We start from the raw sequence: 45,013 nt of genomic DNA, 5'->3' as shown, positions 1-45,013 counted from the left end.
AGATGAGATTTCCCAGTATGTAAGACCCCTTGAAGACGACGAGGTAGATAGGTTCGAGGTGGAAGCGCAGCAATGCGTGGAGCTGACGAATACTAATCGGTCGAGGGCTTATCCAAGGTACATCTTTCAGCTAAGCAAGACCTTCGCAAAGGTTCGTATCCAGTTTTCAGGGTGGCAAGCTCTGAGCAAGACCCGCGTTTCCGTGAGCGGAAGACGCCCGTTTGGTGGCGATGGCGGAGGGGAACCACGCGTACCCATCCCGAACACGACCGTTAAGCCCTCCAGCGCCGATGGTACTTGGACCGCAGGGTCCTGGGAGAGTAGGACGTTGCCAAGCACGATGAACCGACTGCATAAAGCAGTCGGTTTTTTGTTGTCTTTAATCGATAATGATAAAGAGGCCGGCATCAACTAAAAAAGCTAGCGCCCATCATCGTTGTTTCACGTGGAACGCGTCAACGATGATAGTAGCTGACCTCATTGGCGGTAATTTTGAGTACGCCGTCTCGTCTGGACTTGCGAAGCTTGCGATTGATGACCAAGCGCGGAGCTAGAAACCAAAGATGACACATGATTAAGCTGATCATTGTCGCCTCGTCCGCCCATGGGTATAGGATGCCGATCGTGAATAACCCTAGCCACAGAAGGTGGCGGTGCAGCCGGCGAAAGAGGCCGTATTCGATATAAGCGACCGGAATATAGCCGATCCAGATGCCGAGCACTCGCCAGCCCCAGCGCCGGTAGTCCGGTTCATCGACGCGGATTAACGTTAGGCGGATGATCAGGAAATGAATGAACTGCGAGCATAGAATGCCGATTCCGAACGCTTTGACGCCGTCGAGCCGGTACATAAGGACAAGAAAGAGCGCCAAAACGCAGATCGCGCAAAGGTAGCTTCGATATAATTCGTTGCGAACGAACACCTTTTGCATGAGTCGATATTGGTAGATCGTCGCCTTGTCTTGCTCGGCAAGCGCTCCTCGCATCGTTTCAACGCCTTTCGATAATCTACACCATGTATCGGATTTTGACGCCGGAATATGTAGACTTCCTCCGCAAAAGAAGTGCAAGCCATCGTTCACCAATCTGGGCGTTTCGACATAAACTGTATTACTATTTGAATTGGGCTATGAAAGTCGTATAGGTTGCTAGACTTTGTGGCATACTAGAAGCAATGATGATTTTTTGGACGAGGTGAAACGAAATGTCGGAAGAAAGGACACCAACGACCTGTATTATTTGCGGAATCGAGAAATTGGAAGGCATGCGTATCATTGATGGGTTTATCTGCGATTCGTGCGAAACGGAAATGGTTCAAACCGACGTGCAGGACGCGAAGTATCCGTTTTTCATTCATCAGCTGAGACGTATTTGGTACCAGAATAATGCCTAAGGCATATGGCTGTACATCCTGTTGATCCCGAATTTTTCTTGCATGCATGCCGCGATCGAGAGAGTTTGGGATTCTCTTTTTATCGGGGGAAGGCGAGGGTTTAAGTCAAGCCCGGTATCCGTTATGATGAAGGGATAACCCGTAGGAACCGGAGGAACGTCCATTGCAACCTCACTCGCAAAAACGATGGCATGCGCCATTATTCGATACGCTGTCCGCGCTGCGGGCTTCCGGGCCGGCCAGTTACCATGTGCCGGGGCATAAATACGGTACATCGCTGCCTGACGCGAACGAAATACCGACCGAAGCCGCTCGGGCCTTGAAGGCCTTGCGTGGCGTCATGGAGCTGGATGTCACGGAGCTGACGCCGACCGATGATCTGCACGCTCCTTCCGGAGTTATTGAGGAAGCTCAACGCTTGGCGGCGGCGACGTTCGGCGCCGAGCGGACGTACTTCCTCGTGGGCGGAAGCACGGCCGGCAATCTGGCCATGCTGCTTGCCGTTTGCGGGCCGGAAGAGTTGGTTCTCGTTCAGCGCAATGCCCATAAGTCCGTGCTGAACGGGCTGCGGCTTGCGGGCGCGCGAGCGGTCTTTCTAATGCCGGAGACGGAAGAGCGCACCGAGCTTCATCTTATCCCTTCGCTTGAGCAGGTGGAGCTGGCGCTGCAGCGATATCCGGAATCGAAAGCCGTCTTATTCACCAATCCGAGCTATTATGGTCTCAGCGCTTCGCTGCGGCCTTATGCCGATCTTATTCATCGGCATGGCAAAATGCTGCTTGTCGACGAAGCCCATGGCGCTCACTACGGACTTCATCCGGCTTTCCCGTCTTCGGCCTTGCAAGATGGCGCGGATGCGGTCGTTCAGTCCACGCATAAGACGTTGACGGCGTTGACGATGGGAGCCATGCTGCACGTGCAAGGTGATCGAATCGATCGGGATGCGGTGCTGGAGGCACTCCGAATGATTCAGAGTTCCAGTCCTTCCTATCCCATTATGGCCTCGCTTGATATTACCCGGGCAATGATCGACGTCCATCGAAATGGGATGTTCGAGCGGGGTTTGGCGGCCGCGGAAGCGTTTCGGGCGTGGATCGGGAAGCAGCGCCGGTATGAGATGGCGGCTCCACGGCGGGATACCGTAAGAGTGGATCCCCTTCGAATGTCGATCTTTGACCGAACGGGCGCTTTGACCGGATTCGAGCTGCAGCGGCGTCTTGAGGCATATGGCTGCTATGCCGAGATGGCGGACTCTCGTTACGTCGTGCTGTTGTTCGGAATCGGCGCGTCTCTGTCCGACGTGGAGCGGCTGCAGCAGGCACTAAATGAAATTGCGGCCGAAACCGAGCAGGAAGGACTTATGCCGCGCATGCATTCGAGCAGTCGAATGTTTGCGAACAAGAGGCATACCACTGCGGAGCCTGTAACCTTCGCGCGCCCCGGGACGAGTCGCCGCGGCAGCGACACGGAGCGCATCGCGCTGGATGACGCGAAAGGTCGGATCTCGTCGGAGGCGGTTATTCCTTATCCGCCCGGCATCCCGCTGATCTATGAAGGAGAACGCATCACGGCCGAGACGATCGCCGTCATCAAGCAGCTCGTCGCGGACGGGGCCAGATGTCAAGGCGCGGAGGATCCCGCGATGCGGACGATCGCGGTTGCCGCGAAGCGGTAGCGCCGTTTACGCGCGATGGTTGGCTTTGATATGATAGGGGTATTAACAGACAGAGGAGCAGGCTCGTGGAAAATGGGTTGTTTTTGACGATAGAAGGCGGGGAAGGCTCGGGTAAAACGACGTTGATCGACAGCCTGGCAAAATCGCTGCAAGGACTCGGAAAGCAGGTCCTATTCACGCGGGAGCCCGGCGGCATTCCGATCGCCGAGCAAATCCGCGGCGTGGTGCTCGATAAAGCCAACACTGCGATGGACGCGCGAACGGAGGCGCTGCTCTATGCCGCCGCGAGACGCCAGCATCTGGTGGAGAAGGTCCTGCCCGCGCTGGCCAGAGGCGAAATCGTCGTCTGCGATCGGTTTATCGACAGCAGCTTGGCTTATCAGGGCTATGCGCGCGGACTTGGCATCGACGAAGTCAGGTCCATTAATGACTTCGCGATCGGCGAGCATATGCCGACGCTGACGTTTTGGCTCGATATTTCGCCCGAAGCCGGGTTGGCCCGGATTCATGCGGGAGAAGGCCGGGAGATCAACCGGCTCGACCTGGAAGGCCTCGCGTTCCACGAAGCGGTAAGAGAAGGCTATAGGCGGCTGATGACTGCCGAACCGGATCGAATCGTGCGCATCGATGCCGAGCAAGCGCCTGAAATGGTGCTAGACGACGTGCTCGCGATTCTAAATGCACGAATTTGAAGGATTATGCTCATTCCGTGTCAAATTATATAGAGCGTCATACTTTCAATAACGTACCGCATGGCAAAAAATCGGCAAGCATTATTGGGAGGGAATAGGATGAAATTAGTAATTGCGATTGTTCAAGATAAAGACAGCAACCGTCTGTCGAACGCGCTCGTGCGCGATGGCTTCCGGGCGACGAAGCTGGCCAGTACGGGCGGCTTCCTGCGCGCCGGCAACACGACGTTCATAATCGGGATCGAGGACGAACGGGTGCATGAGGTATTGAACGTGATCCGTTCGAACTGTAAAGTCCGCGACCAGCTCGTGTCTCCCGTATCTCCGATGGGCAGCACCACCGATTCTTACATCCCGTTCCCGGTCGAAGTGCAGGTCGGCGGCGCGGCGGTCTTTGTCGTTCCGGTCGAGCGATTCGAACATTTCTGATTGGGCGTGACGAATGCGATGAAAATCAATCCCGGGTGGCGGCCGCTTGGCGCCGATCGTTCGCGTCCGGATACGGGCGCGAAGCCGGCGGCGGTTAAAAGCTTCGCCGACGTCCTGAACGTGCAGGACGAGCAGCGGACGATCGAGCAGCTTCAGGAGAAGCTGAAAGATATTCATAATCAAGGCGAGCGGCTGGCCCGTTCGATGACGGTGAGGGAGCTGAAGCTCTACCGGCAGATGGTCAAGCAATTTCTCGAGGATACCGTTCGGCGGGGCGTCGGGATGAAGGAAACGCGCGGTTTCGACAGGCGGGGCCGCACGAAGCGTTACATGCTGCTCGAGGAAATCGACCAGTCGCTCGTTACCATGGGCGAGGAGCTGCTGGAGAGCGAGGAGGGGCGGCTGAAGCTGCTTCAATCGATCGGCGATATCCGCGGCATGCTGATTAATTTGTTTTTCTGACGGAATTCTCCGTTGTTCTTACCATAGAAAGGACCGGTTCCCATGAGCATCGCACAGCTTGCCGGGCAACCTCGGGCCAAGCGGATCTTGCAGCACGCGCTGTCGAGCGGCAAAGTGTCGCATGCCTACTTGTTCAGCGGTCCTCCGGGGAGCGGACGGCTGAAGATGGCGATGGCTTTCGCGAAGGCGCTGTTCTGCGAGCAGGGCGGCGACGACGCCTGCGGCCATTGCCTGGAATGCCGAAAGTTCGAGCACGGCAACCAGCCCGATCTGCACCTCGTCGAGCCCGACGGAAGCTCCATTAAAATCGACCAAATCCGCGAGCTCCAGCGCGAGCTTGCTTATCGCAATATACATGCGGCCCGCAAAGTGTACATCATGCAGCGGGCCGAAACCATGACGCTTCAAGCGGCCAACAGCCTGCTGAAGTTTCTGGAGGAGCCGCAGTCGCCCCTCGTGGCGATTCTCCTCACGGACAACGGACAAGCGATGCTGCCGACCATTCGTTCGCGTACGCAGCTCGTGCCGTTCGTCCCGCTGGCGCCGCAGGCGATGCTGCAAGCGCTCGCGGACGAAGGGCATCCCCAGCTGCCGGCCCGGGCGGCCGTTCAACTGGCTTCGGGCTTGGACGCCTGCCGGGCGCTTATCCAGCAGAATGGGTTTGCAGAAATGAGAAACGTAGTGATACAATTGGGAAAGGACAGTCTGAACCGGTTCACCGCCGCGATGCTGTCCCTGCAGCAAATCATGAAGACGGAGCTTGCGGAGCAACCGCAGCTTCTTTTGTCCTTATTGGCGCTGTGGTATAAAGATATGATTCATTTCCAGGCCGGAAGACAGGAATCGCTCGTTTTTATAGATCAGCTAGATTGGATCGGCAAACATGCCTACGCACGTCCGGCGGAAGGCTGGGTGGCGTGCATGGAGCACACGCTGGAGGCGGGCAAACGCATACGCGCGCACGTATCGCCGCAATTGGCGCTCGAGCAGCTGCTGATCCGCGTACAGGAGGGGTGAATACTTGTATACCGTCGTTGGTGTCCGCTTCAAGAAAGCGGGCAAAATCTATTATTTCGATCCCGTCGAGTTCCGGATCGAGAAGGAACAGTGCGTCATCGTCGAGACGGCCAGAGGGATCGAGTACGGCAAGGTCGTGGTCGGGCCGAAGCAGGTCGGCGAGTCGGACGTGGTCCTGCCGCTGAAGAAGGTCATCCGCATCGCCGGCGATAATGACGCCAAGGTCGTGGAAGAGAATAAAGCGGCCGCGCGCAACGCGTTCGCGACGTGCCTGGAGAAGATCCGCGACCATCAGCTGAAGATGAAGCTGGTCGACGTCGAGTTTACGTTCGACCGCAATAAGATCATCTTTTACTTTACGGCCGAAGGACGCGTCGATTTCCGCGAATTGGTCAAAGACTTGGCCAGCGTGTTCCGCACCCGGATCGAGCTTCGCCAGATCGGCGTCCGCGACGAGGCGAAAATGCTCGGCGGCATCGGACCTTGCGGCCGCGTGCTCTGCTGCTCGACCTGGCTCGGCGATTTCGAGCCGGTATCGATCAAGATGGCGAAGGACCAGAACCTGTCGCTCAACCCGACGAAAATTTCCGGTCTATGCGGCCGGTTAATGTGCTGCTTGAAATACGAGCACGATAATTACGAAAGCGTTCGCGAGGAGCTGCCGGCCGTCGGCAAAATCGTCGTCACGTCCTACGGCGAAGGCAAAGTTACGGGAATCAACGCAGGCTCCAAATCGGTTTATGTCCAACTGTTCGACGTAGGCGGCAAACCGAAGGAATTGCCGCTTGACGACGTGATCGTCAAGTAGGCCGATCGGCCGTTGTGAAATCCGAAGCTGCTTCGCCTTGGGGTGGAAACTTGAAAAAAGACATTTTTAACGAGATCAGCAACTTGGAAGCGCACATGGGCAGCTTGTATACGGAACTCGGCGCCATGAAACAGAAGATCAAGGCGCTGCTTGAAGAGAATAACCGGCTCAGCATAGAAAACGGCCAGCTGCGCAAAGTATTGAAGCGGGAAACCGCCATCCACACGCCGCAGCCGAAGCCGGAACCGGTCGTCGTTCACGAAGAAGAGGTGCGCGACGAACCGGACGAAGCGCCCGTATTGACGGGAGACCCTATTGCGGTCGGGCAAGGATACGACAATTTGGCGCGGTTGTACCATGAAGGCTTTCATATTTGCAATTTGTATTATGGGCATTTGCGCACGGAGGGCGACTGCTTGTTCTGCCTTTCGTTTTTGAATAAGGATTGAACGACAAGACCCTCTGACACAGGGTCTTGTTTGCATAGAACGGCATCTACCGATACTTGAGTAAGGGGCAGGGGAACGTGGGTAAAGAAGTGGTATTGGCGCCGGGCGAGAGGCTCGACGATCTATTGACGCATCAGCTGCATATCATTCAGAGCCGGGAGGTGTTCAGCTTCTCGATGGACGCGGTGCTGCTGGCCCGGTTCGCGGCGGTTCCGCCCCGCGGAAGGATCCTCGACCTGTGCAGCGGCAACGGCGTGATCCCGCTGCTGCTGACGACGCGGACGAAGGCGCTGATCGACGCGGTCGAAATTCAGCCGCGGCTTGCGGGCATGGCGCGCCGGAGCATCGCGGCGAACGGCCTGGAAGACCGGATTACGGTCATCGAAGGCGATCTGCGCGAGTTCCATAAGCGGCAGGGGCACGGCATCTACGACGTCGTGACGGTCAATCCGCCGTACATGCCGGCCGGAACCGGCGATCAGAACGAGAACGAGCACGTCGCGATGGCCCGTCATGAACGCAACGGCACGCTGGACGAGATCGTGGCGGCTTGCGCGCGTCTGGTGCGGGCCGGGGGGCGCGTCGCCATGGTGCACCGTCCGTCGCGGTTGGTCGAGATCCTGGAAACGATGCGCAAATGGAAGCTGGAGCCGAAACGGATGCGGTTCGTCCATCCGAACGCGGAGGCCGAAGCCAACATGGTGCTTATCGAAGCGACCCGGGATGGCAAGCCCGAACTGCGCATGCTCCCGCCGCTGATCGTGTATAATGCGCAGCATCAATATAATGAAGAGATTATGCAGATCTATTACGGCAACCGGGCAGAGCCCGCGGCATCGCAGAAGGAGAAGACAAGCCCATGAACGTACAGCGGAGCTTTCAACCCGCGGAGAAGGACCCGTCGACCGGCACGCTGTATCTGGTCGGAACCCCGATCGGCAATCTCGAGGACATGACGTTCCGGGCGATCCGCATCTTGAAGGAGGTCGACCTGATCGCCGCGGAAGATACGCGGCAGACCCGCAAGCTGCTCGCGCACTTCGAGATCAACGGTCGGCTGGTCAGTTATCATGAACATAATAAGGACGCCAGCGGTCCGGAATTGATCCGGCTCTTGGAAGCCGGCCAGTCGATCGCGCTCGTCAGCGACGCGGGGATGCCGGCGATCTCGGATCCGGGCTCGGACTTGGCCGCCGCCGCGGCGGAGCGGGGAATCGCGGTCGTGCCGATACCGGGGGCGAACGCGGCGCTATCGGCTTTGGTCGTCTCGGGGCTGCCGACGGAGAGGTTTCTGTTCGCCGGCTTTCCGCCGCGGGACCGCAAGCCGCTGGTCGCCTGGCTGACCCGGCTGCAGCGTTACGAAGAGACGCTGATCTGCTACGAATCGCCGCATCGGATCGCCAAAACGCTGCCCGTCATGCTGGAGCAGTGGGGCGACCGCCGGGTGGCGATGGTCCGGGAGCTGACCAAGCGGCACGAAGAGATAGCCCGCGGTACGATTTCGGACTGTATCGCGTGGTTGGAGGAGCATCCGCCGCTAGGCGAGTATTGCCTCGTCATCGAAGGGATGAGCGAATCGGAAGCCGCCCAGATCCGGGAGGAAGAAGGCGCCTGGTGGACGGCGCTGAGTCTCGAGGAGCATGTCGCCCGGTACGAGGCGGAGAGCGGCGACCGCAAGGAGGCCATTAAGCGTGCGGCTCAGGACCGGGGACTGCAGAAGCGCGACGTCTATAATGAAGTGATGAAAAAGTAGGCTGATTCCATAGGGCAAAAAACAAAAAAAAGACCTTCCTAGCCAGATTCTGGCGCAGGAAGGCATCAAGGAGTATTAAAAAGGTTAGAATTAACAAATTGGATAATACCATTATAACCTATAAATTTCGATTTGTCTCTTATTTTGTAACAGGAGTTGGCATTTCCGTCAAACAAACGTTGCAGACGATTTTGCCTTTGAAATACGCCACGTTCTCCGCATTGCCGCAGAAGATGCAAGCCGGCTCGTATTTCTTCAGCATGATCCGTTCGCCGTCCACGTAAATTTCCAACGCGTCCTTCTCTCCGATGCCGAGCGTGCGGCGCAATTCGATCGGGATGACAACCCGCCCGAGCTCATCAACTTTTCGAACGATACCTGTGGATTTCATCATATTGGTCGCTCCCTTTCCTATTCAATCATGTCGTCACGATTCGACAAAATTCTATCATTTAATGTCTTAATAATACCAACGTTTCCCAAAATAGTCAACCCGCCCGGAGAGTCCGGCAAGTGCCGTAATGACGACGATTTCACGTCACTAATGTATTCCGTTATACTTCATATAGTACAACAAGGGCGGTCGGATTGGAAATAGAGTTATGACATAATTCGACATGTAAATTGATAAATATGTCGAAATTACGAACAGTTGGGAGTGAGCGAAACAATGAGCAACGACCAAGCCCAAGTACGTCTGCCCGAAGAAAAGGTCTTCAAGGATCCGGTACACAAGTACATTTATGTACAGGATTCCTTGATTTGGCATTTAATTAATACGCGGGAATTCCAACGCTTGCGGCGCATTCGCCAGCTGGGCACCTCGTACCTGACCTTCCACGGAGCGGAGCACAGCCGATTTTCGCATTCTCTCGGCGTCTATGAGATTACCCGCAAAATCATCTCGCAATTCGAACGCAGCGGCTATTCCGGCTGGCCGAAGGAAGAGAAGCTCGTCGCCCTCTGCGCGGCGCTCCTGCACGACATCGGCCACGGTCCGTTCTCCCACTCCATTGAAGACGTATTCGACACGCATCATGAAGCGTGGACCTGCCGGATGCTTCGGGAGGACACGGAGATCAACCGCGTGCTCCGCGACTTCGACCCGTCTTACCCGGAGCGGGTGGCCGCCGTCATCTGCAAAACGTATCACGAGCCGATCGTAGTGTCGTTGGTGTCCAGTCAAATGGATGCGGATCGGATGGACTACTTGCTGCGGGATGCTTATTTTACGGGGGTCAACTACGGTACTTTCGATTTAGAGCGGATCCTGCGCGTTCTGCGGCCGCATCAAGGACGGATCGTCGTCAAGGAAAGCGGCATGCACGCGGTCGAGGATTACCTCATGTCCCGGTATCAAATGTACTGGCAGGTGTATTTCCATCCGGTGACGCGAAGCTCTGAAATCATACTCCGCCAAATATTTCGCAGAGCCAAGGAATTATACGGGGGCGGGTATGCGTTCGGTTGGATGATGGAGCCGCTCGAAAAGCTCATCTCCGGCAACATCGGCATCGAAGCTTATCTCGCGCTGGACGAGGCGCTCGTGCAGGCGGCGTTCTCCGCCTGGTCGCACGAAACGGATCCGATTCTCGCCGATCTATGCCGCCGGTTCCTGAACCGAAGATTGTATAAGTACGTGACGATGGACGGACCCGACGAGCAGCTGTGGAACGACATTCGGGCGCAATTCCGCGCGATCGGGCTGAATCCCGACTATCACTTGGAAATTGACTTTCCGTACGACATGCCCTACCATGTGTATCGTCCCGGCTCGCCCGGTCCGGCGGACAATGAGGAAAAACCGCCGATTCTGCTCCTGTCGGGCGACGACCGGCTGTCGGAAATTTCCGGCCGATCCGATATCGTCCGTTCGATCACGGGGATTCATCAAGGGAAGTACCACTTATATTACCCGGAAGAGCCGCTGCTTGAATCAGCGCACCGCCTGTCCGCGAACATACGCGAATTATTTGGTTTAATGTAGAAAGGGGTTGCGCAAGACGTGATGTTAATCGACACGCATACGCATTTGGACTCGCCGAAATTCGACGAAGACCGCGAGGCGGTCATCGAACGGGCTCTCGAGGCCGGCGTACATACGCTCGTCAATATCGGCTTTAACCGCGAGACGATTCCGACCACCATGGCGCTGGCCGAGCGCTATCCGTTCATCTACGCGGCCGTCGGCTGGCACCCCGTGGACAGCATCGACATGACGCCGGCGGATCTCGAATGGATCGCGTCGCTGCTCGAGCATCCGAAGGTCGTGGCGCTCGGCGAGATCGGCCTCGATTACCATTGGGATACGTCGCCGAAAGACGTGCAGCAGCGCGTCTTCCGCCAGCAGATCGCGCTCGCCAAGGAGATGCGCAAGCCGATCGTCATCCATAACCGCGACGCGCACGAAGACGTCGTGCGGATTCTTCGCGAGGAAGGCGCAAGCGAGGTCGGCGGGATCATGCACTGCTACTCCGGCAGCTGGGAAACCGCGAAGCAGTGCCTCGACATGAACTTCTATATCTCCTTCGGGGGACCGCTTACATTCCAGAACGCGCGGGTTCCGAAAGAGGTCATGGCCAAGGTGCCGCTCGACCGGCTGCTGATCGAAACGGACGCGCCGTATTTGGCGCCGCACCCCCATCGCGGGAAGCGGAACGAATCGTCCTTCGTCCGTCTTGTAGCAAATACAATGGCGGAAATTTCAGGGAAATCCGTGGAAGAAATCGCCAAAATCACGACCGAAAACGCAAAGAGATGTTTTGGAATCTGATGAAAACGTGACGATGCGTTAGATTTCCGGGGAAATCCGGTGAAAAAAATGATTTTTCATCCGCGAATCGCTGGAATAGCTCGGAATTTTCCTTGAAATTCGCGAAAATCGTCATTAATCAGTTCTTTACAATGAGCGGCGGTAGACGGTATGATTCATCTCAGAGCAACAAAAGCTGTATTCCTTTTCCAAATCATCGCTTAATCTCCGGTTACCGGAGAGCGGGGGAACCACTTGCCTGAAACTGTTTGTAGCAATCGAACAGCGAAAGCAACGGAATTCTCTAGGGGTGAATTTCGCCGAAGGACGCGCATGACCGGGCGTCGCGAAGCGAATAGGGCGACTCTCGCGCCCGAATCCGACAGCTAACCTCGCAAGCGTACATAAGAGAGATCAACCTCGTGCATGCAACATCACGCTGCCATTTATCCGAATGGGAAGCCACGAAACAGATCCTCTGTCGTCGGGCTTCTCTTTTTTGTTTGAATATTGCGTAAACTGACGACATAGGGTGTATGGTGGAGGTGGGGCCGAGGCGGAATACGAAAAAAGCGTGCGTTCGCACGCCAATACTCTATAGTCGCGTCTAAGTATCATGTTTACAAAGGCGGCGGGGCTATGTAAGGAGGACCGAAGAAGTGGGAGCACTCCAGTTAAAGGACACCCATGGGAAACGATCATCCAGCATGTCTTTCGCATTGCGATGGAAGCATGAGAATGTGCGTTTAATTGTACTGAGCGCCATGATCTCAATCGCTATGACTTTCATGTTTTTGGTGTTGTTGTACGGAACGGCTGACAAGCATGTCTCCGTAGTATTGAACGGACGAGAAACCATTGTCTCCACGAAGCAATGGGTCCTTCAACGCCTACTGGATGAACAAGCCATCACCATCGGCCCGCACGATAAAGTGTCGATGCCGCTGGACGGCGGCATAAGCGATGGCGACCGGATCGTTATCGATCGGGCCATCCCGCTTACGGTGAAGGCAGACGGCAAAGCAAAAACGTTGTACACGACAGAGAAAACGGTACAAGCGGCGATCGATCAGGCTGATATAGAGGTTCGCGGCCTAGACAAGGTGTATCCTTCGTCCGAGGCGGCGCTCCAACCGAACATGACCATCACGGTCACCCGGATCGACAAGAAATATTCCGAGACTTCGTATGACGTTCCGTTCACGGTCGTGAAGAAGAACGATCCGAAGCTCGCGCTCGGGAAGCAAAAGCTTGTCCGGCAAGGCCAGCAGGGTAAAGTGGTCAAACGCTACGAGACGGTATTCGCGGACGGCGTGGCGGTGTCGCAGACGCTCGTCGAGAAAATGACGCCGCAGCCCGCGGTCGATAAAGTCGTCTCGGTCGGAACGATGAAGCCCGAACCGAAGGTGACGATGCTGTCGGCCAGCGCCGGGGCATCGAGCTACACGAAGCGGGGCGTCACGTTCAACGCCAAGAAGGTCATGCGGAACTTCACGTTGACGGCGTATTCGGCGGGCGTGGCTTCGACGGGCAAAGGCAAAGGCCATCCGGAGTACGGCATTACCGCTTCGGGAACGCGCGTCCAGGAAGGCCGCACGATCGCGGTCGATCCGAAGGTCATTCCGATCGGCTGGTGGGTCTACATCGAGGGCATCGGCTTCCGTCGCGCGGAAGACACGGGCAGCGCCGTCAAAGGCCATAAGATCGACGTGTATTTCGACAGCGAGTCGTACGCCGACCGGTTCGGCTTGAAGCGGGGCTACACGGTCTACGTGCTGGGACCGAAAAAGCCGGAGTCTCTGTAAGAAACCCGGTCATCCCCGTTCGTTTATCGGAAAGCCGTCTACTTGATTCATATCGTAATTCATGATTAAATATGCCATGATAAGAAGAGGCGACGCCTCTTCTTTTTATTGTTTGTCTAACGGGAAGGAATGGAGCTTCCATGATTAAGGAAATCATCGTCGTCGAAGGCAAGGACGACACGGTCGCCGTCAAGCGCGCCGTCGAGGCCGAGACGATCGAGACCGGCGGTTCCGCCATCGGCGAGGCGGTGCTTCGCCGCATCGAGCTCGCGCAGCAGCGCCGCGGCGTGATCATCTTCACGGATCCCGACCACGCGGGCGAGCGGATCCGCAAAATCGTCGCGCGGCGCGTGCCGGGGTGCAAGCATGCGTTCCTGCCGCAGGAGCAGGCGCTGTACAAAGGCGACATCGGCGTCGAGAACGCGTCGCCCGAGGCGATCCGCCACGCGCTGGCCAATCTGCGGACGGAAGCGGCCGACGGCGACGGGGGGCTGGCGGAGGTGACGATGGAGGATCTCATGCAGGCGGGGCTGCTCGTTCACCCGCAGGCGTCCGAGCGGCGGCTGAAGATGGGCAATCTGCTCGGCATCGGCTACGCCAACGGCAAGCAGTTCTATAAACGATGCTCCACGTTCCGGATCACGCGCGATGAATTTCTGCGCGCGCTGCAGACGATGGAGAGCGAAGGAGAATCGTCATGACAGAAGGCAGCACGAGAGCGGTCCATGACGTCGGTTCGCCCAGACGGACGAAGGACATCATCGCCAAATACGGCTTTACGTTCAAGAAGAGCCTCGGTCAGAACTTCCTGATCGATCAAAATATTTTGCGCAAGATCGTCGGCGCGGCGGAGCTGGACGAGACGAAGGGCGCGCTCGAGATCGGCCCGGGCATCGGCGCGCTGACGCAGCAGCTCGCGCACGAAGCGGGCCGCGTGACGGCCGTCGAAATCGACAACCGGCTCATCCCGATTCTGCGCGACGTGCTGGCGGAGACGCCGAACGTCCACGTCGAGCACGGGGACGTGCTGAAGCTCGACCTGCGCGCGCTGATGGAGCGGCAGTTCGCGGGGTTGTCCGGCGTCAGCGTCGTCGCGAATTTGCCGTATTACGTCACCACGCCGATTCTGATGAAGCTCCTCGAAGAAAAGCTGCCGCTCGAGCATATCGTCGTCATGATCCAGAAGGAAGTCGCGGAGCGGATGGCCGCCAAGCCGGGAGGCAAAGAGTACGGCAGCCTCAGCGTGGCCGTCCAGTATTATTGCGTGCCGGAGCTCGTCTGCATCGTCCCGCACACCGTGTTCATTCCGCAGCCGAACGTCGACTCCGCGGTCATCAAGCTGTCGCTGCGGGACAAGCCGGCGGTCGAGGTCGAAGACGAGGGGTTCTTCTTCCGGACCGTGCAGGCCTGCTTCGCGCAGCGCCGCAAGACGATCGCGAACAACCTGACCGCGTTCGTCGGGAAGGCGAACCGCGAACGGATCGCGCCGCTGCTGGAGAGCTGCGGGATCGATCCGAGCCGGCGCGGCGAGACCTTGTCGCTGGCCGAATTCGCGGCGCTGAGCGAGGCGCTGCGGCAGGCGGGCCTGCCCGCTTAAGATGCCGCTTAAGCCTGCCTGCCGCCTAAGTCTGACCGGGCATAAGTAGGCCGTTAGGCGGGCCAAGGCCCCTCGCAAAAGATGACGAAGAAGCGCACCTTCGGGGGCGTCTCCCCATAGGATAGACGAAGAGGTGATATGCCCATGATGCAAGGGGACCTGGTCGTCCGCAAATCCTATGGCGGGGACGTCCTTTTTCGTGTTGCGATAATCGAAGAACATACAGCCGTGCTGAAAGGCACCGACTACCGGCTGTTGGCCGACGCGCCGCTGAACGACTTATCCGTGGTAAAGGACGGCGATGGCGACTTGCCGGTCGCGATCCGGCAGGCGCGGCTGTTGGCCGGCGAATCGACGCAGCGGATGCAGGAGGAGCGGCAGCAGCAGATCATCCAGCGGGAGCTGCTGCGGGCGCAGAATCAGAGCCAGCCGTATTTCGACGTGCCCGGCAAGGTGCTTCACCTGGACGGGGACGGCAATTATATGAAGAAGAGCATGCAGCTGTACACGCAAATGCGGGTGCCGGCTCACGGCCTCTACGTGCACGAGTCGCAGATGGCCGACGCCGTCTATCGGCTGCTGCCGCAGATCAAGCCGGACATCGTCGTGATCACCGGTCATGACGGCGTGCTCCGAAACCGCGAACAGAACGATCTGAACAACCTCGCCTCCTACAAAAATTCGCAAAATTTCGTGGATGCGGTCCGGGTCGCCCGGGACTACGAGAAGAGCCGGGACGGACTCGTCGTCGTGGCGGGGGCATGCCAGTCCCACTACGAGGCGCTGCTGCAATCGGGCTCGAATTTTGCCAGCTCGCCGGGAAGGGTGCTGATTCACGCGCTCGATCCGGTCTACGTGGCGATCAAAGCGAGCTATACCCCGATCAGCGAGACGATTAACCTGCCGGACGTGATTCATGGGACGATCAGCGGCATTGACGGCGTGGGCGGCGTCGAGACGTTCGGCAAGTATCGGGTCGGGCTGCCGAAGCCCCGGACGCTGACGGGCGTAAAAGCGACCGTATAAGAATGGCGGCATCGGATACACTAAACAATGGGCATGGAGTCGTCACGATTTTTTATATTGACAATTTATTAAAGCCACTGTTATAATTGAATTTTTTTGACAAATCACCTCTTCTCCGTTATAATGGACAAGGAAAGAGGTGGTAGTGCACAATGGCTAAAAATGCGCTGTTGGAGATTAAACGCAGTTTGGAAACCCACGTCGGATCCAAAATACGTCTTCGCGCAAACGGTGGTCGTCGAAAGACTATTGAACGAACCGGCGTATTGGAAGAAATCTACCCTTCTGTATTTATCGTCAGGCTTGACCAAGAACAGCATGCATTTAAGCGCGTGTCGTACAGCTACGCCGATATTTTGACGGAGTCCGTCGAAGTGATGGTCGACAGCGATGACGGGCAGGTTCGCATTACGTATATTCAGTAAGAAACACAAGCACGGCTTCGTTTCTTTTCAACAGGCAAGCAACGGCAAACGCGAAAGCGGCGTTTGGGTTGCTTGCTTTTTTTTCGCGGGAATGAGAAGCCGGAAAACATCCATACTAACGGTACCACGACGGATCGAAGAAGGAGGCAACCGTAATGTCCCGCAAACGCCGCAGTACGATGAGCGAGCAGCTCAAGAACGAGCTGGCCAAGGATCTGGGGTTCTACGACACGGTGCAGAAGGAAGGCTGGGGCGGCATCAAGGCGAAGGATGCCGGCAACATGGTGAAGCGCGCCATCCAGCTCGCGGAACAAGCCGCCGCGAGGGAGTACCAGGCGCAGCAGGCCCCGCAAGCGGCTCAGCCGCAGGCGCAAGCCTATCAGGCGCAGCCGCAAGCGTATCGCGCGCAGGCCTACCAGCCGCAGGCGTATCAAGCGCAGGCGTACCAACAGCCGTCGGCGCAAGGCGCGTACAACGCCGCGCAGCCGCGGCCCGGCGCGGCCGGCGTACCGCCGTACATGCACCAAGCCCTGTCGGGCGCGCAGCAAGCATCTCCGTCCATGCCTCACTAAGCCGAAGGCCGCCAAGCTAAGATGCCGCGTTTGCGAAAGCAGCGCCGCCGTCTTAGCTTTTCTTTTGGCCTTTTGTTATAATATGTGAAGTTTAACGATAATGGACGGGTGAATCGACATGAAGATTTATGAGAAGGCGCCGGCCAAGATTAACCTGCTCTTGGATGTTCTGCGCAAGCGCGAGGACGGATTCCACGAAGTCGAAATGATCATGACGATGGTGGACTTGGCCGACCGGCTGGAGATGGAGGAGCTGCACAGCGATTCCATCATCATCTCGAGCCAGGCGGGCTACATCCCGCTCGACGAGAAGAATCTGGCGTTTCAAGCCGCGAGGCTGATCAAGGACCGCTACAACGTGCGCAAAGGCGTTTATATTCACTTGGACAAAAACATCCCGGTGGCCGCCGGGCTCGCGGGCGGCAGCAGCGATGCCGCGGCGACGCTGCGGGGCCTGAACCGGCTCTGGGAGCTCGGCATCTCCGAGGAGGAGCTATGCACGCTCGGCGCCGAGCTGGGCTCGGACGTGCCGTTCTGCGTGACGGGCGGCACCGCGATCGCGCGCGGGCGCGGCGAGCAGCTGGAACGGATCGACAACCCGCCGCAGTGCTGGGTCATCTTGGCCAAGCCGCCGATCAACGTCTCGACCGCGGACGTATACGGCAAGCTGCGCGCTTCCGAGCTCAAGCACCACCCGTCGACGAAGGACATGCTGGAAGCGATTGAATCGGGCTCGTTCGCGGACGTGTGCGCCCATCTGGGCAATGTGCTGGAGGACGTGACGCTGAAGCTGCATCCGGAGGTGCTGCAGCTGAAGGACATCATGCAGCGGCTGGGCGCGGACGGCGTGCTGATGTCCGGCAGCGGACCGACGGTATTCGGCCTGGTGAGCAAGGAAGCGAAGGTATCGCGAATCTATAACGGGCTGCGCGGATTTTGCAAAGAAGTTTACGTGGTAAGAATGCTGACATAAATGCGACGTACAACTTGATTAAATCCGTATGAAAATGGTATATTGTCTTTATATTATTCGGATTTGGCAAGGGGGAAGTCTGCATTGAAGAAATTGAAACGAAGCGCACGGTTAGTGGAGATGACGCAGTACTTACTTACGCGCCCCCATACGTTAATTTCTCTCACAGCATTCGCTGACCGCTACCAGTCGGCCAAGTCGTCCATCAGCGAGGATTTGGCCATTATCAAAGAAGTGTTCGAAGAAGAAGGGCTGGGCGAGCTCCATACGCTGGCCGGCGCCGCGGGCGGCGTCAAGTACACGCCCAAGATGGGCGACGCGGAAGCGCTGGAGATCATGAACGGCATTTGCCGCCAGCTGGAACAGCCGGAGCGCGTCTTGGCCGGCGGATATTTATATATGACGGATATGCTCGGACAGCCGGGATTGCTGGCGGACGTCGGACGCATGTTCGCCACCGCGTTCGCGGGCGCGGAGATCGACGTCATCATGACGGTGGAGACCAAGGGCATCCCGCTCGCGTTCGCGACCGCGTCGTGCATGAACCTGCCGGTCGTCATCGTGCGCCGCGACAACAAGGTGACGGAGGGCTCGGCCGTCAGCATCAATTACGTCTCGGGCTCCAACAAGCGCATCCAGACGATGTCCCTGACGAGGCGGGCGCTGAAGGAAGGCGCGCGCGTGCTGATCGTCGACGATTTCATGAAGGCCGGCGGCACGATTCAAGGCATGATGGACCTGCTGTACGAGTTCAACGCGAAGGTGGCGGGCGTCGGCGTATTCGTGGAGTCCGGGGATCTGGACACCGAAGACCGGCTGCTCGAGGATTACGTCTCGCTGGCCAAGCTGACGAACGTGGACTTGAAGACGAAGCAGACGACCGTCATTCCGGGCAACTATTTCAATCGACTCGACAAGTAAACGGAGGATGATTCGAAGATGAAACCGCAACCGCAACCCGTATCGACGACGCAGGCGCCTGCGGCGATCGGACCGTATTCCCAAGCGATCCGGCTCGGCAATCTGCTCTTCACGTCGGGCCAAATTCCGCTGACCGCGGACGGTCAGCTCGCCGAAGGCGGCATCGAGGAACAAACCCATCAAGTGTTCCGTAACCTGAAGGCCGTGCTCGCGGAAGCGGGCGCGACGTTCGCCGACGTGGCGAAAGCGACCGTCTTCATTAAGGACATGGACCAGTTCGCGGCGGTCAACGCGATCTACGCGTCCTACTTCGGCGACCACAAGCCGGCGCGCTCGACCGTGGAAGTGGCAAGGCTTCCAAAAGACGTCCTTGTCGAAATCGAACTCATTGCCTCGATCGGCGTCGAATAAAGAAAGAATCCTCGCAAGCGCGAAAAATTTTTTCAAATTCAGTCCGTAAATTTCCAGAATCATGAAGGATTTCGCATCGAAATGTGGAAGTATACACCAAGTCTTCGATAGGCAAAGGTGGTGAACACAGATGCAAATTACCGATGTTAGACTCCGCCGAGTAAATTCCGAAGGTCGCATGAAGGCAATCGCCTCCATTACCATTGACAATGAGTTTGTCGTTCACGATATCCGCGTGATAGACGGCAACAATGGGATGTTCGTCGCGATGCCTAGCAAGCGTACGCCGGATGGAGAGTTCCGGGATATCGCACATCCGATCTCTTCGACGACACGGGAGAAGATCCAAGCAGCCGTTCTCGCAGAGTACGAGCGTGCGGCCACGGAAGAAGAAGTCATTGAAGAAGGCGCTTAAACTGGGAATATTGGGGTAGAGAGGAAGGGAGCCGCCCAGGCTCCCTTTTCTTTTGCCTGTCGATACGCTATATTCAGTAGAGCATTGGATACGAGTCCCCGCGGACTCAGGGTGGAGGGACGAACATGAACGTGATGGCCATTGTCCTTGCGGCGGGTCAAGGAAAACGGATGAAATCGAAATTATATAAAGTGCTGCATCCCGTATGCGGCAAGCCGATGGTGGCGCACGTGCTCCGGACGGTCCGGGACGCGGATTGCTCGCGCACGGTCGTCGTCGTCGGCCACGGCGCGGAGACGGTCCGCACGTTCCTCGGCGAGGGCGCCGAGTTCGCGCTGCAGGAGCAGCAGCTCGGCACGGGCCACGCGGTGCTGCAGGCGGAGCCGCTGCTCGGCGGGGAAGACGGCACGACGGTCATCCTGTACGGCGATACGCCGCTCGTGACGTCGGAGACGATTCAGGCGCTGCTGCGCAGTCATACCGAGACCGGAGCGGCCGCGACGGTGCTGACGGCGGTCGTGCCGAACCCGCAGGGGCTCGGCCGCATCATCCGCGACGAAGCCGGCAACGTGCTGCGCATCGTCGAGCAGAAGGACTGCACGCCGGAACAGGCGCGGATTACCGAGATCAACACGGGGATGTACGCGTTCGACAATAAGAAGCTGTTCCAAGCGCTCGCGCAGGTGACGAACCATAACGCGCAGGGCGAATATTACTTGACGGACGTCATGGAAATCCTGAAGAACGCCGGCGAAGCCGTCGGCGCGTACCGCACGGCCGATTACGCCGAAGGCGTCGGCGTCAACGACCGCGTCGGCCTCGGCGAAGCGGAGGCGCTCATGCGGGCGCGCATCGTGCGCAAGCATCAATTGAACGGCGTGACGGTCATCGACCCGGCGGCGACGTACATCGAAGCGGACGTCGTCATCGGCTCCGACACGGTGATATACCCGGGCACGGTGCTGCGCGGCTCGACGGCGATCGGCGAGGATTGCGTGATCGGTCCGAACGCGGATATTACGGATACGACGATCGGGAACGGCGTCACGGTGAAGCATGCCGTCACATCGGAAGCGGTCATCGGCGACGAATGCGGCGTGGGGCCGTACGCTTATTTGCGTCCGGGCGCCAAGCTGGGCGTCGGCGTGAAAATCGGCGATTTCGTCGAGATCAAGAACGCGGAGCTGGGCGACGGCACGAAGGTGTCGCACCTGAGCTACGTCGGCGACGCCAAGGTCGGCAAGGACGTCAACGTCGGCTGCGGCGCGATTACGGTCAATTACGACGGCTATAACAAGTCGCTGACCGAAATCGGCGACAACGCGTTCGTCGGCAGCAACGTCAACCTGATTGCGCCGGTCAAGATCGGCGAAGGCGCCTACGTAGTCGCCGGCTCCACGATCACGACCGACGTCCCGGCCAACGACGTCGCGATCGCGCGCGAGCGCCAGGTCAACAAGCCGGGCTACGCCGAGAAGCTGCGGGGCCGGGCCCGGGCGAAAAAAGAAGCGGGCGCCAAAAAAGAGTAGAAGCCAAGCGTAAAGCCAGCTGCCTCATCAATAGAAAACATAGATTGAATTCCGAGATTTCCGTCTTCTCCCCGGCTCCGCGGACGCCCGATGCGTCCCGGGGCCGGTTTGTTTTCGTTTAATTCCGTGCCGGAATGGGTATGAATATATGGAAATCGATTTGTACAAGGAGGTTTCCACCATGGCAATCCCGTTTCAAGCCGAGGCACGGACGATCGGCACGGCAGGCGATCTACGGAAAATGAGGAAGCGCGGAAGCATTCCCGGCATCGTGTACGGCACGAAGCTGAGCACGCCGCTCAGCGTCGCGGTGAACGAGAAGGAGCTGGCGTCGCTGCTGCGGTCCCATCCGCACGCGCTGCTGGAGCTCGACATCCCGGGTTCCGGCAAGCAGCCGGTCATGCTGACGCAGGTGCAGCGCGAGCCGCTGAGCCGCTCGGTGCTGCACGTTGATTTTCACCAGGTGAACATGAACGAGGCCGTCAAGACGGCCGTTCGTCTCGATATGGTCGGGGATTCGGCGGGCGTGCGCGAAGGCGGGATCCTGCAGGCGATGCTGCACGAGCTGGAGATCCAGTGTTTGCCGGACCGCATTCCGGAGGCGATCGAGGTCGACGTCTCGGCGCTCGGCATCGGGGAGAACCTGCTGGTCGGGGACGTGAAGCTGCCGCAGGGCGTGACGACCCGGGTCGATCCGGAGCAAGTCGTCGTGACCATCCTGCTGCCGCAGAAGGACCTGACGGAAGAGGAAGCCGCCCAGGCGGACGAGGCGGCGGAAGGGGCCGCGGAGCGGTCGCACGAAGCGAAGATGGAAGTGCATACGTCCGAGTAAACGAGGAATACCCGGGGCTGCTGTCGGCAGCCCCTTTTGTTTTTTTTCAGTAGCCGGGTCTCGAGACGAAGGTAAATTGCTTGCGGCTGTAGAAAATATTATTCATCTTGATGTACGATGGACTGATGTGCTCGACATAGCCGATGTCATGATGCTCCTTGCCCCAGTACACCTGCACGGGCACGCCGCACTCATGATGGTCGCGAAAATGGCGATCGTCGAAAATCAGCTGACCGTTCACATACATCGCATCAAACACCCCTTTGCGCACGAAGTTTCGAAAAGTCCGCTGCCTTTGTCCCTATGACAATCCGGCCGGACTATTCGTTGCATGGGCTAAGAGAAATTTTCGCATTCTCGCAATCGACTATTCGTAAACAGGAGTTGACGACAGCAGCATGAAATGGATCGTCGGTCTCGGCAACCCCGGTACCGCTTATCAAGGAACGCGGCATAACGTGGGATTCATGGTCGTCGACATGCTCGCCAAGCGGTGGGGCATCTCGGTGACGCAAAGCAAATGCAAAGGGCTGATCGGCGAAGGCAACGTCGGCGGCACGAAGGTCGCGCTGATCAAGCCGATGACGTACATGAACCTGTCCGGCGAGACGGTGCGCGGTTTCATGGATTATTTTAAAGCGGACCTCGAGGATGCCATCATCGTCTACGACGATCTCGACACGGAGACCGGCCGGATCCGGCTTCGCTATCAAGGCAGCGCGGGCGGGCACAACGGCATCAAGTCGATCATCCAGCATACGGGGACGCAGACGTTCAATCGGATCCGCCTCGGCATCTCGCGGCCGACGAACGGCATGAGCATCTCGGACTACGTGCTTGCGAACTTTCCGAAGAGCGAAGGCGAGCTGCTGAAAACGATGGTGGAGGAGAGCTGCGACGCGGCCGAGTACGCGCTGACCAACACCTTCGAGCGGACGATGGCCAAATATAACCGTTAAATTTCGGCGGGCGCGGGCATACTGAGGGTAGATGCACACCCGGGCAGCGAACTTGGAAGGATAACTGAACGCTGAGAGCAGCTCACGGATCAGTGAAAGTTCGCGGCCAGGGTATAACGACCACTCAGGAGGCATAAATATGGCTGTGAATTACGTTTGCCGGCATTGCAAGACGCCGATGGGCTCCATCAACAACGCGCAGATCACGGAAACGCAGCTCGGTTTCCATTTCTTGACCCCCGAAGAACGCAGCGATATAATAGCCTATAATCCGAACGGAGACGTTACGGTCAACGTAGTCTGCGATTATTGTCGCGAAGCGATAGAGAGCAATCCCGAACTGCTGCTGGTAGCCAATCCGCTGCAGTAGCGGCGGGAGAGCGAAGGAAGAGCCTTGGCGCACGGCTGAGGCTTCTTTTTGTAACGCCGCGAGCCAGAAAACCATTGGATACGCTCCCGTCCGCCGCTTGCTTGGCGAACGGGCGGTTCGGTTTGGAAAGAAACGAGGTGCCGCTAAGTTGAAAGCATTACTGGAAGCTTACGCCGCGGATACGGATTTTGGCTCCATCGTATCCGGGATCAAGAAAGGGATGCGCGAGCAGCTCGTGTCGGGGCTGGCCGGTTCGTCGCGGCAGGTGATGATCGCGGCCCTGAAGCGGGAATTCGAACGGCCGATGCTCGTCGTGACGCATAACATGTTCGCGGCGCAGAAGATCGCCGAGGACCTGGTGGAATGCCTGTCGCCCGACGAGGTGCTGCTGTATCCCGCCAACGAGCTGGTCGCGGCGGAAGCGGCGATCTCGAGCCCGGAAACGCTGGCCCAGCGGATGGACGTCCTCATCCGGCTGTCGCAAGGGTTTCGCGGGATCGTTGTCGTGCCGTTTTCCGGCGTCCGCCGGTTCCTGCCGCTGAACAGCGTCATGGCGAACGCGCGCATTCCGCTCAAGGTCGGCGAAACGCTCGCTTTGGAAGCGTTTTTACGGCAAATGGTAGAGCTCGGCTACGAGCGCGTCGATAAAGTAGAAGGCAAGGGCGAGATGAGCGTCCGCGGCGGCATCGTCGACTTCTTCCCGCTGACGTCGCCGCATCCGTTCCGGGTGGAATGGTTCGACGACGAGATCGATTCCATCCGCACGTTCGATTCCTCGGACCAGCGCTCGATCGACAAGCTGAACGCCTACAGCGTGCCGCCCTGCCAAGAGCTGACGGCGGATAAGCGCCGCTTCGAGAACGCGGCCCAGCACGCGTCCGAGCTGCTGGAGCAGCAGCTGCAGAAGATGACCGACCGCACGGCCAAGGACCGCCTGCGCACGGAGATCGGCGCCGAGATCGAGATGCTGCGGGAGCACCGGTATTTCCCCGAAATCTATAAATATATTTCTTTGCTCTATCCCGAACGGCAAACCTTGTTCGATTACGTGCCCGCCGATACGCTGCTGATCTACGACGAGCCGACCCGCCTCATCGAGACGGGCCGCCAATTGGAGCGCGACGAGGCCGAATGGTCGACGCATCTCATGACGAACGGCAAGGCGCTGCCGGCGCTCGCCCTCGCGCGTCCGTCGGATGACGTGCTGTTCCACCGGCCGTTCCCGACGTTGTTCCTCTCGCTGTTCCTGCGGCAGATTCCGCACACGCAGCCGCAAAACATCCTGAACGTCGTCAGCCGCGCGATGCAGAACTTCCACGGCCAGATGAACGTGCTGAAGGCGGAGATGGACCGCTGGCGCAAAGCCGGCGCGACCGTTATGATGCTGGCGGGCAGCGCGGAGCGGATGGACCGCATGCGGCGGGTGCTGCACGATTACGGCATCGAGCCGCCGATGCTCCTCGAAGGCAACCTGCAGAGCGGCTTCGAGCTGCCGTCGGTGCACCTGATCGTCATCACCGAGGGCGAGATGTTCTCGCAGAAGCAGCGCAAGGCCCGCCGGCTCGACAAGAAGATGGACAACGCCGAGCGGATCAAGAGCTACACCGAGCTGAAGGTCGGCGACTACGTCGTGCATCAGAATCACGGCATCGGCAAATATATGGGTATCGGCACGCTGGAGATCGCCGGCATCCATAAGGACTACATGCATATTATGTACGCCGGCGGCGACAAGCTGTCCGTGCCGATCGAACAGATCGACCTGATTCAGAAATACGTCGGCAACGAAGAGAAGGAGCCGAAAGTCTATAAACTCGGCGGCAGCGAATGGACGCGCGTCAAGAGCAAGGCGCAGTCGTCGGTCAAGGACATCGCCGACGAGCTGATCAAGCTGTACGCCGAGCGGCAGGCGACGTCCGGGTTCGGCTTCGGCGAGGATACCTCGTACCAGCAGGAATTCGAAGCGATGTTCCCGTACGACGAGACGGTCGACCAGCTGCGCGCCATCTCCGAGATCAAGAAGGACATGCAGACGCCGCGCCCGATGGACCGGCTGCTCTGCGGCGACGTCGGCTACGGCAAGACCGAGGTCGCGGTGCGCGCCGCGTTCAAGGCCGCGATCGAAGGCAAGCAGGTGGCCGTCCTGGTGCCGACCACGATTTTGGCGCAGCAGCATTACGAGACGTTCCGCGAGCGCTTCGCGGGCTTCCCGTTCAACGTGCAGGTACTGAGCCGCTTCCGGTCCAAGAAGGAGCAGACGGCGACGATGAAAGGGCTGAAGGCGGGCACGGTGGACGTCGTCATCGGCACGCATCGGCTGCTGTCGCAGGACATCATTTTCAAGGATCTCGGACTGCTCATCGTGGACGAGGAGCAGCGCTTCGGCGTGTCGCACAAGGAGAAGCTGAAGCGGCTGAAGACGAACGTGGACGTGCTGACGCTGACGGCGACGCCGATTCCGCGGACCCTTCACATGTCGATGCTCGGCGTGCGCGACCTGTCCGTCATCGAGACGCCGCCGGAGAACCGGTTCCCGGTGCAGACGTACGTCGTGGAGTACAGCCCGTCGCTCGTCCGCGAGTCCATCGAGCGGGAGCTCGCGCGCGGCGGTCAGGTGTATTATCTGTACAACCGCGTTCAGGGGATCTATCAAATGGCGGAGCAGATCAACGCCCTGGTGCCGGATGCCAAGGTGGCCGTCGGCCATGGGCAGATGTCCGAGCAGGAGCTGGAGAAGACGATCCTCGACTTCCTCGACGGCGAATCCGACGTGCTCGTCAGCACGAGCATTATCGAGACGGGCGTCGACATTCCGAACGTCAACACGCTGATCGTCCACGACGCGGACAAGATGGGCCTCTCCCAGCTATACCAGCTGCGGGGCCGCGTCGGGCGCTCCAACCGGATCGCCTACGCGTACTTCACGTACCAGCGGGACAAAGTGCTGACGGAGGTCGCCGAGAAGCGGCTGCAGTCGATCAAGGAATTCACGGAGCTCGGCTCCGGGTTCAAGATCGCCATGCGGGACTTGTCCATCCGCGGCGCCGGCAACCTGCTCGGCGCGGAGCAGCACGGATTCATCGCGTCGGTCGGCTTCGACCTGTATTCGCAGATGCTGGCCGACGAGATCGCGAGGCGCAAGAAGGAGATGGGCGGCGAGGTCGAGGAGGTCGTCAAGGAAGTCAGCACGTCGATCGACATGAGCATCGATGCCTACTTGCCGTCGTCCTATATTTACGATAGCATACAGAAGATAGAGATATACAAGAAAGTGGCGGCCGTCCGCACCCTCGAGGAATGCGAAGACCTGCGCGACGAACTGATCGACCGGTTCGGCGACTTGCCGCAATCGGTGGACAATCTGCTCGCCGTGGCGCGGCTCAAGGTGTTCGGCGCGCTGTGCGGCATCGAGCAGATCGGCGGGAAGGCCGACGATATCACGCTGAAATTCGCGGAGTCCGAGAAGAAGCGGTTCGACGCGAAGAAGGTGGACCGGCTCTGCCTGCAGCTCGAGAACCGGTTCGCCCGTTCGAACGGGCAGGATCCGAACCCGCTCGTGCTGCTGCGCGGCAAAGGATTGTCCGTCGAGCAGAAGCTGGAGCTGCTGGAACGGTTTCTCACCCAGTACAAAGACACCATTCAATCGAAAGGGGAACTACAGGATGTTACGCATTAACCAGGCAAGACGGACGATCCTGCTTGCGCTTGTCGCCGTATTGGTCGTCGTGCTTGCGGCGGGCTGCGGCTCGAAGAAGGAGGAGGCGTCCGCGCCGGGTGCCGGCGGCGGCAAGACGATCGCCACGTACAAGGACGGCACCGTCACGGAAGGCGAGTTCAAGAAGTACTCCACGTTCTTCGGCATCGTGCAGCCGCAGACGGAAATGTACCTGAGCATCCCGCAGCTCCAGGAGCAGTTCCTGCGCGAGTACATCGGGTATAAAATCTTGTACAAGCCCCTGGCGGACAAGAAGCTGAGCGACGAGGACCAGAAGAGCCTCGACACCTTCTACACGCAGGTGAAGCAGCAGATCGATTCCGACGAGACGCTCAAGAAGAAAGTGGACGACGCCGGCCTGAAGGAAGCGGACATCCGCTATTACTATACGATGATCACCAGCATCATGAAGGACGAAGAAAGCAAAACGACGGACGCGGAAGTGAAGAAGCAGTTCGACGATACGAAGGCGGACTACAACGTCATCAGCGTTCGCCACATCCTGATCGCGACCGCGGACCCGAACACGGGCGCCGAGAAGCGCACGGACGAAGAAGCGCTCAAGATCGCCAAGGAAGTCAAAGGCAAGCTGGACGCCGGCGGCGACTGGGCGGCGCTCGCGAAGCAGTATTCCGACGATACCGGCTCGAAGGATAATGGCGGCCTGTACGCGGACCAGCAGGCCAAGGGCTGGGTGCAGGAGTTCAAGGACGCGGCGAACAAGCAGGAAATCGGCAAGATCGGCGATCCGGTCAAATCGCAGTTCGGCTATCACGTCATGAAGGTCGAGAAGCGCACGGAGACGACGTTCGACAAGCTGACCGACGCGGATAAGGAATCGATCAAGCAGGAGGCGGCGTCCGCCAAGCTGAACGCGTTCATGACGACGGATCTGCCGAAGCTCATCACGAAGATCGACCTTCCGAAAACGGAGACGCCGGCCGACGGTTCCGGCGCGGGCACGAATTCGGGCACCAACCCGGGCGCCGGCACGAACACGGATACGAGCAAGAACGGCTCGACGAACACGGACACGAGCAAGAACGGCACCACGAATACGGAGAAGAAAGACGATGCGACCACGAACGATACCAAGACCGACGGCAAGTAAGCTTGCGGCGGCAATCGGGGAGTAAGCGCGGCTTTTCTTGAACGACAGGCCCGGCCCGGATGAAGGCCGGGCCTGTTTTTCATTCTACTATGCGAATATGGGGAGGCGCGGAATCATGGGACAGGAGTTGCGCTTGTATACGGGATCGTACGCGAAGCGGGAGCAAGAAGGCGTGGCGGCGTGGGGGCTGCGCGCGGAAGACGGCCGTCTGGAACGGCGGTCCGGCTTGGCGGGCATTCATCATCCGTCGTTCGTGCGATGCAACGCGGCGGGCACGCGGCTGTACGTCGTCAGCGAAACGGGGGCCGAGCCGGGCAGCGTCCACGCGTATGCCATCGAGGCCGGCAGCGGCGCGCTGACGCCGATCAACGACGCGTCCACGCTCGGCGGCTCGCCTTGCCATCTCGCGCTGGACGCCGGGGAGCGGCTGCTCGTCGCGACCAATTATACCGGCGGCACGGTAAGCGCCTATGCCATCGGGGCGGACGGCGCGCTGACGCTGACGGACAACGTCGCCCACGAAGGGCGCGGGCCGCGGGACGACCGCCAGGAAGGGCCGCATCCGCATTCGACGATCTTCGATCCCGCCAACCGCTACGCGCTCGTCGCCGATCTGGGCACGGACGAGATCGTCCATTATCGGATCGATTACGAAGCGGGCAAGCTGATCCGCCACGGCGCGACGAAGACGGCGCCCGGCGCCGGTCCGCGCCATATGGCGTTCCATCCCGCGGGAGACGTGCTGTATGTCGTCAACGAGCTGGACAACACGGTGTGCGCGTACCGGTACGCCGGCGAAGACGCCGTGCTCGCGCCGATGCAGACCGTGCCGACCTTGCCGGCGGCGTTCGAAGGCGCCAGCACCTGCGCCGACCTCCGCGTGACGGAGGACGGACGCTACCTGTACGCCTCGAACCGCGGGCACGACAGCATCGCGGTGTTCCGCATCGGCGGAGACGGACGGCTCGAGCCGATCGAGATCGTGCCGTGCGGCGGCCGGACGCCGCGCAACTTCGCGATCGCGCCGGGCGGCGGGCTGATGCTCGTGGCGAACCAGGACAGCGACAACATCGCGGCGTTCCGCATCGACGCCGGGACCGGGCGGCTGCTGCCGACCGGCGAATCGATCGCGACGACCAAACCGGTGTGCATCGCGTTCCTCTAGCGCCGGACGATTCCAAGAACCGAGCCTCCGACTACCGATCGGACGGCTCGTTTTTCTTGTTTAAATTTGGGTGAAAATATCGGGTTTTCCTTGAATTCCACTATCTTGCGGCGGGCTTCTGTGGTAAGGTAAGCCATATTTTGCATGGCCGGGGGGGAGCAGGATGCGAGACTTCAGGATCAACGGCATTCATATTCGGGATACGGGCGGCGAAGCGCCGGGCACGGGAGAAACGCTCGTCCTGCTGCATGGGCTGGGCTGGGACATGGCGTGCTGGGACACGCTGCTGCCTTTCTTCCCCGCATCGTACCGCATCGTGATGATCGATTTGCGCGGGCATGGGCAGTCGGAGGGGGACAACGGCGGTCCGGGCTGGCATGCCTTCGTCTGGGACATTCGCCGAATCGCCGACCGTCTGGGCTTGGAGACGTTCCATCTGGCCGGGTACGGATTCGGAGCCAACCTGGCGATCAAATACAGCGCGGCCGATCCGGGGCAGGTACGGCGTCTGATCCTCATGGCGCCGGTCGTCCTCCTGCCGCGCGAGGTCATCGGCGAAATGGTGCGCGCGCGGCAGACCATTCTCGAGCGGCGGTCGATCCGGGAGCTGGCTCGCTATCTCGCGGCGCAGATGACCGCGCAGCCGGCGGACAGCCGGACGTTTGGGCGGGCCGAGCAGGCGTTCGCCGCGATGGACCCGGACCGTTATTTCGGGTTGCTGAATCTCTATCTGGACGCGCCGACCGACTACGATTACCGGTCCATTCGCCATCCGGTTCTCACGCTGGTCGGCGAATTCGACGAGTTGAACGCCGCTTCGTACGCGCTGACCCTCCGCTTTCTGCGCGATTCGCGCTTGGTCGTCGTTCCGGGCTCGGCGAACGCGGTATTTCTGGATCAACCGGAGACGGCCGCGACGCTGATGGCGGAATTCATGACGGCGAATTTCATGGCCCCGGCCGGAGACGAAGACCTGTTGGCGGCGCGGCCCGAACGCCGCGAGCGCCGGAGCCATGAATCGGGGAGCGACGGGAGCGCGCGGATCCGGGCCGATTTTTTGGACGGCTTTCGGATTCGGATCGACGGGGAGGAACGGCATGAGGGCTGGAACCAGCGGTATGCCAAGAGCCTGCTGCTGTTCTTGGTGCTGAACCGCGCCGCGACGCGCGAGCAGATCTGCGATGCCTTGTTTCCGGATAAACCGCTGAAGCGGGCGCTGGCGAATCTGAAAGTGTACTTGAATCATTTGAAGAAGCTGCTGGAGCCGTCCGGATCCGCTCGGCAGGAGGCTTCCGGCATGCTCGCGGTGGATAAGGACCATATCCGGCTGATCGGGCCGGTCGAATCGGACCTGCTGCGGCTCATGCGGGCGGTTCAGGCCGCGCAGCGGGAAGAAGAGCTCAGTGCCAAGCTGAAGCGCTGCCGGGACGCGGTGTTGAATGTGCCCGAGACGCTCCTTCCCGGCTTGTTCGACGACTGGATCGCCGATGTCCGGAGCGGCCTTGAAGCGCAATTGATCGCGCTGGCGGCGGAGGCGGCCAAGCTGGAGGAGGCGCGCGGCAATCTGGCGGGCAGCCTGTACTTCCTTCAAAAAGCGAGCCTGTACCAGCCGGAGGACGAGAGCTTGTTCGAGCAGACGCTGAGACTTGCGGACCATATGCTGCAAGCGAGACGACAGTAGTTTGTCGGAAATTGGATTAACATAACGAGTGTAACGTTCCTGTAACGGTGAATTTTGTATAATCATGTTGCTTTGGGGCTACCAAATTATACAGTTCATGGGCATTAATGCCTATGTGTAAATTCACGTTATGGGAGGATCTTATGTCTAAGAAATTACGTCGTACAACAGTAGGCCTGCTCGGGCTGACGCTCGCCATGAGTCCGGCTTCCGCATTCGCCGATCAATCGTCGTTCAAGGATGTGGACGGGCATTGGGCGCAGAAGCAATTGGAGCAGTGGATCGCAAGCGGCAACCTGAAAGGCTTCGACGACGGCACCGTCCGTCCGAACGAATCGGTGACGCGGGCCCAGTTCGCGGCCATGATCAACCGGTTGTTCGCGTTCACCGAGGAAGCGTCCATCGATTTCAAGGATTTGAACGCGTCGAGCTGGGCTTACGGCGATATCGCCAAAGCCGTGAAAGCCGGCTACCTGATCGGCTCCCCCGATCATACCGTCCATCCGAACGACACCGTCACCCGTCAGGAAGCGGCGGTCATGATCGCGCGCGTGCTCAAGCTCTCGCCGGCGCAAGCGGAAGCGCTTGCGTCCTTCAAGGATAAGGACGACGCGGCCGCATGGAGCAAGGACAGCCTGGCGTCGCTTGTCGACCGCCACATCTTGAACGGCCTGCCGGGCGGCCTGCTTGCGCCGAAGCGCGCCATGACGCGGGCGGAAGCGGTCGTGCTCATCCAAGCGGCGCTCGACGCGAAGGCGTCGGCGGCTGCCGTGACGTATAATCAAGCGGGCGTATACGGCTCGACCGATCCGTCGGCGCCGCAAGTCATCGAGGGCGACGTCGTCATCGGCGCGGCCGGCGTCACGCTTCAAAACGCGGTCGTTCACGGCGACCTCATCCTGGCCGAAGGCATCGGCGCGGGCGACGCGACGATCAAGAACGTGAAGGTATCCGGGACGACCTATGTCCGCGGCGGCGGCGCGAACTCGGTGCATTTCGTCGACTCCGTGCTGGTCAAGATCGTGGTCAACAAGGCGGACGGTTCCGTCCGGATCGTGGCCGAAGGCACGACGCAGGCGGGCAGCGTCGTCGTGCAATCCTCCGCGAAGCTCGAGGAGTCCGGATTGACCGGGAACGGCTTCACGGACGTGGAGCTGGCCAAGGAGCTCCCGGCGGACGCGACGGTGAATCTGGTCGGTCAATTCGAGGACGTCAACGTCTATTCGACGCAAATCAGCGTGAAGCTGTCGGAAGGCTCGATCGACCATCTGGCCACCGCGCCGGGCGCAAACAATAACGAGATCGAGATCAGTCAAGAAGCGCGCGTCGTGCAGCTGGTGCTGGAAGCCGTGACCAAGATGCTCGGCGACGGCACGATCGCGAGCGTGACGGCGAAGGACGGCGCGCAGGGCTCTTCGTTCACGAAGGCGCCCGGCCAACTGGACGGCCTGAAGAAGGACGAGGTCATCCTGCCGCAGGCACCGGCGGGCGGCGGCTATATTCCGCCGGCTCCAAGCGGTCCGAACGTCGTAGCTAACCCGACGGAGTATCTCACGACGCAGGATTTCGGCTACTGGAGCGATCAAGACGCTTATAACGTCGGCTTCAAGCTCAACCTGAGCAAGCTGAGCTACGAGAACATCGCGAGCATCAAGGTCGCTCTGCAGGACGCGGCAGGCAACGAGCTGGCGAACCGCGTCGCGACCGGCGCGCAGATCGAGCAGCTGCAAGCGGACGACGCGCAGTACGGGGCGGGCCTGGACGGCGAGCTGAGCGCCGCGTTCATCGAGCGTTCCGCGCCGGCAAGCAACGAATGGTGGACCAGCACGGCCTACGATTTTACCGCGCCTTCGAAAGCGGTCGTGACCATCACGGATAAGAGCAACAACGTGTATATCGTCAGCAACGGCACGGTCAATCCGGTCGCCGAGCCGGTTCCGGTACAGGATCCGGAGACGTTCGTGCAAGCGCAGGATTTCGGGTTCTGGGCGGACCAGAATGCGTATAACGTCGGTTTCCATATCGACTTGGACAAGCTGAACTACGCGCAGATCGCGAGCATCAAAATCGCGCTTCAAGACGATCAGGGCCAAGAGCTTGCAAGCCGGACGGCAACGGGCGCGCAGCTGCTGCAGCTGCAAGCGGACGATCAGGAATACGGCGGTCTGGACGGACAGCTGAGCGCGGCCTTCGTCGAGCGCGCCGAAGCGGGAAGCAACGAATGGTGGACGAGCACGGCGTACGACTTTGCCGCGCCTTCGCAAGCGGTCATTACGATCACCGATAAGCACAACAAGACGTACACCGTCGTGAACGGCAGTTTGAGCCCAGGGGCGCCGGAAGTCACGGTACCGGATGCGGCGGACTATGTCGCGACGCAAGATTTCGGGTTTTGGCGCGACCAGCAGGCGTATAATGTCGGCTTCAAGATTGATCTGTCGAAGCTGAGCTACGATGCCATCGCAAGCATCAAAGTCGCGCTGCAGGATGCACAAGGGCGTGAGTTGGCCACGAGGATCGCGACGGGCGCGCAATTGGAGAAATTGAAGGCGGACGATGAGTCCTACGACGAACTGGATGGGCAGTTGAGCGCGGCCTTCATCGAACGTCCGGCGGCGGCCGCCAATGAATGGTGGACGAGCACGGCATACGACTTGTCGCTTCCTTCGAAGGCGGTCATTACGATCAAGGACAAGGATAATAAGGTGTATACGGTGACCAACTCCGTTCTGTCGTCCGCCGCCCCGGAACCTGTCCTTGCACAGAATTCCGCGGAAATCGTGACGGCACAGGACTTCGGATACTGGGCCGATCAAGAGGCGTATAACGTGGGCTTTAAACTCGATACGACCAAGCTCCCTTATGCGAATATCGCCAGTATCGAAGTAGCGCTCTTGGACGAGCAAGGGGTCACGCTTGCCAAACGCAGAGCCGTCCAGGATCAGATCGCGAAGCTGCAAAGCGACGACATCGAGTACGGAGGCGAAGACGGGCAATTGAACGCCGCCTTTGTCCAACGCTCTGAAGCGGCAAGCAACGAGTGGTGGACGAGCACGGCCTATGACTTCTCGACGCCGGCCAAAGCTGTTATTAAGATCCAAGACAAAGACGGAAACGTATACGTTGCGGAAAACGCCGAATTGACGGCAACGCCCGTACTGCCTTAAACGAATGATGAACAACCGTTCTCCTACGGGAGGACGGTTGTTTTTTGTTGTTCGAAAAGTATGTGTCATATTAATGGGATGTAATTGGAGCCCAATATCGTACAAGTCAATATAACCTAACATAAAATGAGTCGAAATAAGGCGATTGAAAGGATGGTTTTCTCGATTATCGTGAAATTTATACCATTTATGTAAACTTTATTGACACAAAGGCAAAGACGCTTTTATAATGATCCCACGAACGATGGGAATGATATCCAATTAAACGTTCGGATTAGAGAAGAGAAGCGGATGGGGAGTGGGAGAATGAAGGGAAAGCTTTGGAGAAGCGGTGCATTCGTATTGCTGGCGCTGACGCTCGCGCTGGCGGGCTGCGGCAAGAACGAGAACGCGGCGAAGACGGCGGCAAATGCGGACGGCACCAAAACGGGCGACGGCGGCAGCGAGAGCGACAGCGGCGGCGGAGAAATCAAGGTCGGCATTCTTCATTCTCTTAGCGGTACGATGGCGATCAGCGAAGTGTCGGTCAAAGACTCGGAAATGATGGCGATCGACGAAATCAACGCAAACGGCGGGGTCCTGGGCAAGAAGCTCGTGCCGGTCGTCGAGGACGGCGCTTCCGACTGGCCGACGTTTGCGGAGAAAGCGCGAAAACTCCTCTCCGAGGATAAAGTGGCGACCGTCTTCGGCGGTTGGACCTCCTCGAGCCGGAAGGCGATGCTGCCGGTCTTCGAAGAACTGAACGGCCTGCTCTGGTACCCCGTCCAGTATGAGGGGCTCGAGCAGTCGCCCAACATCATGTACACGGGGGCCACGACGAACCAACAGATCGTTCCGGCGGTGTCGTGGCTGCTCGAGAACAAAGGCAAGAAGTTCTTCCTGCTCGGCTCCGATTACGTCTTCCCGCGAACGGCGAACAAGATCATCAAGGAGCAGCTGAAGGTCGAAGGCGGCGAGCTGGCCGGCGAAGCGTACACGCCGCTCGGCCATACCGATTACGCGACGGTCATCGCCAAAATCAAGGAAGCGAAGCCGGACGTCGTGTTCAACACGCTGAACGGCGACAGCAACGTGGCGTTCTTCAAGCAGCTGAAGGACGCGGGGATTGCATCGTCCGACTTGACGACGCTGTCGGTTTCCGTGGCGGAGGAAGAAATCCGCGGCATCGGCGCCGACGTCCTGGCCGGCACGTTCGCCGCCTGGAATTACTACGAGACGACGGATACGCCGGCGAACAAAACGTTCGTCGAGAACTACAAGAAGAAGTACGGCGGCGACCGCGTCACGGCGGATCCGATCGAAGCGGGCTACGACGCGGTGTACCTGTGGGCGGCCGCGGTCGAGAAGGCCGGCTCCGCGGACGTCGGCAACGTGAAGGAAGCGGCCAAGGAGCTGGAATGGGACGCGCCGGAGGGCAAGGTCAAGATCGACGGCGAGACGCAGCACCTGTACAAAACGGTGCGGATCGGCGAAGTGCAGGCGGATGGCCAGTTCAAGGAAGTGTGGAACTCGGGGTCGCCGGTCAAGCCGGATCCGTACCTGAAAGGCTACGACTGGGCGAAGAGTCTGAGCACGGGCGGTTGACGGGGCGGCGCGGCCGGCTCGCCGCGCATGTTCTCCGGCCGCCCGCGCGCCGTTCCATTCGTTCTCCATGAGGAGGGAAAGCATGGACGTCACGATTGTTCAATTGTTCAACGGCATCAGCGTCAGCTCGATCCTGCTGCTCATCGCGCTCGGGCTGTCCGTCACCTTCGGGCTGATGAAGGTCATCAACATGGCGCACGGCGAGCTGATCATGATCGGGGCGTACACGGCGTACGTCGTGCAGAGCCTGTTTGCCGATTATTTGCCAGCCTCGGCGTTCGGCTGGTATTTCGCGCTCGCCATTCCGGCCAGCTTCCTGGCGGCCTTCGTCTTCGGCCTGGCGCTCGAGACAGGTCTCATCCGCTTCCTGTATGGAAGGCCCCTCGACAGCCTGCTCGCCACCTGGGGCGTCGGCCTGATGCTGCAGCAGCTTGCGCGCAGCGTCTTCGGCGCGCCGAACGTCGGCGTGAAGAGCCCGGCCTGGCTGGACGGAGGGCTTCATTTCGGGGCCGACATCGTGCTTCCGTACAAGCGGCTGTTCATCATCGGGCTTGTCATCGTCTGCCTGCTCGCGATGTACCTGTACATCTACCGGAGCCCGGCCGGCCGCCGCATGCGGGCCGTCATGCAGAACCGCGAGATGGCCGCCTGCCTCGGCATATCGACGCGCCGGGTCGACGCGGCGACGTTCGCGCTCGGCTCCGGCATCGCGGGCGTCGCGGGCTGCGCGCTTACGCTGATCGGGCCGATCGGGCCGTCGATCGGCACGTATTACATTGTCGACGCGTTCATGGTCGTCGTGCTCGGCGGCGTCGGCAAGCTGGCCGGCACCGTGCTTGGGGCGCTCGGCATCGGCTTATCCAATACGCTGTTCGAATACTGGACGACGGCTTCGCTCGGGAAGTTGATCGTGTTTCTGGGCATCGTCACGTTTCTGCAATGGCGGCCGAGCGGCTTCGTCGCGCTGCGCTCCCGCTCGCTCGACAATTGATACATCCCGGGCGAAGGCGCCCGTGAAAGGTGGAGAACGTCATGCCTATTCGCATCCTGCCGGCGCGGCGGCTTTGGCTGCTGGCCGCGTACGCGGCGGCCGCGGCGGCGCTGTTCTGCGCGCCGCTCGCATTGAGCGATTTTCGCCTCAACCTGCTCGCGAAGTTTCTGGCCTACGCCATCGTGGCATTGGGGCTCGACCTGATCTGGGGTTATACCGGTATCCTCAGCCTGGGCCACGGCGTGTTCTTCGGGCTCGGCGGCTACGCGATGGCGATGTACCTGAAGCTGGAGGCGAGCGGCGGACGGCTGCCGGATTTCATGGACTGGAGCGGGCTGACGAGGCTGCCGTGGTTCTGGAAACCGTTCGAATCGCTCGGCTTCGCGGTCGCGGCGGGCGTCCTGCTGCCGGTGCTGCTCGCGTTGTTCCTCGGCTACTTCACGTTCCGCAACCGGATCCGCGGGGTCTACTTCACGATCCTGACCCAGGCGCTCGTCATCATCGCGACGACGCTGTTCGTCGGCCAGCAGGCGTACACGGGCGGCACCAACGGCCTCACCGGCTACGGCAAGCTGCTCGGCCATTCGCTCGGGGCGCCGGAGACGAAGCGGTGGCTGTACTTCGCGACCGTGGCGGTCTTGATCGGGGCGTTCCTGCTGTGCCGGTTCCTCGTCAAGAGCCGTTTCGGCAAAGTGCTGCGGGCGATCCGGGACGGCGAGAACCGCGTTCGGTTTCTCGGCTACGACCCGGCGGTCTACCAAACGGCCGCGTTCGCCTGCTCGGCCGGGCTGGCCGGGCTCGCGGGCATGCTGTTCGTGCTGCACGTCGGCATCGTCTCGCCGTCGATGATGGGCATCGTGCCGTCGATCGAGATGGTGCTGTGGGTCGCCATCGGGGGCCGCGGCACGCTGATCGGGGCCGTGCTCGGCGCGGTGCTGCTCAATTACGCCAAGAGCGCGTTCAGCGAATCGTACCCGGACATGTGGATTATGCTCATGGGCGCGCTGTTCGTCGCGGTCGTCGTGTTCCTGCCGAAGGGCGCGGCGGGGGCGTTCGGCTTGCTGACGAAAGGCTTCGGAAGGAGGAGGGCGGCCGATGAAGGAGCCGACGGAGTCCGTTATCCTGCGGTGTGAGGACGTGACCGTCGAATTCGACGGCTTCAAGGCGGTGCGAGGGATGAATCTAGCGCTCGCGCGCGGGGAGCTGCGGTTCTTGATCGGGCCGAACGGCGCCGGGAAAACGACGCTGCTCGACGTCATCTGCGGCAAGACGAAGCCGGCCGCGGGGAAGGTGCTCTTCGGCGCCTCGGCCGCGATCGACATCACCCGCATGAAGGAGCATCGGATCGCGGAGCTCGGCATCGGGCGCAAATTCCAGACGCCGTCGATCTTCGCGTCGCTCACGGTCTACGAGAACGCGGAGCTCGCGATGAAGCAGAAACGCGGCGTCTTCGCCGCCATGCGCGCGAGGCTGCGCCCGGAGGAACGCGATCGCATCGCGGCACAGCTGGAGATGATCGGCCTCGCGGACAAGGCGCGGCTGCGCGCCGGCGGACTGTCGCACGGCGAGAAGCAGTGGCTCGAGATCGGCATGATGCTGCTCCAGGAGCCGGAGATTCTGCTGCTCGACGAGCCCGTGGCGGGCATGACCGACGACGAGACGGCGAGGACCGGCGAGCTGCTGCGGGAGATCCGCAAAACGCGCTCCGTCATCGTGGTGGAGCACGACATGGAGTTCGTGCGCACGTTCGCGAGCAAGGTGACCGTGATGCACGAGGGCAGGCTGCTGACGGAAGGCGCGATGGACGAGGTGCAGCGCGACGGGCGGGTCGCGGAAGTGTATCTGGGGAAAAGGCGGGATGCCGATGCTGGCCGTTCAACAGCTTGAAGCGGGGTACGGGGAAAGCGTGATCCTGCGCGGGGTCACGCTGCAGGTGAGGCCGGGGCAGGTGGTCTGCCTGCTCGGGCGCAACGGCGTCGGCAAGACGACGCTGATGAAGAGCATCATGGGCGTGCTGAAGGCGCGCAAAGGCTCGGTCTCCTATAAGGGGACCGATCTTACCAAGCGCCCGCCGGGACAGCGCGCGAAGCAGGGGATCGGCTACGTGCCGCAGGGCCGCGAGGTATTTCCGCAGCTGACCGTGTTCGAGAACGTGTTCCTCGGCTTGGAGGCATCGGCGGCGAAGAAGCGGGCGATTCCGGAATCGGCGATCGCGAAATTCCCGGCGCTGCCGGCGATGTACGATCGTCGGGGCGGCGACTTGAGCGGCGGGCAGCAGCAGCAGCTCGCGTTCGCCCGGGCGCTGGCGGCGGAGCCGGACCTGCTGCTGCTCGACGAGCCGTGCGAAGGCATCCAGCCGTCCATCGTCGAGGATATCCGCGACGTCATCCGGTCCATCAAGGCGGACGGGAAGACCGCGATTTTGCTCGCGGAGCAAAGCCTCGAGTTCGTGAAGAGCGTCGGCGACTACTTCTACATCCTCGAGAAAGGCGCGGTCGCCTGGGAGGGCGGCCTCGAGGACGTGAACGACGAGGTGATCCGGCACTACTTGACGGTGTGATTCGCGGAACGGTGAATCGGATTTATGTAATAAAACCTAACATAAGTATTGACACATGCAGAGGTCGGCTTTTACAATACAGATAAATGTAAGGTTACCTCACAACTTCAAATCGGTTCCCGGCACGCGACATCCCTTGGGAACGATAGGCTGTCTAGGGTTCCGTGACCGTTCGCGGTCAGTCTGGTCCAAGAGGCGGCGTATGGCGCTCCGTCCCGCAACCGCGCGGCCCGGCGGACCCATATAACACGGAAGGACAAAAGCCTGGGAGATCTCTCCTTGGGCTTTTTCTTTTTATACGCGGGAGGCATCCGGTCCGCCGGGAGCCCGAGCGAGAGAAGGGGAGTGGGGACGTATGAAGATGGGGAAAGCAAGGCAACGAATGGCCGGGGTGCTGGCGCTGGCCGTCCTGCTGACGACGCTGGCCGGCTGCGGAGGGGCCAAGGAATCGTCCTCGGGGGCATCGGGCGAACCGATCACGATCGCGCTCAGCCCGTGGCCGGGCTGGTTTTTCTGGTACTTGGTCGACGAGAAGGGCTTCTTCGAGAAGCACGGCGTGAACGTCGAATTGAAATGGTTTCCCGTCTACAGCGACTCCCTGCAGGCGCTCGCGACGGGCAAGGTGGACGCGAACAGCCAGACGCTCAGCGACACGCTCGCGCCGGCCTCGAAGGGCATCGGGCTGAAGGCCGTCCTCGTCAACGATAATTCCTTCGGCGGCGACGCCATCGTGAGCAAGACGAACATCGGGTCGATCCAAGAGCTAAAGGGCAAGACGGTCGCGACGGAGCTCGGCACGGTGGACCATCTGCTGCTGCTGACGGCGCTCGCCCAGAACGGCATGGGCGAGAAGGACGTCAACTATGTGAACATGACGGTCAACGACGCCGGGCCGGCGTTCATCTCCGGCAAGACCGACGCCTCCGTGCTGTGGGAGCCGTTCAAGACGACCGCGGTCAAGGAAGGCAAGGGCAAGGTGCTGTTCTCCTCCAAAGACACGCCGGGGCTCATTCCGGACCTGCTCGTCTTCCGCGACAGCGTCGTGAAAAACCGGCCGGACGACATCCAGAAGATCGTCGACGCCTGGTTCGAGGCGCTCAACTACTTCAAGTCCCATCAGGACGAAGCCATCAAGCTGATGGCGGAGAAGGCGGAGACGACGCCGGAGGACTTCAAGCAGGGCCTCTCGGGCATCAAGCTGTTCGGAGCCGACGACAACGTGAAGGCGTTCGGCAAGCGGGATAACGACTATACCTCGCTTAGCTTCACCGCCAAGACGACGGCCGACTTCCTGAAGAAGCTCGACATGGTCGGCGACATTAAGGATTTCGACGCGTTGTTCGACGCGAGGTTCGTCGAGAAAGCCGCCAAGGAGTGAGGACGATGACCGCGAAGAGACGCCGGAAAGCACCTCTGTTCCAAATGTTCAAGGACATCGGCGGAAGGCCGTTCGCCTTCGCCGCCGGCCTGTCGTTCCTGCTGCTGCTCGCGCTCTGGTCCGCGCTCAGCTACGGGAAGGCGGTCAATCCCGTCTTCCTGCCCGCGCCGGACCTCGTGCTGCGGGAGATGGCGTCGCTGCTCGGCACGAGCGACTACTGGCATCACATCGGCATCAGCGTCTTCCGCGTCTCCGCGGGGTTCGCGCTTGCCTGCGCCGTCGGCATTCCGCTCGGCATTCTCGCCGGCACGTTCAAGCTCGGGGAAGCGTTCGTGGAGCCGCCGATGGAATTCATCCGCTACATGCCGGCCGTCGCGTTCATTCCGCTCATCATGGTATGGGCGGGCATCGGGGAATGGGCGAAGATCCTGCTGATCTTCCTCGGCTGCTTCTTTCAGCTCGTGCTGATGGTCGCCGACAACACGCGCCGCGTGTCGCACGACCTGCTGCAGGCGTCGTTCACGCTCGGCGCCGGGCGGTGGAAGGCGATCGAAACGGTGCTCATTCCGGCCATTCAGCCGCAGCTGATGAACACGCTGCGCCTGATCCTCGGCTGGGCGTGGACGTACCTCGTCGTGGCGGAGCTCGTGGCGGTCAACAGCGGTCTCGGGTACGCCATCATGAAGGCGCAGCGCTTCCTGAACACGGATCAAATTTTCGTCGGCATTATCGTCATCGGCTTGCTCGGACTGATCAGCGACCGGATCTTCGCGTTCCTGAACCGCAGATTGTTCCCTTGGGCCTAAGCGCGGCGGCCGAGCCGGAAGAAACGGATAGCAGCTCCCGACAGGGAGACTTACGGGGAGGGAACGCGGGTGGAAGCTGCAGCGAAGCGCGAAGCGGTTGAAGAAAAGGCGCTGCCGCCGGCTGGTCCGGCAAGGACGGCGGCCGGCACGGACCCGGGCAGGGACGCAGGCGCGAAACAAGCGGGCGAAATCGCCGTTACGGGTCTGACGAAGGTGTACGAAACCAAGAAAAGCCGGTTCGAAGCGCTGGCCCCCATCGATCTGACGGTCGGCGCGAACGCGTTCGTGACGATCGTCGGGCCGTCGGGCTGCGGCAAGTCGACGCTGCTGCGCATCGTCGCCGGGCTCGACGAGCCGACGGACGGCAGCGTGCTGCTGGACGGGGAGGAGGTCGTCGGCCCGGGCGCGGAGCGGGGCATGGTGTTTCAAGGCTACACGCTGTTTCCGTGGCTGACCGTGCGCGAGAACATCGAATACGGGCCGAAGCTGAAGGGCGTCTCCACGCTGGAACGCCGGGCGATCAGCAGCCATTATTTGAAGGTGATCAAGCTGGAGTCGTTCGCGAACGCCTATCCGAAGCAGCTCTCCGGCGGCATGAAGCAGCGGGTGGCCATCGCCCGGGCGCTCGCCAACCGTCCGAAGGTGCTGCTCATGGACGAACCGTTCGGCGCGCTCGACGCGCAGACGAAGCTGGAGATGCAGGAGCTGCTGCTCGAGGTGTGGGAGAAGGAGAAGACGACCGTGCTCTTCATCACGCACGACATCGAGGAAGCGGTCTTTCTGTCCCAGCGGATCGTCGTCATGGGCGCCCATCCGGGGCGGATCCTGAAGACGTTCGACGTGGCGCTGCCCGCCCGGCGGACGCCGGAGGTTCGGGAGCTGCCGGGATTTCTGGCGCTCAAGCGGGAGCTGGGCGCGCTGCTGAAGCATTGACGGATTATCGATATTCCAAAACGACCGCACGGGGAGAGATCGACCATGGAACGTATTGGCAAGGCCGCCCGCCCGCGAGGGCGAATGTTGACCGTACTCGGTTTCGTCGTGACGCTGATGTTCTTCCGTCATCCCGCCGCTCGGCTATGAGCGGCGGTTTTTTTTGCGCGTCGCGCGCCCCGCGCCGAAGGCTTTCGCGGCCTCGCGCGGACGGCCGCGGCGCGTTTTGCCCAATGCATAAGAAAATGGGAGGGGATGAATACTATGGTCAGTTCGCTAAACACCTCTTTCAAGGATTCTCTCCTCTTGAATAATAAAGCTCTGCCGGCATCACCATCGTCCAGTCGAATTCAAAACCTTCCAAGGAAAGTGGGGCAACTAGAACATGAAAGCAACTGGAATTGTCCGTCGCATCGACGACCTCGGCCGGGTCGTCATCCCTAAGGAAATCCGCCGTACGCTGCGTATCCGCGAGGGCGACCCGCTGGAAATCTTCGTCGACCGCGACGGCGAGGTTATTTTGAAGAAGTACTCCCCGATCGGCGAGCTCGGCGATTTTGCCAAGGAATACGCGGAATCCCTCTCCGAAAGCACGAATCATATCACGCTGATCACGGACCGCGACAACATCATCGCCGTGGCCGGCGCGCCGAAGAAGGAGTACCTGGAGAAACAGATCGGCTCGATGCTGGAGGGCTGCATGGACAGCCGGAAGACGGTCGTGGAATCCAACGGCGGCTCGTTCGAGGTCGTGAAGGACGTCGGCGAAACGTTCAGCTCGTTCGTGGCCGCGCCGATCGTCGCGGGCGGCGATCCGATCGGAACGGTCGTGCTGCTGAGCAAGGACGAAGCGACGAAGATGTCGCAGATGGAAACGAAAATGGTGGAAACCGCAGCCGGCTTCCTCGCCAAACAAATGGAACAATGACGACGACAAGCTCTCTTGAAGGCCAGCCTTCGGGAGGGCTTTTTTGCGTCCGCGTCTCTTCTCTGCCGACCGTTAGGGTATAATGGGGGCAGGAGAAGAGACAGGCAGGTGCGGAAGCGTGAAGCAAAAGCAAGCGGGGAACTTGGCGGGAGGCGCCGGGAGCGAGGAACGGGACGTTCGCGCCCTTGGCGGGCAAGACGGACGGCACGAGGATGGACAGGCATCGTCGAGGAGCGAGGGCGAAGGCGCGGAGCGGCGCAGCGGCGGGACGGGACCGCGATTCATGCGGGGCGCCGCCTTGATGGGCGGCGCGATGCTGGTAAGCAAGGCGCTCGGCACGCTGCAGAAGATTCCGATGCAAAACATCGCGGGCGACCGCGTTTTCGGCATTTATAACGCGGTATATCCTTTGTACCAATTGCTGCTCGTCATGGTGACGGCGGGCTTTCCCGTGGCGATTTCGCTGCTGGTCGCCGAGCGCGAAGCCGCCGGGGACCGGAACGGCTCGGCGCGCGTGCTGTCGGCGAGCGTCCGGCTGCTGGCGGCGTGCGGCATCGCCGGCTTCCTGCTGCTGTGGACGGGCGCGCGCCAGATCGCGGACTGGCTCGGCGACGACGCCGCCGTACAGGCGGTCCGCGCCTCGTCGCTCGCGTTCTGGGTGGCCCCGGTCATGGCGGCGTTCCGCGGTTATTACCAGGGCCGCGGCCATATGCTGCCGTCGGCGGCCTCGCAGCTGGCCGAGCAGGCGGTGCGCGTCGCCGGCATGCTGGCGCTGCTGATCGCCGGCTGGCAGCTCGGCTGGCCCGACGCCCGGCTTGCGGCCGGCGCGACCGCGGGTTCCGCGATCGGCGGCACGGCCGGGCTCGCGGCGATCGTCGGATACTGGGCATGGGAGAAGAAGCGGGCCGCGGCCGGTACCGGGGCCGACGCGCTGAATGAGCGCCCCGCGGACCGCGGCAATGAGCGGCCGCCGAAGCGGGCGCGCGGCCAGGGACGGAGCCGCGACGGCCTGGGCGAGGCCGCAAGCCCGGGGACGAATGTTCGGATTCTGGGCGCGCGGCCGTCCGCCGAACCAGGGCTTCCGGGCGAGGCGGCTTCATGGGCGGACGCGCGGGAGCGGCGCCGTTCGGAAGCCGCCGCGGCGGGCGGCGGCCGGGCAGGCGGCGATTCGGATGCCGCCGCGGCGAGCCTGCCCGCGCTGATGAAGCGGCTCGCCCTGCTGGCGGTGCCCGTGACGCTGGGCGCCCTCGCGCTGCCCGTGCTGAACGTCGTGGACGCGTTCACCGTGCCGCGGCTGCTGCAGGGCGACGGCCTCGCCCAGCCCGAGGCGATGTCGCTGTTCGGGCTGTACAGCCGCGGGCAGCCGCTCGTGCAGCTGGTCGTGATGGTCGCCGGCGCGATGGGCGGGGCGTTCGTGCCCGCGCTGGCGGGCGCCCGCGCGAGCGGCGACGCGGACAGGATCCGGCGGCAGACGGCGCTCGTGCTGCGCGCCGCCTGGAGCGTCGGCGCCGCCGCGGCCGTAGGGCTCGCGCTGCTGGCCGAGCCCATGAACGTCATGCTGTACGCGGACGCGGACGGCTCGCGGACGTTCGCGCTGGTCGGGTGCACGGCGCTTGCCGGCACCGTGAGCGCGCTGGCCGCCGCCGTGCTGCAAGGGCTGGGCGCGGCGCGGACGCCCGCGCTGCTCATGCTGACCGCGGCCGCGCTCAAGGCGGCGTTCAACGCCGCC

43 protein-coding genes, 2 rRNA genes, 1 pseudogene and 2 riboswitches are annotated in these 45,013 nt (G+C 60.5%); of the genes and pseudogenes, 43 read left to right on the top strand and 3 right to left on the bottom strand.

Annotated elements, in window-relative coordinates:
- A 23S ribosomal RNA gene (locus I8J29_RS28210) occupies positions 1–116 on the top strand; the annotation flags it as partial.
- A 104-nt stretch (positions 117–220) separates the two neighbouring features.
- Positions 221–337, top strand: a 5S ribosomal RNA gene (rrf, locus tag I8J29_RS28205).
- A gap of 118 nt (positions 338–455) precedes the next feature.
- On the opposite strand, the gene I8J29_RS28200 is transcribed toward rrf, so the two are convergent.
- The gene (locus tag I8J29_RS28200; RefSeq protein ID WP_208850681.1) at positions 456–986 is read right to left on the bottom strand and encodes a transposase; all 531 of its coding nucleotides are present in this window, start codon (positions 984–986) and stop codon (positions 456–458) included.
- A gap of 218 nt (positions 987–1,204) precedes the next feature.
- Between I8J29_RS28200 and I8J29_RS28195 the strand changes: the two genes are divergently transcribed.
- The 10 genes from I8J29_RS28195 to rsmI all read left to right on the top strand — a co-directional run bounded on the left by I8J29_RS28195 (position 1,205) and on the right by rsmI (position 8,678).
- On the top strand, positions 1,205–1,393 hold the full coding sequence (locus I8J29_RS28195) for a sigma factor G inhibitor Gin (RefSeq protein WP_208850680.1): 189 nt from the start codon (positions 1,205–1,207) through the stop codon (positions 1,391–1,393).
- 163 nt (positions 1,394–1,556) lie between these two features.
- Entirely contained in the window at positions 1,557–3,068 is a 1,512-nt protein-coding gene (locus I8J29_RS28190; protein WP_208850679.1) for an aminotransferase class I/II-fold pyridoxal phosphate-dependent enzyme, read from the top strand.
- Between the two features lie 65 nt (positions 3,069–3,133).
- Positions 3,134–3,760, top strand: coding sequence for a dTMP kinase (tmk, locus tag I8J29_RS28185; RefSeq protein ID WP_208850678.1), 627 nt, complete (start codon positions 3,134–3,136; stop codon positions 3,758–3,760).
- A 99-nt stretch (positions 3,761–3,859) separates the two neighbouring features.
- The gene (locus I8J29_RS28180; protein ID WP_090648952.1) at positions 3,860–4,189 is read left to right on the top strand and encodes a cyclic-di-AMP receptor; all 330 of its coding nucleotides are present in this window, start codon (positions 3,860–3,862) and stop codon (positions 4,187–4,189) included.
- 18 nt (positions 4,190–4,207) lie between these two features.
- Entirely contained in the window at positions 4,208–4,651 is a 444-nt protein-coding gene (locus I8J29_RS28175) for a YaaR family protein (protein WP_208850677.1), read from the top strand.
- Positions 4,652–4,693: 42 nt separating this feature from the next.
- Positions 4,694–5,668 (top strand): DNA polymerase III subunit delta', encoded by a 975-nt coding sequence (gene holB / locus I8J29_RS28170; protein ID WP_208850676.1) that lies wholly within the window; start codon positions 4,694–4,696, stop codon positions 5,666–5,668.
- Positions 5,669–5,672: 4 nt separating this feature from the next.
- Positions 5,673–6,476: a PSP1 domain-containing protein gene (locus I8J29_RS28165; RefSeq protein WP_208850675.1), complete on the top strand. Its 804-nt coding sequence runs from the start codon at positions 5,673–5,675 to the stop codon at positions 6,474–6,476.
- 95 nt (positions 6,477–6,571) lie between these two features.
- Positions 6,572–6,925, top strand: a complete 354-nt coding sequence (locus I8J29_RS28160) for an initiation-control protein YabA (RefSeq protein ID WP_208850685.1) — start codon at positions 6,572–6,574, stop codon at positions 6,923–6,925.
- Between the two features lie 77 nt (positions 6,926–7,002).
- Positions 7,003–7,788, top strand: a complete 786-nt coding sequence (locus I8J29_RS28155) for a tRNA1(Val) (adenine(37)-N6)-methyltransferase (RefSeq protein WP_208850674.1) — start codon at positions 7,003–7,005, stop codon at positions 7,786–7,788.
- Entirely contained in the window at positions 7,785–8,678 is an 894-nt protein-coding gene (gene rsmI, locus I8J29_RS28150) for a 16S rRNA (cytidine(1402)-2'-O)-methyltransferase (RefSeq protein ID WP_208850673.1), read from the top strand. The genes I8J29_RS28155 and rsmI overlap by 4 nt, the downstream gene beginning before the upstream one ends.
- A 139-nt stretch (positions 8,679–8,817) precedes the next feature.
- On the opposite strand, the gene I8J29_RS28145 is transcribed toward rsmI, so the two are convergent.
- Positions 8,818–9,072 carry an AbrB/MazE/SpoVT family DNA-binding domain-containing protein gene (locus tag I8J29_RS28145; protein WP_090648939.1) on the bottom strand — a complete coding sequence of 85 codons (255 nt, stop codon included), beginning with the start codon at positions 9,070–9,072 and terminating at the stop codon, positions 8,818–8,820.
- 276 nt (positions 9,073–9,348) lie between these two features.
- Here I8J29_RS28145 and I8J29_RS28140 point away from each other — a divergent pair, with 276 nt between their 5' ends.
- The 14 genes and pseudogenes from I8J29_RS28140 (at position 9,349) to I8J29_RS28075 (ending at position 21,936) form a co-directional block, all read left to right on the top strand.
- Positions 9,349–10,665 carry an HD domain-containing protein gene (locus I8J29_RS28140; protein WP_208850672.1) on the top strand — a complete coding sequence of 439 codons (1,317 nt, stop codon included), beginning with the start codon at positions 9,349–9,351 and terminating at the stop codon, positions 10,663–10,665.
- A gap of 21 nt (positions 10,666–10,686) precedes the next feature.
- Positions 10,687–11,451: a TatD family hydrolase gene (locus I8J29_RS28135; protein ID WP_208850684.1), complete on the top strand. Its 765-nt coding sequence runs from the start codon at positions 10,687–10,689 to the stop codon at positions 11,449–11,451.
- Positions 11,452–11,638: 187 nt separating this feature from the next.
- A riboswitch (cyclic di-AMP (ydaO/yuaA leader) is annotated at positions 11,639–11,846 on the top strand.
- Between the two features lie 423 nt (positions 11,847–12,269).
- Positions 12,270–13,235, top strand: coding sequence for a ubiquitin-like domain-containing protein (locus I8J29_RS28130; protein ID WP_338113307.1), 966 nt, complete (start codon positions 12,270–12,272; stop codon positions 13,233–13,235).
- A gap of 140 nt (positions 13,236–13,375) precedes the next feature.
- Positions 13,376–13,936 carry a ribonuclease M5 gene (rnmV, locus tag I8J29_RS28125; RefSeq protein WP_208850670.1) on the top strand — a complete coding sequence of 187 codons (561 nt, stop codon included), beginning with the start codon at positions 13,376–13,378 and terminating at the stop codon, positions 13,934–13,936.
- The gene (rsmA, locus tag I8J29_RS28120; protein ID WP_208850669.1) at positions 13,933–14,832 is read left to right on the top strand and encodes a 16S rRNA (adenine(1518)-N(6)/adenine(1519)-N(6))-dimethyltransferase RsmA; all 900 of its coding nucleotides are present in this window, start codon (positions 13,933–13,935) and stop codon (positions 14,830–14,832) included. Before rnmV ends, rsmA begins: the two co-directional genes overlap by 4 nt.
- Before the next feature lie 144 nt (positions 14,833–14,976).
- Positions 14,977–15,858 (top strand): sporulation peptidase YabG, encoded by an 882-nt coding sequence (gene yabG / locus I8J29_RS28115; protein ID WP_208850668.1) that lies wholly within the window; start codon positions 14,977–14,979, stop codon positions 15,856–15,858.
- 152 nt (positions 15,859–16,010) lie between these two features.
- Positions 16,011–16,283, top strand: coding sequence for a biofilm formation stimulator Veg (veg, locus tag I8J29_RS28110; protein ID WP_090648920.1), 273 nt, complete (start codon positions 16,011–16,013; stop codon positions 16,281–16,283).
- 155 nt (positions 16,284–16,438) lie between these two features.
- Positions 16,439–16,612: pseudogene (locus I8J29_RS28105) on the top strand (small, acid-soluble spore protein, alpha/beta type); the annotation flags it as partial.
- A gap of 361 nt (positions 16,613–16,973) precedes the next feature.
- On the top strand, positions 16,974–17,828 hold the full coding sequence (ispE, locus tag I8J29_RS28100; protein WP_208850667.1) for a 4-(cytidine 5'-diphospho)-2-C-methyl-D-erythritol kinase: 855 nt from the start codon (positions 16,974–16,976) through the stop codon (positions 17,826–17,828).
- Between the two features lie 84 nt (positions 17,829–17,912).
- The gene (purR, locus tag I8J29_RS28095; protein WP_208850666.1) at positions 17,913–18,749 is read left to right on the top strand and encodes a pur operon repressor; all 837 of its coding nucleotides are present in this window, start codon (positions 17,913–17,915) and stop codon (positions 18,747–18,749) included.
- A gap of 18 nt (positions 18,750–18,767) precedes the next feature.
- Positions 18,768–19,160, top strand: a complete 393-nt coding sequence (locus tag I8J29_RS28090) for a RidA family protein (protein WP_208850665.1) — start codon at positions 18,768–18,770, stop codon at positions 19,158–19,160.
- A 130-nt stretch (positions 19,161–19,290) separates the two neighbouring features.
- Positions 19,291–19,575, top strand: coding sequence for a septation regulator SpoVG (gene spoVG, locus I8J29_RS28085; RefSeq protein ID WP_018759486.1), 285 nt, complete (start codon positions 19,291–19,293; stop codon positions 19,573–19,575).
- 125 nt (positions 19,576–19,700) lie between these two features.
- On the top strand, positions 19,701–21,104 hold the full coding sequence (gene glmU, locus I8J29_RS28080; RefSeq protein WP_208850664.1) for a bifunctional UDP-N-acetylglucosamine diphosphorylase/glucosamine-1-phosphate N-acetyltransferase GlmU: 1,404 nt from the start codon (positions 19,701–19,703) through the stop codon (positions 21,102–21,104).
- Between the two features lie 181 nt (positions 21,105–21,285).
- On the top strand, positions 21,286–21,936 hold the full coding sequence (locus I8J29_RS28075; RefSeq protein ID WP_208850663.1) for a 50S ribosomal protein L25: 651 nt from the start codon (positions 21,286–21,288) through the stop codon (positions 21,934–21,936).
- Positions 21,937–21,982: 46 nt separating this feature from the next.
- Here I8J29_RS28075 and I8J29_RS28070 read toward each other — a convergent pair whose 3' ends face one another.
- Positions 21,983–22,183 carry a hypothetical protein gene (locus tag I8J29_RS28070; RefSeq protein ID WP_090648904.1) on the bottom strand — a complete coding sequence of 67 codons (201 nt, stop codon included), beginning with the start codon at positions 22,181–22,183 and terminating at the stop codon, positions 21,983–21,985.
- 151 nt (positions 22,184–22,334) lie between these two features.
- Between I8J29_RS28070 and pth the strand changes: the two genes are divergently transcribed.
- From pth to I8J29_RS27985, 17 genes are all read left to right on the top strand, one after another.
- Complete coding sequence (gene pth, locus I8J29_RS28065; protein WP_208850662.1) at positions 22,335–22,895, top strand: aminoacyl-tRNA hydrolase; 561 nt, start codon at positions 22,335–22,337, stop codon at positions 22,893–22,895.
- Positions 22,896–23,034: 139 nt separating this feature from the next.
- A complete protein-coding gene (locus I8J29_RS28060) occupies positions 23,035–23,265 on the top strand; it encodes an anti-sigma-F factor Fin (RefSeq protein WP_090648900.1) in 231 nt (76 codons plus the stop codon).
- 148 nt (positions 23,266–23,413) lie between these two features.
- A complete protein-coding gene (gene mfd / locus I8J29_RS28055; RefSeq protein WP_208850661.1) occupies positions 23,414–26,941 on the top strand; it encodes a transcription-repair coupling factor in 3,528 nt (1,175 codons plus the stop codon).
- Entirely contained in the window at positions 26,928–28,091 is a 1,164-nt protein-coding gene (locus I8J29_RS28050; protein ID WP_208850660.1) for a peptidylprolyl isomerase, read from the top strand. Before mfd ends, I8J29_RS28050 begins: the two co-directional genes overlap by 14 nt.
- Positions 28,092–28,206: 115 nt before the next feature.
- Positions 28,207–29,256, top strand: a complete 1,050-nt coding sequence (locus I8J29_RS28045) for a lactonase family protein (protein WP_208850659.1) — start codon at positions 28,207–28,209, stop codon at positions 29,254–29,256.
- A 163-nt stretch (positions 29,257–29,419) separates the two neighbouring features.
- Positions 29,420–30,937: an alpha/beta fold hydrolase gene (locus I8J29_RS28040; protein WP_208850658.1), complete on the top strand. Its 1,518-nt coding sequence runs from the start codon at positions 29,420–29,422 to the stop codon at positions 30,935–30,937.
- A 143-nt stretch (positions 30,938–31,080) separates the two neighbouring features.
- Positions 31,081–34,104 (top strand): S-layer homology domain-containing protein, encoded by a 3,024-nt coding sequence (locus tag I8J29_RS28035; RefSeq protein WP_208850657.1) that lies wholly within the window; start codon positions 31,081–31,083, stop codon positions 34,102–34,104.
- Positions 34,105–34,410: 306 nt separating this feature from the next.
- Positions 34,411–35,688 carry an urea ABC transporter substrate-binding protein gene (gene urtA, locus I8J29_RS28030; protein ID WP_208850656.1) on the top strand — a complete coding sequence of 426 codons (1,278 nt, stop codon included), beginning with the start codon at positions 34,411–34,413 and terminating at the stop codon, positions 35,686–35,688.
- 82 nt (positions 35,689–35,770) lie between these two features.
- Positions 35,771–36,679, top strand: a complete 909-nt coding sequence (gene urtB, locus I8J29_RS28025; protein ID WP_208850655.1) for an urea ABC transporter permease subunit UrtB — start codon at positions 35,771–35,773, stop codon at positions 36,677–36,679.
- A gap of 41 nt (positions 36,680–36,720) precedes the next feature.
- A complete protein-coding gene (urtC, locus tag I8J29_RS28020) occupies positions 36,721–37,812 on the top strand; it encodes an urea ABC transporter permease subunit UrtC (protein ID WP_208850654.1) in 1,092 nt (363 codons plus the stop codon).
- Positions 37,775–38,566 (top strand): urea ABC transporter ATP-binding protein UrtD, encoded by a 792-nt coding sequence (gene urtD, locus I8J29_RS28015; RefSeq protein ID WP_208850653.1) that lies wholly within the window; start codon positions 37,775–37,777, stop codon positions 38,564–38,566. Before urtC ends, urtD begins: the two co-directional genes overlap by 38 nt.
- Positions 38,544–39,239, top strand: a complete 696-nt coding sequence (gene urtE / locus I8J29_RS28010) for an urea ABC transporter ATP-binding subunit UrtE (RefSeq protein WP_208850652.1) — start codon at positions 38,544–38,546, stop codon at positions 39,237–39,239. Before urtD ends, urtE begins: the two co-directional genes overlap by 23 nt.
- Positions 39,240–39,382: 143 nt before the next feature.
- A riboswitch (guanidine-I (ykkC/yxkD leader) is annotated at positions 39,383–39,512 on the top strand.
- Positions 39,513–39,594: 82 nt separating this feature from the next.
- Positions 39,595–40,617 (top strand): ABC transporter substrate-binding protein, encoded by a 1,023-nt coding sequence (locus I8J29_RS28005; protein ID WP_240546543.1) that lies wholly within the window; start codon positions 39,595–39,597, stop codon positions 40,615–40,617.
- A 5-nt stretch (positions 40,618–40,622) separates the two neighbouring features.
- Entirely contained in the window at positions 40,623–41,423 is an 801-nt protein-coding gene (locus tag I8J29_RS28000) for an ABC transporter permease (protein ID WP_208850651.1), read from the top strand.
- A gap of 189 nt (positions 41,424–41,612) precedes the next feature.
- A complete protein-coding gene (locus tag I8J29_RS27995) occupies positions 41,613–42,356 on the top strand; it encodes an ABC transporter ATP-binding protein (protein WP_338113308.1) in 744 nt (247 codons plus the stop codon).
- 385 nt (positions 42,357–42,741) lie between these two features.
- Positions 42,742–43,284 (top strand): stage V sporulation protein T, encoded by a 543-nt coding sequence (gene spoVT / locus I8J29_RS27990; protein WP_208850650.1) that lies wholly within the window; start codon positions 42,742–42,744, stop codon positions 43,282–43,284.
- A 118-nt stretch (positions 43,285–43,402) separates the two neighbouring features.
- Positions 43,403–45,013: oligosaccharide flippase family protein (locus tag I8J29_RS27985; protein WP_208850649.1), on the top strand; the 1,611-nt coding region annotated here is incomplete at its 3' end.

This window comes from Paenibacillus artemisiicola (assembly GCF_017652985.1).
Classification (GTDB): Bacteria; Bacillota; Bacilli; order Paenibacillales; family Paenibacillaceae; genus Paenibacillus_Z; species Paenibacillus_Z artemisiicola.
The sequence above is the reverse complement of the archived record's forward strand: the minus strand, read 5'-3'. Positions and strand labels throughout refer to the sequence as shown.

Excerpts from the sequence above, each read along its gene's own strand:
- urtA (WP_208850656.1), top strand. The coding sequence starts at position 34,411 with ATGAAGGGAAAGCTTTGGAGAAGCGGTGCATTCGTATTGCTGGCGCTG.
- I8J29_RS28200 (WP_208850681.1), bottom strand. The coding sequence starts at position 986 with ATGCGAGGAGCGCTTGCCGAGCAAGACAAGGCGACGATCTACCAATAT.
- urtC (WP_208850654.1), top strand. The coding sequence starts at position 36,721 with ATGCCTATTCGCATCCTGCCGGCGCGGCGGCTTTGGCTGCTGGCCGCG.
- I8J29_RS28140 (WP_208850672.1), top strand. The coding sequence starts at position 9,349 with ATGAGCAACGACCAAGCCCAAGTACGTCTGCCCGAAGAAAAGGTCTTC.
- I8J29_RS28135 (WP_208850684.1), top strand. The coding sequence starts at position 10,687 with ATGTTAATCGACACGCATACGCATTTGGACTCGCCGAAATTCGACGAA.
- spoVT (WP_208850650.1), top strand. The coding sequence starts at position 42,742 with ATGAAAGCAACTGGAATTGTCCGTCGCATCGACGACCTCGGCCGGGTC.
- I8J29_RS28000 (WP_208850651.1), top strand. The coding sequence starts at position 40,623 with ATGACCGCGAAGAGACGCCGGAAAGCACCTCTGTTCCAAATGTTCAAG.
- I8J29_RS28050 (WP_208850660.1), top strand. The coding sequence starts at position 26,928 with ATGTTACGCATTAACCAGGCAAGACGGACGATCCTGCTTGCGCTTGTC.
- pth (WP_208850662.1), top strand. The coding sequence starts at position 22,335 with ATGAAATGGATCGTCGGTCTCGGCAACCCCGGTACCGCTTATCAAGGA.
- I8J29_RS28145 (WP_090648939.1), bottom strand. The coding sequence starts at position 9,072 with ATGATGAAATCCACAGGTATCGTTCGAAAAGTTGATGAGCTCGGGCGG.
- yabG (WP_208850668.1), top strand. The coding sequence starts at position 14,977 with ATGATGCAAGGGGACCTGGTCGTCCGCAAATCCTATGGCGGGGACGTC.
- I8J29_RS28175 (WP_208850677.1), top strand. The coding sequence starts at position 4,208 with ATGAAAATCAATCCCGGGTGGCGGCCGCTTGGCGCCGATCGTTCGCGT.
- glmU (WP_208850664.1), top strand. The coding sequence starts at position 19,701 with ATGAACGTGATGGCCATTGTCCTTGCGGCGGGTCAAGGAAAACGGATG.
- veg (WP_090648920.1), top strand. The coding sequence starts at position 16,011 with ATGGCTAAAAATGCGCTGTTGGAGATTAAACGCAGTTTGGAAACCCAC.
- urtB (WP_208850655.1), top strand. The coding sequence starts at position 35,771 with ATGGACGTCACGATTGTTCAATTGTTCAACGGCATCAGCGTCAGCTCG.
- rsmI (WP_208850673.1), top strand. The coding sequence starts at position 7,785 with ATGAACGTACAGCGGAGCTTTCAACCCGCGGAGAAGGACCCGTCGACC.
- spoVG (WP_018759486.1), top strand. The coding sequence starts at position 19,291 with ATGCAAATTACCGATGTTAGACTCCGCCGAGTAAATTCCGAAGGTCGC.
- rnmV (WP_208850670.1), top strand. The coding sequence starts at position 13,376 with ATGATTAAGGAAATCATCGTCGTCGAAGGCAAGGACGACACGGTCGCC.
- I8J29_RS28040 (WP_208850658.1), top strand. The coding sequence starts at position 29,420 with ATGCGAGACTTCAGGATCAACGGCATTCATATTCGGGATACGGGCGGC.
- I8J29_RS28160 (WP_208850685.1), top strand. The coding sequence starts at position 6,572 with ATGGGCAGCTTGTATACGGAACTCGGCGCCATGAAACAGAAGATCAAG.
- urtD (WP_208850653.1), top strand. The coding sequence starts at position 37,775 with ATGAAGGAGCCGACGGAGTCCGTTATCCTGCGGTGTGAGGACGTGACC.
- I8J29_RS28195 (WP_208850680.1), top strand. The coding sequence starts at position 1,205 with ATGTCGGAAGAAAGGACACCAACGACCTGTATTATTTGCGGAATCGAG.
- urtE (WP_208850652.1), top strand. The coding sequence starts at position 38,544 with ATGCTGGCCGTTCAACAGCTTGAAGCGGGGTACGGGGAAAGCGTGATC.
- I8J29_RS28180 (WP_090648952.1), top strand. The coding sequence starts at position 3,860 with ATGAAATTAGTAATTGCGATTGTTCAAGATAAAGACAGCAACCGTCTG.
- I8J29_RS28075 (WP_208850663.1), top strand. The coding sequence starts at position 21,286 with ATGGCAATCCCGTTTCAAGCCGAGGCACGGACGATCGGCACGGCAGGC.
- rsmA (WP_208850669.1), top strand. The coding sequence starts at position 13,933 with ATGACAGAAGGCAGCACGAGAGCGGTCCATGACGTCGGTTCGCCCAGA.
- ispE (WP_208850667.1), top strand. The coding sequence starts at position 16,974 with ATGAAGATTTATGAGAAGGCGCCGGCCAAGATTAACCTGCTCTTGGAT.
- I8J29_RS28005 (WP_240546543.1), top strand. The coding sequence starts at position 39,595 with ATGAAGATGGGGAAAGCAAGGCAACGAATGGCCGGGGTGCTGGCGCTG.
- holB (WP_208850676.1), top strand. The coding sequence starts at position 4,694 with ATGAGCATCGCACAGCTTGCCGGGCAACCTCGGGCCAAGCGGATCTTG.
- I8J29_RS28060 (WP_090648900.1), top strand. The coding sequence starts at position 23,035 with ATGGCTGTGAATTACGTTTGCCGGCATTGCAAGACGCCGATGGGCTCC.
- I8J29_RS28070 (WP_090648904.1), bottom strand. The coding sequence starts at position 22,183 with ATGTATGTGAACGGTCAGCTGATTTTCGACGATCGCCATTTTCGCGAC.
- I8J29_RS28090 (WP_208850665.1), top strand. The coding sequence starts at position 18,768 with ATGAAACCGCAACCGCAACCCGTATCGACGACGCAGGCGCCTGCGGCG.
- I8J29_RS28035 (WP_208850657.1), top strand. The coding sequence starts at position 31,081 with ATGTCTAAGAAATTACGTCGTACAACAGTAGGCCTGCTCGGGCTGACG.
- I8J29_RS28045 (WP_208850659.1), top strand. The coding sequence starts at position 28,207 with ATGGGACAGGAGTTGCGCTTGTATACGGGATCGTACGCGAAGCGGGAG.